The organism is Chitinophaga japonensis (assembly GCF_007830125.1).
GTDB lineage: Bacteria > Bacteroidota > Bacteroidia > Chitinophagales > Chitinophagaceae > Chitinophaga > Chitinophaga japonensis.
This window is the reverse complement of the sequence record NZ_VLLG01000002.1, coordinates 427,670-485,340: the sequence shown is the minus strand read 5'-3', so window position 1 is coordinate 485,340 and position 57,671 is coordinate 427,670. Positions and strand designations below refer to the sequence as shown.

Sequence of the window (57,671 nt, the reverse complement as noted above, 5' to 3'; positions counted from 1 at the left end):
CGCACAGGACCCGGCTGCTGACGGCGTTATCCTGCGGAGGTCTACCGCTGATGAAGCACAGGAGGCCAGGGCCACAGTGGAGGAAGGATACGCAGCAGTGATCGAAGATGCCGGACAGGGCGCTGCGCTGATGAACCAGCCCCGTGGCGTGCAGTTCGCCTCCAGAGAGGCTGCCTGGGCCTTGCTGTCCAGGGCCTTTTTGTACAAAGGGCAGCATGACAGCACTATTTATTATGCAGACCAGGTGATCAACTCCGGCCGCTTTATGCTGGAAACTACTACTACTTATCCTTCCCTGTTCGCCAATGCGCTGACGGCCACGGAAACTATTTTCTGCACGGCTTTTACGGCCGCGGACGATTATGGTAAGGCCGGCTCCATTGCCTCTATGCTGTACTCCGACGGCAATTCCGGCTGGGGAGAGGAGTTTGCCACCCCGTCGCTGCGCGATACCATGTCCGCCCACCCGGAAGATGTGCGCTGGTCCTACATTGTACCGCTGCGGGACGGAAGCGGGCAGTTGCAAAAAAAGAACGGTATCGAGATATGGTACATCACCAAGTTCTCCTTCCAGGATGGCAGCCCCACGCTTAGCTCCCCCATCCTGTTCCGGCTGGCGGAAATGTACCTGAACAAGGCAGAGGCGCTGGCGAAGGCCGGCAATGCCGCCGCGGCGCTGGATGCGGTGGATATGATCCGCCAGAACCGCGGCCTGGAAAACGCCCTGTACAACGGGCAGGTGCCGGCCGGTAAAACCGCGCTGGACCTGGTGTTAAAGGAAAGGCGCATAGAGCTGGCCTTCGAGGGCCACCGCGTGTTTGACGTATACCGCAACAAGCAAAACCTGAACCGTACTTACTGGGGCTACCACTTACCGGGATTGAAGGAGTCGGACATTGACCTGTCCAAAACCCCGGCCGGTTATACCAATATGGTGATACCCTGGGACAGCAAGCGGACCATTTATTACATACCGATCGATGAAGTGCAGACCAATCCCTTATGTGTACAGAACCCTTAACAAACGCATGGTTATGAAGATCATTAAAACGATATGCTCTTTCCTCTTGCTCGCCGGCGCTTTCAGCGCCTGCAAAAAGGACGAAACTACGCCGTCGGCGGATATTTTTTTTACGGTGAGCATCAGCGGCAATGATGTGACCTTTACCAACGAAACCACCGGCGCGGTATCCTACAAATGGGATTTCGGGGACGGTACCACCTCCACGGAAGCCAGCCCTACGCATACTTACCCGGGCAAAGGCAAATACGTGCCCACCTTGTACGCCACCACTGCCGGCGGGCGGGTAACAGAAGGCTCCACCGTCGTGTACGTGGCCAAAAGCTCCCCGGTAAAGCTGGATGACGGTACCTTCTCCGACTGGGATGAGGTGAACGCCTATACGGTGACTTCCGGCGCCGGCGAGACCTATTTTAAAAAGGCGAAGTTCGATTATGATGCGGAGTATGTATACGTGTACCTGGAAGTAGCTTCCAAACAGGTGAACGGCGACATCTTCGACTTTTACCTGGATACGGACAACAGCACTGCTACCGGCTTGCTGAACGGCATACCGGAAGGAGGCTACGATGTGCTGCTGGAAGGCGGCATACTGGCCGGCTGGTTCGATGCCTTTAACCACAAGGGCGCGCAGAACGCTTTTACTTTTGACCCTACCGGCGTTGCTGAATTTTACAAAACAGGCACCATACAGGAGGAAAGCGGCATCCTGAAATTCGAGATGCGGCTGACGCGGTCTAAAATAAAGAACCTGGCCGCCGCTACCGCTTTCCGCATTGGCATTATCGCCACCAGGAGCGATTGGTCCGCCACGCTGGGCTACCTGCCTGATGCAGGACAGCCTTCGGTGCTCATCAATTTTGAATAATATTTATATAACCTATCCCTCAATTAATCACTTTAAAAACCACTCTTTATGAAAACTATGAAAACTCCCCAAACATGGATCGCAGGATGTTTGCTCCTGCTGGCAGTGGCTTCCTGCAAAAGGGAAGTGACGGACCCGCTTACGGAAAAGGAAAGCAAAACGTTCTCCACGCTGGCCGTGACCAGTTACTATGTAAATGGCGCTTCCGGGAATGACGCCAATGCCGGCACCTCACCCGCCGCGGCCCTGAAAACCATACAGGCGGCCCTCAATAAAACCACGGATGGCGCCGGCGCTACCATTTACGTAGCAGGCGGCACCTACAAGGAAAGACTGTGGTGGCCCAATTCCGGCGCTTCTGCTGCGGAGCCCATCACGCTTACCAATTATGACGGCGGTGTGGTGATACTGGACGGGGTGAACGCTTCCAACGACGGCCAGAACGCCATGATCGCCATCAGCAGCAAAAGCCATATCCGCATCAACCAGGTCCGTATCGCCAATAACATCCGTGATTTTGCCGCAGGTATTTATGCCATTGGGGCCGGCACGGACATACACGTGACCAACTGCAAGATCTACAACATTGGCTGGACCACGGATTCTACAGCCGTTCCCACCTCTGCGGATAATGCCAATCCATTGGTGGTGGTAGGCTCGATGGCCAATTCCTATAACGAGATCTACATCGGCAGCAACGAGATCTATAGCTGCAACACCGGCTACAGCGAGGGGCTGACCATGGCGGGCAACGTGGAGAATTTCCTGATAGAAAGCAATATCGTGCATCATATCCGCAATATCGGCATAGACATGACCGGCCATTACACCTGGACGGGCGCGCCGGCGAATGTGAACTTTGCCCGCAACGGTAATGTGAAATACAATATCGTGCACCATTGCGTATCGCCGGTGGCCACCAATGGCGGTATTTATGTAGATGGCGGCAAGTGGATCAACGTGGAAGCGAATACCTGCTATGAGAACCTGGCCGGCATCACCGTGGGCTGCGAGAATGACAATGCGACGGCAGAAGGCATTAACATCCGCAGCAACCTGGTGTACAATAACCGGGATGCCGGCATCCTTTTCGGTTCCAATGCGCCTAACAGCAAGGTGGTGTATTCCAGCATTACCAATAATACCTTCTTTAAGAATTTCACCGCCGGGGGTTGGGGCGGCGAGATCAGCCTGCAGAATACAGACCATGTGAGCATCACGAACAACATTGTGCAGTCAAACAGCGATATTGTAGCCATTGCGCTGCTGGGGTATACTTCCACTAATTTAACGATGGATTACAACCGCTATTACACCAGCTCAGGCAGCGCCTCCGGCAGCATCTTCGACTGGGGCGGTATTAATGGCAACACCTATGGTTCGCTGGCCGCCTTTGTAAGCGGCACCGGGCTGGATGCGCATTCCACCTATGGCACACCGTCTTTTGTGAACAGCAGCCTGGCCTCGCTGAACCTGCATTTAAGCAGCAGCTCCGCCTGCATCAATGCCGGCGATCCCGCTTTTGTACCGGGCTCCGGCGAGCTGGATATTGACAAGCAGGCGCGCCTGCAAAACGGACGGGTGGATATTGGTGCGGATGAAACGGGGTATTAGAGCGGGCACTTCTCATGATAATTCACGAGTTCTATCGGGGCTCTTTGCATTTCAATACCAGCATAGGCGGTCTGGATTTCATCCAGCACCGTCTCTACTTCTTCCGGTGTTTTGAGCACCACCAGGCGGGCGCGGTATTCCCGGATGTTGGGTAATCCTTTCAGGTAGCCGGCATAGCAGCCGCGCATTTCATTGATGCCTACGATGGGGCCTTTCCAGGCCACGGAGCCGCGCAGGTGTTTTTTGCAGACGGCCACGCGCTCCTCTACAGTGGGCGGGGGCAGCAGTTCGCCGGTTTGCACGTAGTGCTTTATCTCCCGGAATATCCAGGGGTAGCCGATGGCGGCGCGGCCTATCATAATGCCGTCCACCCCGTAGCGGTGCTTGTATTCCAGCGCTTTCTGCGGGCTGTCTATATCGCCGTTGCCAAAAATGGGGATATGAATACGGGGATTGTTCTTTACTTTGGCAATGAGGGTCCAGTCGGCTTCTCCCTTGTACATCTGGCAGCGGGTACGGCCGTGGATGGAAAGGGCCTTGATGCCTACGTCCTGTAGGCGCTCCGCCACCTCTTCTATATTCTTGGTCTGCTCGTCCCAGCCCAGGCGGGTCTTTACGGTCACGGGCAGGTTGGTGGCCTTTACGCAGGCGTCTGTAAGGCGCACCATCAGGTCTATATCCTTCAGTACGCCGGCACCGGCGCCTTTCAGGGCCACTTTTTTCACCGGGCAGCCGAAATTGATGTCCAGCAGGTCGGGGTTGGTAACATCCACGATCTTCGCGGCCATGGACAGGCTTTCCTCGTCCCCGCCGAATATCTGTATGCCGATGGGGCGCTCATAATCGAAAATATCCAGCTTTTTGCGGCTTTTGATGGCGTCGCGGATCAGTCCTTCACTGGAAATAAATTCCGTATACATCAGGTCCGCCCCCGTGTCTTTGCAGACGGCGCGAAAGGGCGGGTCGCTCACATCTTCCATGGGCGCCAGCAGCAGCGGAAAATCCGGCAGCGTTATGTTTCCGATCTTTACCAAATCAATAATTTGTAAATTCCCGCGCAAGTTACCGATTTTTCAGCAAATGGAATTACAGGAAGCAATCGCACTGATACAGCACGACAGCCTTTCACAACCCTACCACGCCGCCTGGGCGGACCTGGGCTGTGGCAGCGGGCTGTTTTCCCAGGCCCTGGCCCGCCTGCTGGCGCCGGGCGGCGTTGTGCACGCTATTGACCGGGAGCCGGTCGATATACAGCCCGTTACCAGCAAGGCCTCCATACGGACCCTGCAACTGGACTTTGTGGCCAATGAGTGGCCGCTGCAGGACCTGGATGGTATCCTGATGGCGAATTCCCTGCATTATGTGAGCGACCAGCCGGGTTTTATCCGCAAGGCTGGCCGCTACCTGAAGCCCGGCGGCCATTTCCTGGTGGTGGAATATGATACGGACCAGGCGAACCGCTGGGTGCCCTATCCCCTGAGCTACCTGAAGCTGATCCGGCTGTTCAGCCGGGAGGGGTATACGGCCATTACCCGCCTGCAGGAGCGGCCTTCCGTCTATGGGCGGGCCAATCTCTATGCTGTGCTGATCACTTCTCCTGACCATAAAAATTAGCTATGCACACAGGACGACATTACACTGTAAAAGAAATGCTGGTATGGACCCGCAAAAGCATTTACTGGCTGGTGCTGCTGGCCGTTATTCCTACCGCCTTATACGCCATATGGGACGTGAAATGGCTGGCCATTACCTGGGTGCCGGTGGCCCTGCTGGGCACCGCCGCTGCTTTTATAACCGGTTTCCGGAACAATGCTACCTACGCCCGCGCCTGGGAGGCCCGGAAGATATGGGGAGCTATCGTGAACAGCAGCCGGACCTGGGGCATAATGGCCAGGGACCTGGTGGGCCATGCGCAGGCGTCCCCGGAAACGCTGGCGCTGGTGCACCGGCAGTTGATCTACCGGCATATGGCCTGGTTCACGGCCCTGCGGTTCCAGCTACGGGAAAAAAGAAGCTGGGAGAACATCTTTACCAGGAGCTATAACCGGGAATATGCCCGCCACTATTATGTGGCGGAATGGCATACAAAAATGGAGGAAGAATTAAAGCCGTACCTGTCGCCGGAAGACCTGCAGTACGTGCTGGGCAAGAAGAACCGGGCTACCCACCTCATCGCCCTGCAGTCTGCGCAGCTCAAGGCGCTGGCAAAGGACGGCTGGCTGGATACCTACCGGCTGGTGGAGCTGGAAAGGATGTTGCAGGATTTTTATGAGCAGCAGGGGAAGTGCGAGCGGATCAAGAACTTCCCTTATCCCCGGCAATTTGCAACTGTCAACCTGTTCTTCATCCGCCTGTTCGTATGCATGGTGCCTTTTGGCATGCTTAGCGAGTTCAACAAGCTGGGCGAATACATGGTATGGCTGACAGTGCCTTTCAGCGTACTGGTCACCTGGGTGTTCATGACGCTGGAGCGGATAGGGGAAAGTACGGAAAACCCGTTTGAGGGCAGTCCCAACGACATTCCCATTACCGCCATGAGCCGCACTATAGAAATTGATCTCCGGGAAATGCTGGACGAGCCGGAAATACCGCCCGCCCTGCAGCCTGTCAATAATATCCTGATGTAAAGGCATTAAAACCCGATGGAGTTACCGCCGTCCACCGGCAGCACTACCCCGGTAATGTAACGGGCTGCATCGCCGGCCAGGAAAAGGGCGGCGTCGCCAATATCGGCCGGCGCGCCCAGCATGCCCATGGGCGTGCGGGACAGTACTTTCTGTTTTCTTTCCGGATCGTTGTCCAGCGCTTTGGCCGACATATCGGTAGCGATAAAGCCGGGCGCAATACAATTCACCCGTATGCCCTGTGGCGACAGCTCCACCGCCATGGCTTTGGTCATGCCTTCGATGGCGGATTTGGAAGCCGTATAGGCGATCACTTTAGGAATGCCGTACTGTGCGGCCATGGAGCTGATGTTGATAATGGCGCCGCTTCCGCTATGCGCCATCTGCTTCACCACTTCACGCGACAGCGCGAAAACGGCCGTCAGGTTGGTAAGCAGTATTTGCTGGAACTCCTGGTCCGTTACTTCGGTGAAGGGCTTTTTCAGGTTGATGCCGGCGTTGTTCACCAGTATGTCTATCCTGCCGTAACGGGTGGTGATATCCTGCACCAGCGCCGGTATGGCGCCCAGGTCCGACAGGTCGGCAGCTACCGGGATGCACAGCGCTCCCAGCCGGTCTTTGGCGGCGTCCAGCTTTTGCCGGTCCCTGCCAATGATGATGGTACGGATGTTGTGCGCCACGAATTTTTCAGTAATAGCCAGTCCTATGCCGGAGCCTCCGCCTGTTACGATCGCCAGTTTTGTATTTTTCTCTTGCATGGTGTTATATGGTTACGGATGTTAATGCGGCGCATAGGGGAATCGCAGTTCCCGGTAATATTCCAGTGTATGTGCCGGCGCCGGTACGCCTTGGGGCAGCGGCAATTTGGCAAAGGTCCGGAAATAGGCCAGGCAGGCATCCCGCCACCAGGCTGCTTCTTCCAATTGAATAGCCAGCAGCATCCTTACCTGCTCCGCTCTTTCTTCATCAATATAGGGGCTTACCTGCTGCCAGGTGTCCGCCATTTGCTGCACGCCCTGTACGCCGGCCTGGTATTTATAGCACAGCTCTTCCCAGAGCGTGCGGCCGGATGGTAGCCTGTACTGCCAGGGCACATGGTGGAACCACAGCAGGTACGCTTCCGGGCAGGTGCGCATGTTTTCCCATTGCTTCCGTACAGCCGGTGCGTACTGCGCCAGGGCATTACTGCCCGACGCCGTACGGTCAAAGCCGATGCCCGTGCTGTCCGCCCGGTGAAAATACACCGGGTTCCAGTCCGCACGGGGGGCCTTGTCGTACCAGGGCGCAGGGCCGTAGTGATGGCCGTAGCCCATGATGTGGTGCAGGCCCAGCGGCGTCATGTAGTTGACCAGCGTTTCGCGGGAAGCCAGCATCATTTGCTGAACGGGTGTTACAAAACGGGCATCGTTGGTAAAGGTTTGCCGGAGCCACTCGTCCGCTACCTGTGCGGATGTAAGCGTGTGGTCCCAGGCCAGCCGGCCCAGCGCATACCAGTTGGCCTGGCCAAAGAGGTGGCCGGTCCAGTTGCGGTCGCTGCCGATGTTGGACACACCCGCCATGCCGGAAATGGCATGTCCTTCCAGGGAGCCGTCTATCACTTTGGCCACGGTGGAGCCGGGACCTTTGGCATGGGTATCTGCTTCCAGCACTTCTTTGAACAGGGGGGAGAGGTATACCAGGTGCGTGGCAAAGCCCAGGTATTCCTGGGTAAGCTGCAGCTCCAGCATGAGCGGCGTGTGCGGCATGGCCCCAAAGAGCGGGTGAAAAGGCTCCCGGGGCTGGAAGTCGATTGGGCCGTTCTTTACCTGCACCACCACATTATCATGGAAGCGCCCGTCCAGTGGTTTGAACTCATCGTATGCCTGTTTGAAACGGTCCTCATCCCCTTTGCTGTCGTATACAAAAGCGCGCCACATCACGATGCCTTTGTAGGGCGCCAGCGCATCCGCCAGCATATTGGCCCCGTCTGCATGGGAGCGGCCGTAGTTCTGGGGGCCGGGCTGTCCTTCGGAATTGGCCTTTACCAGGAAGCCCCCGAAATCCGGTATATAGTGGTAGATCTCCTTTACTTTTTCTTTCCACCATTGCTGTACCTGCGGGTCCAGCGGGTCGGCGGTTTTCAGGCCGCCAATTTCAATAGGCGCGCTGAAACGGGCGGAAAGGTATACCCGGATGCCATAGGGGCGGAACACGCCGGCCAGCGCCGCCACTTTTTCCAGGTAAGGTTTGGAAAGAATGGTGGCATTGGCGTTTACATTGTTCAGCACCGTGCCGTTGATGCCGATAGAAGCATTGGCGCGGGCATAATCCTTATACCGCCGGTCGATGTAGCCGGGCAGCCGGTGCCAGTCCCAGATGGACATGCCGGCATAGCCGCGCTCCACCGTACGGGTAAGGTTATCCCAGTGGTTGAGCAGGCGGTAGCGCACTTTGGGCGCGCTTACTATGCTGAGCTGCTGTATGGGCTGCTGCGTTTGCAGCAGGCGCAGGAAGTGGAATACGCCGTATAGTACCCCGGCATCCGTGTTGCCGGTAATAATGATCTTTTTATCTGCTCCGGTAGTGGTATAAATGCAGAAGCCCTCCGCGCCGGCCTGCTGCAGGGAGGCGGCCGGCACCAGGGAATTGATAGCGGGCCACTGCGCCGGCGTGGCGGCTATTACAGACCCGGCCTGCGCCTGCTGCTGCAGGGGCACGGCTTTATCCAGCAATGCGGGCAGGGCCTTTTGCAGCTCCTCCCTGGCAGCAGTAGACACCGGCGTACTAACGGGAATGTATATACCGGATATGGCATCCCGGTAATCCTGCAGCAGGGCCTTGCCTGTAATACGGTGATAGCGCAGCCATAGCTCGTAGCCGTCTTCGGCCTGCAGTGATCTGGCAGCGATGGAAAGTAATAGCAGTAAAAACAGTTTTCGCATAACGTGAGAGATGGTTTTGTCCGGCTTTATCGCAGGGATGATTCGCGGATGATCAGCTCTGAGCGCAGCAGGATGGTATTGGTAGCCGTTATCAGCGCTGCTCCGTTCAGGTGGTTGATGAGGTGGCGTGCAGCCACTTCGCCCATTTCATAACCGGGATAATTGATCGTGGTCAGGTTGGGCTCAACTACCGTGGAAACAGGGTCGTTGTTGAAGCCCACAAAGGCAATGTCCGCCGGTATGGCGATGCCTTTTTTCTTCAGGCCTATCATGCAACTGGCCGCGCAGTTGTCATTGGCCACAAAAACGCCGTCGGGCAGCACCGGCATGGCCAGTATTTCCGCGGCGGCGGTGTACCCGGCTTCCTGGCTGAGGTTATTATACATGACCATGCTTTCGTCAAAGGGCAGCCCGTGCTCCTGCAAAGCCTGCCGGTAGCCCTGCAGGCGGTCCGTATATACGTTCCGGTTGCTGCGGGCGGTAATATGCACAATACGTTTGCAGCCCCGCTCTACCAGGTGCCGGGTAGCCTCAAAAGCAGCCCTGCGGTTGTCAATGCACACACTGGTCACATTTTCGTGTTCGGCCACGCGGTCAAAGAACAGCAGGGGAATATCCTTTTTAAAGAAGGAGCTGAAATGATCCAGGTTATCCGAGTCGTAGGCCAGGGATACCAGCAGCCCGTCTACCCGGTTGTTGAACATGGTGCGGGCGCTCCGTACTTCTTTTTCTGCGGACTCTGACGATTGGCTGATGATCAGGTTATAGCCCTGGCTGTTGGCTACCTGCTCGATGCCCGCAATAATGGTAGACATGAAATAGCTGTTGAGCCGCGGCACGATCACCCCGATGGTATCGGTGCGCTGGTTGCGCAGGTTCCTGGCAAAATGATTGGAGCGGTAGCCCATTTCCTCGGCCAGGTCATAGATCTTTTTCCGGGTCTTTTTGCTCACGACAGGGTCATCTTTCAGCGCCCGGCTCACGGTGGCAACGGAAATATTGAGTTTCTCCGCCAGATCGTAGATAGTGACTTCTTTGTCTTTATTCATCTGTTAACGTTTACCTCGTCATAGCCCATAAGTTACAAAAGTCTTCCCGTACTCTATTAATACAATCGGTTACATGACGCCAGATAAAGGTAATAGAATATTTTTGTAAAAAAGTAATGTAATCGGTTACATTTTTGAATAATATTCCTACTTTAGTCAAGGATTCCGATACCACGTACAGCATATTCCACTTAAAAATGAACATGTTATGAAAAATTTTACCAGACCTGCACGGCACGCATACCCTTTCCCTGTGCCACTTAGAACGTGCATGGCAGCGGTATGGTGCGCCGCACTGCTTTTCCTGTTGCCATTCTATGCCTGGTCACAGACCAGCGGCCCCGTAGGCGGGCGTGTGACCGATGAAAACGGCCAGCCTGTGCCGGGCGCCACCATCGTGATCAAAGGTACCAGCACCGGCACCGTTACCAACGAAGACGGCATTTTCAAGCTCAACGCGCCGGGCAACGGCGTGCTGCTGATCTCTTCCGTGGGCTTTACTTCCCGGGAGATCAGCATCAACAACCGCAGCAACATCCCCGTTACCCTGGGCATGGGCAGCAAGGGACTGGAAGAAGTAGTGGTGGTAGGTTACGGCACCAGTAAACGGCGCGACGTGACCGGGGCCATTGCCTCCGTGAGCAGCGAGACCCTGAAAGAAGTGCCCGCGCCCAACCTTATTTCACAACTGAAAGGCCGTACGGCCGGCGTATCCATCGTCAGCAACGGCGCTACGCCGGGCGTTGGCGGACAGATCCGCATACGCGGCAACCGTACCATCACCAATTCCCAGGGCAACAGCGATGCGCTGGACGGCCCCTTGCTGGTGCTGGACGGTATTCCCTATGGCGGCAGCATCAATGACCTGAACCCGGATGATATTGCGAACCTCGAGATATTGAAGGACGCTTCCGCCACCGCCATCTACGGGTCAAGAGGCGCCGGCGGCGTGATCCTGATCACCACCAAACGCGGCAAGCCCGGCCGGCCGGTGATCAGCTATGACAGCTACTACGGTATCTCGTCCGTGATGGGAAAGTATAAAGTGATGAACGGGCAGGAATACGCGCAGTTCAAGGAAGATGCGGCTGCGTATAACCGTTCCAACTGGCCCGGCAGCGGCGGCACCTCCTCCTACCTGCTGACGCAGGCCGAGAAAGATGCGCTGGCAGCCGGCATCTCTACCGACTGGCAGGACCTGATCTACCAGAACGGGTTTACCACCAGCCACCAGCTTAGCCTGTCCGGCGGCACGGAAACCACCCAGTACGGCATGGGCGGCGGCTATTACCGCGAAGGGGGCATTATCCCCAACCAGAAATTTGAGCGCTATAACCTGCGCGCCACCATCGATCACCGGATCGGGAAACGGCTGCGTATCGGGTTGAACACGATCAATACCTTGTCTTATTCCAACACCCCGGGCGGTGGCGGCGTGCCGGGCACGCTGGTGCGGCTAACGCCCCTGGCGGCTCCGTACCTGCCCGATGGCAGCGTGAACCTGACACCGGCGGCCGGCTCCATTGACGCAGCTATTATCAGCCCGCTGACACTGATGACCAAGAAAGACGCCATCCTGGACCGGACGCGCCGGCTGAGAACCTTTAACAGCCTGTATGGCGAGCTGCAGATAACCGACGGCCTGCGGTACCGGGTAAACGTGGGCCTTGACTACCGGCAGGAGAACGCGAACGCCTACAACGGCCCGCTCACCTTTACCAATACGGCCACCACGCAGGCCTCTTCCAATGCCCGGGTCAACAACGGGGAGGCATGGGCGTACAACATACAAAACCTGCTGTACTACGAAAAAACATTTGCACAAAAGCACCGGCTGGATGTAACCGCCCTGTTCGAGGTGAACAAGGACCACAGCCAGAGCAGCACTTTCGAGGTGACCGGCGTACCGGCCGACTATATCAAGAACGCCAACTTCGCCCTGGCCTCCGGTCAGCCGAGAGGGGAAGGCACCTTCGTGGAAACCGGGCTGCTTTCCTATATGGGTCGTATTAACTATGCGTATGACAACCGCTACGTGGTAACGGCCACGGTGCGCGTGGACGGCTCCTCCACCCTGGCGCCCGGCCACCAGTATTTTACCTATCCTGCTTTTGGCCTGGGATGGAATATTTCCGAAGAAGCGTTTATGCGCAACGTTTCGTTTATCTCTAACCTGAAGCTGAGAGGCGGATGGGGTATCTCCGGCAACCGCAACGTGCCGGCCTATCAAACGCTGGCAGCGCTTTCCGCCTCCACCTATAATTTTGGGCAGGGCACGCAGGGGCAGCAGTTGGCTTACCTGGTTACCCAGGTGCGCAACCCTTCCCTTACCTGGCAGTCCACCTCCCAGTATGACGTTGGCCTGGACTTCGGCCTGTTCAACAACCGCATTACCGGTACGGTGGATGTGTATGAGCAGCGCACCAAGGACATCCTGCTGCCGGTAAGCCTGCCGCAAAGCAATGGCGCCGACGCTACCGTGCAGAACCTGGGAAAAACCAGGGGCCGGGGCCTGGAAATTATGGTCAGCAGCACGAATATCAATACCCGGAGCGGCTTTACCTGGAGCACGGATGTGAACTTCTTTTTTAACCGGGAGGAAATTACCGAGCTGACTACTCCTGCTGAAGTAGCCAACAAAGCCAATGGCTGGTTTGTAGGACAGCCGCTGTCCGTTATCTATGACTACAAAAAGATCGGTATCTGGCAACTGGAAGATTCCGCTAAAGGGCTTACCGGCGCGCAAACATCGCCCAGGGCCTATCCCGGGCAGATCAGGGTGGAAGATGTGGACGGCAACGGTGTCATCGACGCCAACGACCGGCAGATCATCGGCAATTTCCAGCCGCAATGGGAAGGCGGCCTGACCAACCGTTTCAGCTACAAGGGTTTTGACCTGTCCGTGGTGATCTATGCCAGGATGGGCATGAAGGTGCTGGCGCCTTACCTGTCTGCAGACGGCGGCGCCAACGGTTTTCCTTTCTTCAACCAGGGTCGTGTGAACCAGTTGAAGCTGGATTACTGGACGCGCGATAATCCTACCAATGCATTCCCTGCGCCCGATGCCGGTACAGACCGCCTGAACTTCGGGTCTACCCTGGCTTACCAGGACGGGTCATTCATCAAGTGCAGGAGCATCAACCTGGGTTATTCCCTGCCGGAAGGCGTTTTGAAAAAGCTGCATGTCAGCTCGCTGCGTTTTTATGCCAACATTACCAACCCGTTCATTATCTATTCCCCCTTTGTAAGCGATGGGCTGGGGCCTGATCCGGAAGGCAACGGCTATGGCGGGGCCGTGAATCCCACCGGGTCATCGGAGGTATCAGCGCCTACGCGCCAGGTGAGCGTGAACCTGAACAACCCCACCATACGCCAGTATACATTCGGGGCCAACCTGAAATTCTAAACGAATAAAATATTTTGACAGATGAAACCGAGCATGATAAATACTTCCCGCTATATAAAATTCGGCGGCGCTTTACTGCTTGCTTTGACCATCACGGGCAACAGTTGCACCAAGATACTGGAGGAGCATCCGCAGGCCAGCATCCTCCCCGAGTTCCTGGCTACCCCTGCCGGCGTGCTGGGTGGGATTGCCGGCGTGTATAATGATATGCGGAGCCAGTGGGGCACCGAGGGCTTCAGTGCGGAAATGGTGGCCGGCACGGACGAGCACCTGGCCGGGGCCAGCGCCAGCGGCATCCAGTTGTATACCTATAACGGGCTTAATTCTACGAACTTTGGCTCCGCCTGGGGGATCGCTTTCCGCGATATCAATACCCTGAACGCCGTGCTGGAATACGGGGAGAACATTGATCCTTCCGAGCTGCCGGAGGCTACCAAGCGCGCTTACCTGGCACAGGCCAAATTCCTCCGCGCCTTCTGGTACTTTTACCTGGTGCAAACCTTCGGGGATGTGCCGCTGCACACGGAATTTATTGACGTAGCCACCAAGTCGGACTCCCGGCAGCCGGTGGCGCAGGTGTACGAGCAGATCATCCAGGATCTGAACGAAGCGATTGCCGATATGCCGAATACGGTGACGGCGCCGTTCCTGGGCAAGGCAGCCTGCAAGCCGGTGGCCATGTACCTGCTGGCAAAAGTATACCTGACCCGGGGCTGGCTGACCAATTCGCAGGCGGATTTCACGCAGGCTTATACCATTGCTTCGGAGATCATTGCCAACAAAGGCGCTTATGGCCTGGACCTGTGGCAGGATTACGGCGACGCTTTCAAACCTGAAAATGATTATGGGAAGGAAACCCTCTTTGTCAGCGACCATAGCACGGACCCCAAGTACGGCCAGTACATTGTAGGCGGACAGGCATCCGGCGGCGCCGCGCAAAACCTGACGCCCTGGTTCTATATCTGGAACTACCCGTCCAACAGCGGCATCAATTCCTACATCAATTCCACGTCCGGCGCGCTGGTCAACAACGGCACCTCCGGCATGATCCGCGATGCGGTGAATGGCAGGCCCTATATACGCACCCGGCCTAACACGGCGCTGCTGGCTTCCGGGCCGCATGCAGGAAAGCGGTATCTCCTGGACCAGGCGTTTGCAGACAGGGATAATGATTCGCGGTATGACAATACTTTCCAGCAGGTGTGGATATCCAATACCGCCATTTCCAACAGCGCGGATGCTGCCAATAATTCCAGGGGCATCAGCTACACCATGCAGCCGGGTGTGGATACCGCTATTTATATGCCTGATTTTGAGGTGCCCGGCGCGCCGCAGTTTGATGGTGCAAGGCCTTTCAAAGGCATTATTATTCCGCCCAGTTTATGGTCCAACAGCTACTTCCCGGTTGTGAAGAAATTTATGGACCCGAGCCGGGGCGCTAACTTCAATGATCCTTCCAGCAGGCCGGTGGTGCTGTACCGTTTTTCAGATGTGTACCTGGTGGCCGCCGAAGCGGCATTCAAGCTGAATGACCTGGTGAATGCCGCCAACATGCTGAACGTGGTGCGGCAGCGGGCCGCTTTCCGCAAAACCAATACGGAAGCGCAGAATATAGCCGCGGCGGCGGCCATGACCATCACACCCCAGCAGGTAACGCTGGACTTTATCCTGGATGAGCGCAGCCGGGAGTTTTATGGCGAGTGGCAAAGGTGGCATGACCTGGTGCGCACCAAATCCCTGGTGAGAAGGGTGCAGGAGTGGAACCCGGAAGCAGGGCCTAATATCAAGGATTTTCATGCGCTGCGGCCCATCCCGCAATCGCAGATAGACCGGGTAGTGGAGGGAGATTGCCAGGGCAATGCGTGCTGGCAGAACCCCGGGTATTGAGTTTTTTACCGTTATGAACGTGTGGTTTTTCCTGCCGGGCATTATTGCCCGGCAGGACTTTTTTTGCCATACCGACAGCCGGAGCCGGTAGAAAAAATACTGGTTTTCGTGTATTGGGCCTCCCGGCAGCAACCTGTATACTTGCACGATCACTAAAAATATACGTCGATGAGAAAAGCCATCCTGTTATTGAGTACACTTTTACCGATCTTTTCCTGTGCAGGCAGCGCCGGCCGTGGTGAAAATACCGGGAGCGACTCGCTTACAGCACAAAGCACGGTTGAAAAAGCCGCGTTCGGAGAAGGAAAGATAACGGTAGACATTTATTTCCCCGATAACCCGCTCAGCAAGGTCTTAAACAAGATAGACCCCGCTAAGGGCAATATGCAGGAGCAGTTTGCAACGCTTTCCAAAACACTGACTGCTGAAGATGCACAGCAAATAAACCGGGTAATGAAGGGAAATCCCATACAGGCCATGATGGTCATGTTCTCCCCCTTGCTGAAGAATGAGATATTTGTGAGGGAAGGCAATGCCACCGCTAAATGCGACGGCCTGGTATACCACCTGGAAAACCAGTTGGAAGGCAATGCCGGGAAAGGAAAGATCTTTTTGCAGTCACAGGCGGACAAGGGGAACCAGGTCACTTTCAGCTATGACAAGGACTTCCTGGGACAAAGCCAGGTGCAAACGGTATTTGAGCGGGACAAGTATGACCGGGCGGAAACGGGTGAGACCGCCCAGGTAGCTGGCTACAACTGTACCAAGGCGGTTTACACACTAAAGCCGGGCGGCGGCCCCGGTGTTGGCAAGCTGGAAGTGTGGACATCTGCGCAAATGCCCAGGTCCCTGAATTTTATACACCCGTTTTACCTGGATGAGGACCACGGGATCATGAAAATAGTGTTGTTTTTGGATGGCGGGTCTTCCATGGTCTATGAATTTAAGAAAGTATTGCCCGGCGAGGTAAGCGCCGCTGATATGGCTATACAGGAGAGCCAGCCCGTTTATGACGCGGCAACGGCCGGCACTGCATTGAGTGGCAAGATCATGGGCGTTATGTTCGGTACAAAATAGGATTTCATTATAACCATCAAAAAGCCCCGTTGCAGAGCAACGGGGCTTTTTGATGGGACGGATGCTAGAAATTCATCTCATCCGCGCTGGGGCCGTAGCTGCCGGGAATGGGCACATCCAGCAGGCGCAGGTACACGCCCAGTTGCGCGCGGTGGTGCACTGTCTGGCAATAAGCCACCCGTATCATTTCCGCTTTGGTGCAGGTAAGCAATACCTGGTCTCCATTGCGCAGGGTCCATGTTTTCTCCAGTTCTTCCTCCGTTGCTTTTTCCAGGCTGGCGCGGCCTTGGGCCAGGGTGCGCTCATAATAGGCCAGCAGGTCGGCCGTGCTGCTGATAGGCTCCTGCTGGTAGGGATTGGCGGCAAAGTCCAGCCCGTCTGTAGTGAGCGTCATTTCCACCCAGCCCGGTAATTCGGCCACGTGGGTAGCCAGCCATTTCAGGGTGCCGCTTTTAGGATGCGGTTTCCAGTCAAATTTGTCCTGGGGTACGCGTTCCAGCATTTTACGGGTGGTTTGAGCTTCCTGTTCCAGCTCTTTCTGCAGCGTTTGAATAATGGAGATTGACATAATAATGTGTTTTTTGTTTTGTGATACAAAGAAAGAACGGGGGAGTGACAACCTTATGTCAGCAGGTTTTGGGGAGGCGGAAAAATTTTCAAAACCTGGCCATATCCCGGATTTAATATACAGTTTACATCCAAAGGGTAAGTTTGTGAGCGAATATGGAAAAGCTTTCAGACAGCCGGCTGATAGACCTGGTCAGGGGGGACAACCAGCATGCATTTACCACACTGGTAAACCGGTACTGGGAAAACATGTACCGGCATATACATGCAAAGCTCCGCCACGAGGAAGACACTAAAGATATACTGCAGGAAATATTCATCACTGTCTGGAAAAACCGCGGGCACCTGTATGTAGATGATAATGGCACGCTGGGCGCTTACCTGTACCGGGCCGCCCGTTATTGCATTATCGATTATTTCGGCCGTCCTAAAACCGCCATTTGCGATGAAGCGCAGTTGCATGCACTGCTCGCGCAGGAGGTAACCCTATCCGCTCATGAGCTGCTGGTGAGCAAGGAAATGGAGCAGCGCGTGAACGATGCGCTCAGTCGCCTGCCCGAGCGATTGCAGCTACCTTACCGCCTGAGCCGCTACCAGCACCTGACCAATAAAGAGATTGCCGCACGATTGTCGTTATCGGAGCAAACCGTAAAAAATAATATCTCCCTTACATTACAGCGGTTGCGTTTGTCCATCCATGAAAAGGACGGTTTCGCCATACTGTTCATACTACTGGTAACACACCCTTCATAATTCCTTAACACACTTTTGCAGTACTTCCCTGTTGCCGGGGAGATTTATAAGGCGTTATGCTCAAGAAACGCTTTTCAACAGCCGACCTCAAAGCTGTTTTAAACAGGTATATACAGGGCAGCGCCAGCCCGGAAGAAGCGCAACAGGTAGAGCGCTGGTACGCCGGCATGTCCGTTGCGCAGGAGGAGGACGCGCTGGCCGACCCGGGTAAAAAAGAACAGTTGCGACAGGAGATCGTGTCCGGCATTATGATGCAGATACAGGCGGAACAACCGTTGCTGCCTGCACGTCGCCGCTACTGGCGGCCGGTAGCGGCGGCGGTATTGATCATGGCGGCAGGCGCCTGTTTGTACCTGCTGCGGCAGCCCGCGAAAGTAACGCCGGCAGCCAGGCTGGTGTATGCCCCGCCGGGCGCGCGCAAGACCGTAACGCTGGCAGATGGCAGCGTAGTGCGGTTGAATGCCGGTACGGTGCTCTCCATTGCCGGCGATTACGGGCAGCAGGAGCGGCAGGTGGAGCTGCGGGGGGAGGCCTTTTTTGAAGTAGCCGCCGATCCGCAACATCCTTTCCGTATACGCGCCGGTGAAATGATCACCGAAGTGCTGGGCACCTCCTTTAATATAAAAGCCTACAAAGAACAAAAGGAATGGCAGGTGGCCGTAGCCGGCGGCAGCGTGAAAGTGTTGCGGCAGCCCGCAAACGGCGCGCCGCGGGTACTGGCGGCCGTATTGACGGCCAACCGGGAACTGGCCTATGACCTGCAAACGCAGCAGGTTGCCGTGCGCGCCATCAGCCAGGACCAACTGGGCGCCTGGCGCAATAACCGCTTCTGCTTCCATAACAGCACGCTCGCAGAAATAGCCGCAGAGCTGCAGCGCCAATATAACGTGCCGGTCGTTATTGCCGGGAAAGGCACTACGGACGGGCATTACAAGATCAGCTTTGAGCAGGAGCCCCTGCCAAAAGTGTTGAAATTATTATCGGACCTGACAGGAATTACCTATACGATACAACCGGACCAGGTTATTATTCACACTGCAAAAACACATTAACTATGGGGAATTAATACATGCCAGCAAAAAAGCCGGAAGTGGTACCAGCACTTCCGGCAAAGCAGGCGCGCCGGTAAAGGCGGCCGCATTTTTAACGGATTTGGGTCACATTAAAAACATTTCAAAGATGCAAAAAATTTTCTCAGGTTATTATAACCTGTTTAAACCGCTTTTTTCTTTAAAGATGAGGATCACGAGCTTCCTGTTATTATTTTCTTCTGTGCTGTCCTATGCCGCTACCAGCGCCGGGCAGTCCATGCATGAAGTAAAAGTGAGCCTGTCCGTAGAAGCCAGGCCACTCAAAGAAGTATTGTCGCTGATTGAGCAGCAGTCGTCCTTTGTGATCGGCTATAACCGGGATGATATTCCCGATAACAGCAAGGTCACTTATACCGGCGCCAACCGGCCGGTGGATGAAGTGCTCAATGACTTGCTGCGTGCTTACCCGGTAGTGGCCAGGCAGGTGAATGAGCGGTATATATTGATCAATAAGGTAAGCCCTGCGGAAAAGCTGCGCTGGCTGCAGCCTGTAGTGATCACCGGTAAGGTAACGGACCAGGCTTCCGGTGAAGCGCTGCCGGGCGTAAGCATCAGCATTAAAGGCACTTCCTCCGGCACGGCCACCGGCACAGACGGTACATTTTCCCTGCGCTTCCCGCCGGACCGGGAGGAGATCGTGCTGGTGGTATACTATCTCGGCTTTAAAAAACAGGAGCTGACCATTCACCGCGCCAATGCCGGCCAGGCGCTGCATATTGCGCTGGCGGCCGATCGCCTGGGCCTGGATGAGGTGGTGGTGACCGGGCAGGGGCTGGACATCAGTAAAAGAAGATTGTCTACCGACATTGCCAGCATCAGCGCGCGGGAACTGGAAGATGCGCCTTCCGGCCGTATAGACCAGTTGCTGCAGGGCAAGCTGCCTAATGCGCAGATCAGGCTCACCGGCGGGCAGGCCGGCGCTACTTCCATCATCCGTGCGAGAGGCGTTAATTCCGCTTTCGTGAACTCCACGCCGGTGATCTACGTGGACGGGGTGCGCATGGACAACCTGAACACCGTGTCCGCCCTGGGCGGCGGCAGCGCGCAGGGGGCTGCCATCAGCTCAGTTGCAGACATACCGCTGGATAATATTGAGCGCATTGAATACATCAACGGCGGCGCTGCCACCACGCTTTACGGCTCCGACGCGGCCAACGGCGTGATACAGATCTTCACCAAAAAAGGCGGCTCCGAGAAAACGGATATTACCGTGGAAACGCAGATGGGCATTGAAACGCCCACTACGGATTTCCTGCACTTCAAGCGTACAAAGGACCTGCTGTTCCAGAACGGCTTTTACCAGAAGCACCACCTGGCGCTGAACGGCGGCCAGGGCAACTTCGGGTACAGCTTTTCCGGCAATTACAGCAACAGCCAGGGCGTGCAGGTATTTGACCAGAACCGCAACCGCCGCATTGATTTCAGCAGCGGCTTCCGCGCCGGCCTGGGACAAAAAGTGACCTATGAAAGCTCTTTCTCTTTTGTGAACAATAATTACAAGCGTAACCGTAACGGTAACCAGGGCGGTTATACGGGATTGTGGTTTGCGGAGAGTGGCGCTTCCGCCATTACCGGCCCCCGTTTCAATCCAAAGATAGATTCCCTCTCCGGTGAGGAGTTCCAGGCCATGAAAGACTATGTGCATGAAGCGGAGCGCCTGCAGGACAACAGTATCAAGGTGAATCGCTTCCAGACCTCCCAGGTGTTCAAATACCAGCCGCTGAAGAACCTGGTGTTCAAAGCTACCGGCGGTATTGACTACCGGGTGCAGAAGAACCAGGTAATACAAACCAATCAATACCTGTCATTCACCACCAACACTACGGTAAAGGATCAGGGCAGCATTACCAATGCGGACCGTAAATACCTGGGCATTACGCTGGAGCTGAACGGGCAGTATGAAGCCAAGGTGCGCAACTTCTCCTTTATCACCACCGGTGGTGCGCAGCTATTCCGGAACGAAGACCAGCAGGTGGCCTATACCGGCAACAACATCCGCGACGGCGCCCGCACCATCCGCGATGCCGCTACCAAAACCAGCAATGAATATTACATTGAAGTGGTGAACTACGGCGTGTACCTGTTGGAGAACATCGGCTTTAAGAACAAGCTGTTCCTGGACCTGGGCCTGAGAGGCGACGGGAACCCGGCGTTCGGCAGCAACATCGGCGTGCAGTATTACCCTAAAGCGGGTATCTCCTACATTCCCAGCGCAGAGCCCTGGTTTGAGGGCCTTTCCCGCGTTATATCCTCCGCCAAGATCAGGGGCAGCTTTGGCGTAGCGGGCAATCTGCCCACCGCTTTCTCCAATGAAAGGACCATCGCCTTTGGCGGCTACCAGGACGAGCAGGCGGCTTATTTCGGGCAGCCCGGCAACGACGACCTGAAGCCGGAAAAAACGCAGACCATAGAAGGCGGCCTGGACCTGGGCTTCTGGCAGGATCGCTTCCTGTTGTCCGCCGGTTACTATCATGCCACTACCCGCAATGCCCTGTTTTATGTGCCGCCTACGCCTTCTACCGGGCAGTCGCAGTCGCAGTTGTACAACGTAGGCAAGATACTGAACCGTGGATGGGAGCTTCATGCAACCGCCATTCCTGTACAGCAGCGGGATGTGACCCTGAGCCTGAACGTATCCGTAAACACCCTGTACAATAAAGTGCAGAGCGCCGGCGGCGTAGCGCCTTTCAACATCAACGGCTTCAGCGCCCGCACCATTCAGACGGTGGTGCAGGAAGGGTATGAGATCGGTTTCCTGCGGGGCAACTATGGCGTATTCGGCGCCGACGGCACGCTGGAAAGCACTACCGCGCAGCAGTACCTGGGCACTACCATCCCCAACCTGTTTGGCAGCATGGGCCTGAACTTCCGCTACAAACGCTTTGACCTGTACGCCACGGCCGATTACCAGAGCGGTGCTTACGCCAACTCTTTTGACCGCCAGTTCCGCTTCTACTACGGTGCGGACAATGAAGGCATTCCACAGGCGGAGATTGACAAGAACAAGCGTACCAACTGGCTGAACTTCACCAATATGTTCGTGGAGAAAACAGATTTCATCAAGGTGCGCAGCATCGGTGTTAATTATTCACTGCGGCCCGGCCTGCTGGGCAAGGCGGTAAAATCGCTGACGGTAGGCTTTATGGCGGTGAACCCGCTCAATTTCACCTCCTCCAGCTTTGACCCCGAGGCCACTATCAGCGGCAGCGCGCAGGGACAGGGCGGCGCCACCACCGGCGGTATCTCTTATGCCACCTATTCCTCGCCCCGCCAGTTCCTGGGATCATTAAGGTTAAACTTTTAAATGCAGAAATCATGAAGCAACTCTTTTTATATAGCTGTATCATCGCCATGCTGGGCATGAGCGCCTGCGATGTGCTGAACCCGAATGTAACGGACGAAGTATACCTGGAAAATCCCGATGCTGCCAAAAGCTGGGTTAACGGCCTGCGCCGGCAACTGGCCCTTACCATGAACCAGGTAGTGGTGAGTACGGAGCTGGTATCGGACAACTATTACAACAACCGCACCCTGAGCAGCAAGGTGTTTGATATTCCGCAGATCGATTACTACGACCTGGACGTGAACAACCTGCAGGTGCAGGTACAGCGCTTGCGCGAGATGGCCGACTATGGCATCAGCAAGGTGCTGCCGGCAGATAAGGCCGCTACCGATGCGGATGCTGCGGAGATATTGTTCAGTAAGGCTTTTGCCCATCTGCTGAGCGGCGAGCTGTTTGTAGCGCTGCCGGGCAGCAGCCTGGGCGAGGTGCTGACGCCTGCGGAGCACCTGCACCTGGCCATTACCGGCCTGGACCAGGCCATTGCTGTTGCGCCGGAAGCGGCGGACAGGCTGGCGTATACGCTGCTGAAGGCCCGCGCTTATTACCACCTGGGCGACGCGGAGAACGCTGCACGGTATGCTACGGAAGCGCTGGCGGATAAAACCCTGTTGCGCCAGGTAGGGTACGATGGCGTGAACGGCGTGTCCAACGATATGCAGACTTACCTGTTCTCCTCCACCTACAACGAGTTCGCACCGCTGCCGCGCCTGGATTTCCTGGACCCGAAGTACTATCACATAGGTACGCCCAGCGCAGACCAGAAACCCGTTACCATTGTAAAAGCAGAAGAAGCCTACCTGATACTGGCGGAAACACAAATTGCCGCCAATGGTCTTGTTGCGGCCCGCCAGACGCTGAAGAACCTGCTGACCGAAGTAGTGGACCAGCGCCCCACCGTGATGCTGGACGACAGCAAAGAGACCCGCAATGGCGGCAACCGCACGGACTACCCCTTAACAGCCGTACAGGTAAAATTTGATGCTGCCGATAGTTCCCGCACTGGCTATGTACTGAACCGGCAGGAGGGTGACATTGAAGCCTATACGGTTTCCGGTACCAGGGTAACGGCTGCCGACATTGATGCTGCTGCTATGCAGGACGAGCTGCTGTATATCCTGTACCGTATGCGCCAGGAAATATTCATCGCAGAAGGCCGCCGCATGACGGACCTGGGCATTAAATTTCCCGTGTCGCAAACGGAGCAACTGAACAACAGCCATGTGCTGCCGGAACATACGCAGGCGCAGGTACCCGCCTTTATACCGCTGAACAGGGGCATGGACGACTTCACTTATGACGAAGCTGCCGGCACCGTGATCATGCAGTATGATATGAACAAAGTGCTGGTACAAAACAAACAGGCAAGCGAAATATTTCCCTTCATCCAATAGGATACCACTGCTGAAATAAAAAAAAGAACATGAAAAAAATAATAACGCTCTTTATAGCGGTATTGCTCTTTACCGCACCGCTGTCCGCGCAAACCGCCAGATACGTAGTACTGGTAAGCGTAGACGGCTTCCGCCCGGATTTTTACACGGACCCTTCCTGGCCGGCGCCCAACATGCAGCAACTGTTGCAGCAGGGTGTGTATGCCCAGGGTGTCCGCGGCATTTTTCCTACGGTTACTTACCCCTCACATACCACGCTGATAACAGGCGTCCGGCCTGCCCGTCATGGTATTGTTTATAATACGCCTTTTGAGCCGCAGGGGCAGAGTGGTGACTGGTTCAGGGAAGAGCGGGATATTAAAGTGCCCACGCTGTGGGATGCGGTGCGCAGCGCCGGGTTGAAGTCCGCCGCGGTGTCCTGGCCGGTATCCGTAGGCGCGCCGGTAGATTACAACATACCGGAAACCTGGTCCCGGTCCACGCCCGGCGATCGCCGCGGCGCCACCAGCGAGCAGGCCACGCCCAAAGGTTTGTTTGAGGAAGTGCAGGAGCGTGCCACCGGCCAGTTGGAAGCCAATGACCTGAACCTGTATTACCTGGGCATGAATGAGAACCTGGCCCGCATGACGGCCTACCTGGTAAAGCAATACAAGCCCAACCTGGTAATGGTGCACCTGCCCTGCACTGATGCGGCGCAGCACCGCGAAGGCCGGGAGGGAGCAGGTGTAAGGCGGGCGGTTGCCTCCGCGGATCACGCCATTGGCACCATCCTGGAAGCCCTGCAAAAAGCCGGTATCAAAGACAGCACGGCGGTGATCATTACCGGCGATCATGGTTTTGTAGACACGCATTCCAGCCTGGCGCCCAATGTATGGCTGGCGCAGCACGGGCTGACCGGCAAGGCCGAAGACCGGGGCAACTGGAAGGCCGCTTTTCACTCCGCCGGCGGCTCTACCTTCCTGCACATGAAAGATCCGAAGGATGAGAAAACATTGCAGCAGGTAAGGAAAATACTGGCCGGCCTGCCGCCTGCGCAGCAAAAGCTGTTCCGCGTGATAGACCGCGCCGGGCTGCAGCAATCCGGTGCTGACCCGGAAGCCGTGCTGGCGCTGGCCGCCGTGCAGGGCATTACTTTCAGTAATGCAGCAGACGGCCCGGAGCTGCGCCCAGCCAAAGGCGGCGCGCATGGCTACTTCCCGGATTTCAACGAGATACGCACCGGCTTTATAGCCGCCGGCCCCGGGCTGAATAAGGGCAGCGTGCTGCCGGAAATAGGGCTGGAAGATATTGCGCCGCTCATCGCCCGCCTGCTGAGCATTGAGCTGCCGCAGGCGGAGGGCGTGGTGTACCCGGGTATGCTGGCACCGGCCGGTAAATAAGGCTGTTCGTACATTACCTGCCATACATCAAGTGCTTGCTGCGCTTTGTCAAACGGATGAAAGGCGCTTGCCGGTATTGTTTTTCTTTGCCGGAGAACCTTATTATTCATCCGAAAACTTGATGCCATGCAACAAGCATTTTTAAAACGCACGCTGCCGAAGCTAATGGCTTTCGTTACGGTATGCGCTGCACTGTTCGCCTTTGCGCCGCGCGGGGTAGACAGCTATGAGGTATACCTGAACGACAAGTTGTTGTTAAAGGAGTACGCCCTGAAGGAAGTAAGCCTGAAAAGCCTGCACCTGGACAATGCCAAAGCCAGTGACCGGCTGGTGATCTATTACACGCACTGCCATTCTAAAACCGCGGGCACCGGCCGGAGCATTTCCATTAAGGACGGGCAGGGCCGCATCCTGAAGGAGTGGAAATTTGCAGACGTGAAAGACGGGAAGAAGGGAATGATCATTCCCGTGAAAGAGCTGCTGGCACTGGAAAAACAGCATGCGGGTGGCCAGCTCACCATGCATTATGCAGCAGCGGAGCTGCCGCAGGGCCAGTTGTTGGCGGCGTTGTAAACGGTCCCCCCTCCGTCAAGGGGGGACTTATAACCTTTGTCTCATCCCGCCCCCTCCAATGTCTCCTTTACCTACCACCCCTGTCAGCCCCAATCACTAGCTTTGTGTTACTAATCGCTACCATTATGGCAAATACCATGAAAAGCGCACCGGCGGCCACCATTGATGCATACATTGCCGGCTTCCCCAAAGACGTGCAGGACATCCTGCAGCAGGTACGCGCCACTATTCAGCAATCTGCGCCCGATGCCGGTGAAAAGATCAGCTACGGCATACCTACGTTTACGCTGCACGGCAAGAACCTGGTGCACTTCGCCGCTTTTAAGCATCATATTGGTTTTTATGCCACGCCTACCGGGCAGGAGGCATTTAGAAAAGCGCTGTCAGTTTACAAAACAGGAAAAGGATCGGTGCAGTTTCCCCTGGACCAGCCCATGCCGTTGGGCCTCATTACCCGGATCGTGCAGTTCCGGGTGAAAGAAGTAACGGCACGGAGGCGGTAGCACCACGCTGCAGATCCTGAAGCTATAGCGCCGGCACGTTGGCTACCAGCAGGATCGCATCGTTGGACAGGGCTTCCAGCTCAATTTCCCGTACATCCCACAGGGCCAGCCCGTCCCGCGCGTTCATTAAGCGGTGCTGCACTTCAAAAGCGCCTTCAATGACAAACACAAATATCCCATGGCCGGGGTGAGCAACGGTATGCACCGTTTCCGCCCGGCCATTGAATTTGCCGATGAACAGCCTGCCGTCAAAAAGGGGCAGCAGCCGGTCTTTCGGCTGGTCCAGGTAAAAGTCGCAAGCCTCCGGTATATCGCTGCCGGGCGTTCCCGGTCTTTTGATCCACAATTGCAGGAAGTTTACCAGCGCATCTTCATAAGGGTTGCTGACGGTGAAGGTGTCGCCGCTGGTGGCGGAGAAGCAGAGCGCCTGTCCTGCGCCGGTCAGTACAGGCGCGCCGGCCGTGTGCTGCCAGTTAACAGCGCCTACCGTGGGCAGCAGGAAAATGTCCGTATCTTCTTCTACCTGCAGGGTCAGGCGCCTGCCGCCACCCAGCGTATCTTCATTCAGCACGTACAGCGCCCCGAACGGCTGCTTGTGCACATGGTAATAGTTCCCGAAATTGAACGTATGGTAGCTCCTGAACCAGGTCGTTTCATGCCTGCCTCTTTCGTCTGCCAGGAAGATCTTCCCTTTTGTCTGCGGTATCATGGTCAGGGTTCCTTTAAAGAATGAATGCTGAGGAATGGCTGCATGGCAAACATTTCCGTAGGCCTCATGTCATCCACCGCCTGTTCGCCGTTCAGGCCCACCAGCAGTTGGTTGCCAATGGTATCGTACCAGGTGAGCGGCTCGGACAGGAAATTGATCGCTACCTGGTGTTTGGTTTCATCCCGGGTATCGGAGTGGATGATCTCGAACCGGAAATTCCTGAACGGCAGGAAATGCTGCCCCAGGTTGTTCAGGATATCCGGCACTTTGCCGTTCAGGTGCTGCAGGTGCCCCGTAATGGCCGGCGTTACCAGGAAATGCAGCTTTTCCGCGCCGGGCGCATAGGCCAGCAGCTCGCCAAAAGTGCGGTACTTCTTTTCCTGGTTGAAATACTGGGCCTGCAGCAGGAACTCGGCATAGCTGTCGCTGAGCAGGTGCCGCTCCCAGCGTTTCCTGGAGCCGGCATCGATCACTTTCCGGTATAGCAGGCGGATGGTCCGGTTAGGCATGATCAGGCGCTTACGTTAATAGTATGGGTGAGCGTATAGCCGGCGGACACGCTGCCCGTAACCGTGGCCAGCTCGCTGGAGAGCGAGTCCCGGAATATGCCATCTTCGCTGTTGGAGGTATCCTGCGTGCCATGTTCGGAGTAGGGAGACGCCGTGGTGTACACGGTATCGCAAACATCCGTTGGGAAAGCTATCTGCGTAACCAGCAGGGAGGTGCCGCCGGCATTGTAGATATGCACATGAATATGGGGCGCCCTGCCCCCGTACCAGCCCGGGAAGATGCTGGTAAAGGTCACCAGCCCGTCTGAGTCCGTCACCTGCCGCCCGCGCAGGAAGTGCGACCCCGTATAGTCCACGGAAGAATAGCCCCCGCCGGGATTCACCACGTATTCGGAGTAATACCCCAGCGCTGTGCAGTGCCAGATATCCACCAGCGCGCCGGACAGCGCAGCGCAGTTGTTGCTGGTGTTCTTAACCGTGATCTTGACGGTAAGGGGCACGCCTTCCTGCCCGTCCACGATATTGCTCCGTTCGTAGGAGGAAGGATTTTTGGTAGGGTAAGGCCCTGCTGTTTCCGTAGGCGTAACGGAGCACTCGCCGCTGCTGCCGGTATCCGTGTCCGTATCCGTGCCCACGTCATCGTCCTTCGAGCAGGCTTTCATCAGCGGTGCAATGGTGGCCAGTCCCAGGGCGGCCAGGCTGTTTTTCAAAAAAAGCTTTCTTTCCATAAAGCATGTTTTAATTGTTCACTGTTTTATAGGATTTGACCGTATGGCAATGTAAAGTTTAATGGAAGCGGGGAGGAAAAGAGCGATGTACCGGCAAAGGGAGGGTTTGTACCGATGAATTTTCAATTAAAAATTAATAATACCCGCAACGCAAGTGTTTCAATGAAACACCCATGCTGCGGGTATTATTAATTATTAACTGTTAATTATTAATTAAAGCGGGCGTATCCAGATATTGCGGAAGCTGATCGGTTCGCTTTTGTCGCCATGCGCCTGTAGTTTGATAGGGCTGGCGCCATGTGCTTTTTCATAGGAAGCCTTGCCGATATAGCGGGTGGGCCCCAGTAACTCGGTATTGTCCTGTACCAGTACGCCGTTGTGGAACACGGTAACGCGGGCGGGCGATTTTACGGAGCCGTCGGTGTTAAAGCGGGGAGCGGTCCATACCACATCGTAGCACTGCCATTCACCCGGTTTTTTGCAGGCATTTACCAGGGGCGGGGATTGCTTGTAGATGCTGCCGGCCTGCCCGTTCACATAGGTCTTGTTATTATAATTGTCCAGCACCTGCAGCTCGTAGCCGGCATCGCCGGGGCCGATGGAAGCCAGGAAAATGCCGCTGTTGCCGCGGGCCTGTCCTTCGCCGGTGATGTTGGCCGGTATGCGGTATTCAATATGCAACTGGTAGTCGGTAAAGGAGCGTTTGGTCTGTATGTTGCCCTTGCTTTTATCTACCGTTATCACGTTGTCGGCTACTTTCCATCCGGCGGGCTGGCTGGGGTGGTCTACAGATTGCCATTCATCCAGGTTCTTGCCGTCAAACAGCAGCACGGCATCCGAAGGCGCGTCAGCAAAGGCTTTGCCCGGCGTTACCACCTTGGGCACAGGCGACCATACTTCCGTGTCTTCCGGCTTGGTTTGCGCAAATGCAGCGGTGGCCAGCATCACGGCACCTGCCATTACAAGTACTTTCTTATACATAATCAGCATATTTTGATCCCCTAAATTAAAAATTGCGGGAATAAATCTAAGGTAAATTAGTATGTGCGGTCCAGGTATGTCCCTGCCTTGCGATCAGCGCCTCCGCGTTTTCCGGTCCCCAGGTGCCGGCCTGGTAGTTGGGAAAGTCCAGCGAGTCGTGCGCCTCCCAGGTCTCCAGTATGGGGGTGATCACATCCCAGGCGGCCAGCACCTGGTCGGAGCGCATGAACAGGGTGGCGTCGCCCCGCAGCGCGTCCAGCAGCAGTGTTTCGTAGGCCTCCGGCGTTTTGGCGCTGGCGTTCTCGTAGTTGAACACCATTTCCACGGGGTTCAGGCTCATTTCCAGCCCCTGCTTTTTGGCGGTAAAGCGCAGGCGTATATCCATGCGCGGTTGTATGTTGATGATAAGCCGGTTGGGCGAAAGGTTATGAGCGTACTCGTCCGGGAAGGTGGCATGCGGCACCGGGCGGAACTGTATGGTGATGGAAGATGTTTTTTCCTGCATGCGTTTGCCGGTGCGCAGGTAAAAGGGTACATCCTGCCAGCGCCAGTTGTCCAGGTAGAACTTGATGGCCGCGTAGGTCTCCGTGTTGGAATCGGGCTTTACGCCCGGTTCTTCGCGGTAGCCGGCCACCTGCTGTCCCTTTATCCAGCCGGAGCCGTACTGGCCTCTTACGGCGTACTTGTACACCTCTTCATGCTTCAGCGGGCGGATGGCGCGCAGCACGTCCACCTTCCGGTTCCGGATCTCCTCTGCCTCAAAGGACACCGGTGGTTCCATGGCGATCATGCAGAGCACCTGCAGCAGGTGGTTCTGTATCATATCGCGCAGCGCGCCCGCACCTTCGTAGTAGCTGCCCCGTTGTTCCACGCCTACCTGTTCCGCCACGGTGATCTGCACATAATCAATATAGCTGCGGTTCCACAGCGGCTCAAACAGCGCGTTGGCAAAGCGGAAGGCCAGTATGTTCTGCACCGTTTCCTTGCCCAGGTAGTGGTCTATCCGGTATATCTGGCATTCATGGAAAGTTTTGGTCAGCAGGTCGTTCAGCACCGTAGCCGTCTCCCGGTTATGGCCAAACGGTTTTTCCACGATGATGCGGTCGGCCTGCACATTGCCCGCAATGCCGGTATGGCCCAGGTTAACGGTGACCGGCGCAATGAAATGCGGTGCTACAGACAGGTAGAACAGCCGGTCTGCACGCGTGCCTCTCGCCGTATCCAGCTCGTCCAGCCTGTTGCCCAGCAGGGTATAGAATTCCGGGTCATTGATGTCAGACACCAGGTAATGCACCCGCGATTTAAAGTCGTTCCATTTGGTTTCCTCCGGCGTGCCGCTGCGGGAAAATTCCGTCAGTCCTTTCAGCAGGTGCTGGTGGTAGGCGGCATCGTCAAAATTTTCCAGCCCCAGCCCGATGATGTTGAAGCTTTCCGGCATCCAGCCTTCAATAAACAGGTTGTAAAAAGCCGGTATCAATTTCCGTTTGGAGAGGTCGCCCGTGCCGCCGAAGATCACGATGACGGAGGGAGACGCTTTTTTTGCTGGTTTCATCCGTTAATATTACTTGTGATGCTTAAAGATGAGGAAAGATACTAATTATTGTTGGCCATCAGGGTATCTTTCCACACCGGCGCCAGGGCCGCATCGTGTATATTAACAGCATCCCCGGAGGTCCTGCCGTATTGCAGGCCGGCCATCGTCACATCATCGTTCCGGGAACAGGTGATCAGCGCCACGCAGCACAGCGCGGCAAAAAAGAGCAATAGTCGCATAGGGCGTTTATTTTTTAACGGTAAACACGTACTACCCTTACCGGGCGGGCTACCGCTACTACCGGTGCAGGACGCACTACCACCACCGGTGCAGGGCGTACCACCACCACCGGTCGGGGCGCTACCACTACCGGCCGGGGACGCACCACTACAACGGGCGGCGGCGGGGGAGGAGGGCCTATTCTTACGTGTACGCTTACCTGCGCCGTGGCTTTGTGTACGCAAAAGCCCAGTAAAAGGGCGCCCAGGAATATTACTTGTTTCATAAACAGTCGGGTTTTGGTGAAAGATCTGTTTGCCGTAATATGACCTTTATTGGAAAGAGAAGTAGCGCCTGCAGGGGTGAAGCTGACAAAACAGGGGGTGAAGCGGGCAGGATGGCCGTTCCCTACGAACCGTAATAATTTCTATATTTATGCCCGGACCTTATTCGCTACCAGGGGGACACCAGCGCTTTTAACCAATTAATGAACATCAACCATGCCGGCCACTGAAGGGCTAACAGACGAAGAATTATTGCAAATGCTGCAGGAAGGCGATGAGCATGCGCTCACATTGCTGTACCGGCGCCATTGGCAGCCGCTGTTCCTTTCGGCCTACCGGGTACTGAAGGACCAGGAAGCCTGCAAGGACCTGGTGCAGGAGCTGTTTACAGAAATATGGCAGCAATGCGCCCGCATCCGGCTCACCGGCTCTTTTAAAGCATACCTGGCCGCCAGTATCCGCTACCGCGTGTTCCGCTATATCCGCCGGCATCCCGTGCGTGATGAGCTGTTCGATCACATTGACGGGCGCATGGAGACGGCCTCGCCGGAAAGCGAGCTGGCCGTGAAAGAGCTGCAGGCCCTGCTGAACAAGGTGGTGGACGGCCTCCCGGAAAAATGCGCCCTGATCTACCGCATGAGCCGGGAGCAGCATCTTTCCTATAAAGAAATTGCCGGCCGCCTGAACGTGTCCGTTAAAACCGTGGAGAACCAGATCAATATTGCCCTCCGCAAGCTGCGCATGGCGCTGCATTACATCATTGGCCCCCTGCTGCTGCTAAGCCTCCTGCAATTGTAGCATTTTCACTTCTTATAATGTTTTTTTAAACCCCTTTGGGGGCAGGCCTTCTTTTTTGTCACTATCATTAAAACACCCGACATGGACCGGCAGGCTTTTTATGCGCTTATTGACAAATGGAACAGGGGAGAAGCAACCGATGAGGAAGTGCAGGCGCTGATGAACTATTACCACAGTTTCCGCGATACGCCGGAATGGGACGAAGCCCGCCTGGGCGACCGTTCCGCGGTGGAAGCGGAGATGGAGCAACGTCTGCTCCGCAGCATCCGGCAGTTGCCGCAGCAGCAGGCGCCCGTGCGGCGTATGCGCTGGCTGCGTGTGGCGGCCGCGGCCGCCGTGTTGCTGTTGCTGGCAGGTGCGGCGTGGTGGTACCGCGCAGGGCGGGGCCCGGCGGAATTAAGGCAGCAGACACTGGTCACGCAGGCAGGGCAGCACCGGCAACTGGAGCTGGCGGACGGCACGAAGGTGTGGCTGAGCCCTGCCTCTACCCTGCAGTATCCCCAACGGTTTACCGGGCCTGCAAGAGAGGTGTCCCTCAGCGGGGAGGCATTCTTTGAAGTGGCCCCCGGCGCAGAACATCCATTCATTATACATAGCGGAGCGGTAGACACCCGGGTGCTGGGCACCTCTTTTACCATACAGGCGTATGCCGCGCAGCCGGATATCGGGGTAACGGTAGTAACGGGCAAAGTGGCGGTCAGCACCGCGCAGGCAGGCAGCCAGCCGGCCGTCACCCTGTCCCCGCAGCAGCAGGTGGTTTTCAGCAAAGCAACCGGTAGGCTCCGCAAAACGGACAAGGTGGATACCCGGCCATTGCTGCTGCGCCGCGCCGGCATCCTGAAGTATAACCGCGCCCCGCTGCAGGAAGTGGTAGCGGAGCTGGGCTGCTATTACAATGTATCCATTATCATAGAAGGGCCAACGGACAACTGTTTTTATTTCGGCGAATTCAATACCAACAGGGAACTGGAAAAAGCTTTACGGCAACTATGCCTTACGCTCAATGCTACGCTGGTGAAAAAGGACGGCGCCTACATCATACGCAAGGGCCGTTGCTGAAAGCGTATTAAAACAAACTATACCGCATGTTCAAAAAAGATCCACCCACGTAAGAAAAAAAATCCTCCCCTGGCAGGGGGAGGATGCTAAAGTCAAGTATTAAAGCCTGGCATGCACTGGCCTCGTAAACCGCAGCACGCCGGCATTTGCTCAACCTTAATCTGAATAAAAGTATGAAAAAATGTGCACCTGTAATAGGTATGCTTATGAAATGCTCGTTGTGTATCCTTACTATTATCTGCAGCGCCACGCTTACCCTGATGGCCAAAAAAACAGAAGCGCAACTGCTGGAGAAAAAGATCTCCCTGAGAACGGAAAAGATGCCGCTGTACCAGGTGCTGGCTGAGATTGAGCATACGGCGGGCATCTCGCTCAGCTACGCCGTAAGCCAGGAACTGCTGGACAGTAAAGTGAGCGTGCATGCCCGCAACCGTAAAGTGAGCGATATCCTGGACAGGGTGCTCTCGCCCCTTTCCCTGGTATACCTGGTCGCCGATGATAAGGTCATTATCCGGCATGGCGATCTGCCTGCTGCCGACAGCGCCATATTGGCCGAAGCGCAGGTAATGGTGCTGAAGCAGCTAAAAGGCCAGGTGCGCAGTGAAAAAGGCGATCCCCTGCCCGGTGTATCCGTCCGGGTAAAGGACAGCAACCTGGCCACCGTTACCAATGAGCGCGGGGAATTTGAGCTGGACAATGTGCCGGATGATGCGGTGCTGGTGGTATCCTTCATTGGTTTTGTCTCCCAGGAGATCACTACCGGCAGCCAGACGGAGCTGAGCGTAGTGCTGCTGGAAGACACGAAGAAACTGGGCGAGATCGTGGTGATAGGTTACGGCACCCAGCAAAAGGCCAGCCTTACCAGCGCGGTAGCCACCGTAAAAGGCGCCGCCATTGCCGAAAGGCCGGTGCCTAATGTGGTGAATGCCCTGCAGGGACAGGTGCCCGGTCTGTTTGTACAGCAGACGGATGCCATGCCCGGTGCCGGCAGCACCAAGCTGAATATCCGCGGTATCAGCACCCTTTCCAACAACCCGGTGCTGGTGCTGGTAGATGGTGTGGCCGGCCAGTTATCTACCCTGAACCCGCAGGATATTGACAATATCAGCGTGCTGAAGGATGCTTCCGCTACCGCTATTTATGGCGCCAGGGCTTCCGGCGGCGTGTTGCTGGTCACTACCAAAAAGGGCCGCAAGAACAGCAAGCCGGTGCTCTCGTACGACGCCTATGCCGGTACGCAGCAACCCACTTACCTGCCCCGGCTGGTGGATGCCGTTTCTTTCATGCGCAAATGGAATGAGTCGCAGTTGAACGACAACCCGGATGCCACCCCGCGCTTTTCCGAAGCGAACATTGAGAAATACGCCAGCGGGGAATTGCCCAGCACGGACTGGATTGGCACCATCTTCAAGGAAAACGCCCTGCAGATGCAGCATAACATCAGCGTGTCCGGCGGCAGCAAAAACATCGATTACCTGGTATCCCTGGGCTACCTGCGGCAGGAAGGGCTGGTGAATGGCGTGCTGAACCAGCGCTACAGCTCCCGCATCCATGTGAATACCCAGATCACCGACAACCTGAAATTCGGCATTAACACCGTATACATGAATGCGCCCCGCAACATGGCCGGCGCGGGCATTTACACCACCGCCATGCACTGGGCTTACATCCTCAACCCCACGGAATGGCCTTACACGCCGGCCGGCCGTAACCGCCACTACCGGGGCGGCTCCCAGCCCGTAGCCATTATCAACGATGGCGGCTTTGAGCACTACAAGGACAATTATTTCAATACCAATATGACCCTGGAATACGGCATCGCCAAAAACCTTTCCCTGAAAGGGCAGTATGCCTACACCAGCCGCGATATCAGGCACAAGATATTCCGCGCCACCTACCGCCTGTATGATGATGAGGAGAACCTGGTGCTGACCGACCAGTCGCCCAATTCACTGAACGACGACCAGAGCACGGAAGTGAACCAGACCTTCATTGCTACGCTCAACTACGGCCTGCAGGTAAAGCAGCATGACATCAAGGCGCTGGCCGGCTTTAGCCAGGAAAGCTTGGAATATGAATCCCTGGGCGCTGGCCGGAAGGACTTCCTGAACAACAGCATTCACGTGATAGACGGCGGCGCTGCAGACAAGGACCAGTGGAGCACCAGCGGCGGGGCCTATGAATGGGCCATCCGTTCCTTTTTCGGCAGGCTCAATTACAGCTTTAAGGACCGCTACCTGCTAGAAGCAAGCGCGCGCTACGATGGCTCGTCCCGCTTCCGCAACAAGCGCTGGGGCTTTTTCCCCTCTTTCTCCGCCGGCTGGCGCCTTTCCGAAGAGCATTTCCTGAAATACTCCGGCGTGATCAGCAACCTGAAGCTGCGGGCGTCTTATGGCAAGGTGGGCAACCAGAATGCTACGGGCCTGTATCCCTGGGCCAGCATCATCGGCACCGGCGCCACCTACCTGAACGACCGGGCGCAGACCACCACTTTTTACAACAACACGCCTAACCCGGACCTGACCTGGGAAGAAAAGACCACCGGCAATATCGGTGTGGACGCCGGTTTCCTGGATGATAAAATATCCTTCACAGCAGATGTGTTCCGCGAAAAAACAACCGGCATCCTGCTCACGCCCAGCGTGCCCTCTACTTTTGGTCGCGCCGCGCCTGTTATGAACCTGGGCCGTATGCGCAACTGGGGCTGGGAGATCAGCGCCGGCTACCAAAACCGGGACCACCTGCTGAAATACGGGGTGCAACTGAATTTCTACGATGCCCGCAACAAGATACTGGACCTGGGCGGCACCCCGGATGTGCTGGGCACCAATCCCGTTATGGTGGGGCAGCCCCGCTGGACCTGGTACGGCTACAAGGCCCTGGGACTGTACACCTCCGATGATGATGTGAAAAATTCCGCCACCTATAAACCGCAGAATAAAGCAGGCGACATCAAGTACCAGGACCAGAACGGCGACGGGCAGATCACGCCGGCAGACCGCGTGATACTGGGCGATGCAGACCCGCACCTGATGCTGGGCCTTGCCGGTAATTTCTCTTACAGGCAGTTTGACCTGAACTTCCTGGTACAGGGTGTATTGAAGAACAAAACCTACCTGACCGGTTACGCGGTAAGCCCATTCAACTACGGCGGCACCTTTACTGAAGACCTGCTGGACTCCTGGACGCCGGATAATAAAGACGCCCGCTACCCGCTGATGCGGCAGGACCTCAGCGTAAACTACGAGTTCTCCGACTGGTGGCTGTATGACTCAAAATACCTGCGCCTAAAGAACCTGCAGTTGGGGTATACCTTGCCGCAAAACCTGCTGCAGCGTTTGAAAATAAGCCAGCTCCGGCTCTACGTGATGCTGGAGAATGTGCTCACGCTCAAGTCCGGCAACTTCCCGGAGAGCTTTGACCCGGAGATAGACAACTGGCAGAGCGGCGTCAACTTCCCGCAATTGAAAACCTACACCCTGGGCCTTAACCTGAAATTCTGATCAAACCATGAAGCGAATATATATCCATACCATACTGCTTAGCTTTATATGCCTGCTCAACGCCTGCTCCCGGGACTTCCTGGACCGGGCGCCGCTGGACGATTATTCCGATGAAACGTACTGGACCACGGAACAGGATGCCGTGAAATTTGCGTCCCGCATATACGAGTTCATGCCTTCCGCCGATTTCTTTGTATGCTATGAAGGCATGAGCGACAACGCTTTTTCCAAAACGGCCTCCTGGGGCAATACGCTCCGCAATGCGCAACTGATCGGCAATAGTACCTTCGTGGTGACCACCGGCAGCCTGGGCGATGAGTGGAAATACGACCAGGTGCGCCACTGCTTTGAGTTCCTGGAGCAGGTGGACAAAGTGCCGGACATGAATGAAGACCTGAAAAAGCGCCTGGTGGCGGAAGTGAAGGTAGCGCTGGCCTACCGCTATTTTATGATGACCATGCTGTACCGCGATGTGCCGCTGGTAATGAAAGTATTTACCAGCGTAGCGGAATCCGATGTGCCGAAAGAGGATAAAGCCGCCGTGGTGGCCCAGGTGCTGCAATGGCTGGACGAAGCGGCCCCGGACCTGCTCCTTACTTATGCGGGCGACGACCGGGGGCGGTTCACACAAGGCGCTGCGCTGGCCTTGAAAGCCCGCGTGCTGCTGTACAATGGCCGCTATCCCGAAGCTGCCGCTGCCGCCAAGTCGGTAATGGACCTGGACGCGTATGCCCTCTACCCCGATTATTACAACCTGTTCCAGATGGAAGGGGATTACTCGTCCGAAGATGTGATCAGCTTCATTCATGTAAAGGAGACCAAACCCAATGGCCTGCGCGATATTGCCGGCGTGAACTCCGTTTCCGGCGGCACGCTTTATCTCAATCCGTTACCTTCGCTGGTGGATGATTACGAAAGCGCTAACGGGTACTATCCCTTTACCGGCGATCCGGCCTATGACCCGCATGCGCCCTACCATAACCGCGATCCCCGCCTGGGCGCCACCGTTTATTATCCCGGCAGCATACTGGCCAACAATAAAAAGTACGATCCCATTAACAGCCCCCTGGATAAAATAGGCGGTGATAAAGCCACTTATACCGGCTACGCCTTCAGGAAGATCTTTGATAAAACGGAGCTGGAAGTGCGCGACAATGGCGGCAATGACTGGAAGATACTGCGCTACGCCGAAGTGCTGCTCACCTATGCCGAAGCGGCCAACGAGGCTACCGGCCCCTCCGCAGCGGTGATTGCCGCCATTGATGAAGTAAGGAGCCGCGCGCATATGCCCGGCGTGAACGAGACCTTTGCCATCAACGGCTGGACCCTGAACCAGTCCACCCTGCGTACCTTTATCCGGCATGAGCGCCGCATAGAGCTGGCCGGCGAAGGACACCGTTACTTCGATATCCTGCGCTGGAAAATAGGGCAACAGGTGCTGCAGGGGCCTATTTATACACTGGATGCTTCCCAGGGCCTTGCTGACATAGATAACACCAACGGGAATACGAACAAATTCCCGAAGACCAAGCTGGAAGACAGGTATTTCAATAACGACAAGTTTTATGTGTGGCCCATTCCGCAAAGTATACTGGACCAGGCCCGCAACCTGCAGCAGCAGCCGGAATGGCGTTAGTCAATTGATTGTTTTATTATAAAATATAGCGAGTGAAAAAGAATCGGATTTTCAGCGTACTGGCAGTCGGCCTGCTATTTTTGTCCTGCGCCGCAAGCGCACAGCAGGCAGCCCGCAATGGCAGGGCCCTCCATGCCTTGCAACAACAGTTTGTGGACTTGCGTTTCGGCATGTTCATACATTTTAATATTCCCACTTTCGGGGTGGACGACTGGGCCGATCCGGATGCATCGCCCGCTATCTTCCATCCAGAGAAGCTGGACTGTAACCAGTGGGCGGAAGCCGCAAAGTCGGCGCACATGAGCTACGGCTGCCTCACCACCAAGCACCATAGCGGCTTCTGTATCTGGGATACCAGAACAACGGATTACAACGTAATGCACAGCCCCCTGAAAAGAGATGTGGTGAAGGAATACGTGGACGCCTTCCGGAAGAAAGGGCTGAAGGTGATGCTCTATTATTCCATCCTGGATACGCATCACAAGCTGCGCCCCGGCCACATTACGCCGCAGCATATTGATATGGTAAAAGCGCAGCTCACCGAATTGCTCACGAACTACGGGGACATCACCGCGCTGATCATAGACGGCTGGGATGCGCCCTGGTCGCGTATATCCTATGACGATGTGCCGTTTGAGGAGATCTACAGTCTCATCAAATCCCTGCAGCCCAACTGCCTGGTGATGGACCTGAACGCCGCCAAGTACCCGGCGGATGGATTGTTCTACACCGATATCAAATCGTATGAGCAGGGTGCCGGTCAGCATATTGCCACCAGCACCAACACGCTGCCGGCGCTTTCCTGCCTGCCCATCAACAGCGCCTGGTTCTGGAAGCCCAACTTCCCCACCACCCCGGTAAAAGACCCGCTGAAGCTGGTGGATGACAATATCATTCCTTTCAACAAGGCTTTCTGCAACTTTATCCTGAACGTAGCGCCCAACCGCGACGGCCTGATAGATGACAATGCCCTGGCTGCCCTGAAGACCATCGGGGAGCGCTGGAAGAACGAGGGCCCCTTGCCCGCCCTGCCGGCCACGGAAGCGCCGGTGATCTCCTCCAACCTGGCTAAGCACAGGCCCGCCGCTTCCAGTTGGGGCTATGATATGAACATCATGGATTTTGCCAATGATGATGATTTCAGGAGCGCCTGGCAGTCGAATCCCGCTGTAAAAAGTCCCTGGTGGGAAGTGGACCTGGGTAAAGAGCAGGGCATTAACATGATCAGCATCGTGGAAAGGGAGCCCCGTATTCAAAAGTACCGCCTGGAATATTATGCCAATGGCAAGTGGATGCCCCTGCTGAGCGGTGAAAAGGCCGGCCGGGTAAAGATCCACCGCTTTGACCGCGTATGGGCGGAGCGGGTGCGTATCCTGGTGGATACATACCGTGAAGCGCCTGCCATCGCGGAGTTGGGCGTGTATAACGAGAGAAGGTAATTTTTTTTATTTTTAGCCTGACAACTGTAGGAAAAACCTATATCAAAGCGGGCTGATACCTTGGAATTACACGGGAATTTAAATAATCAAAAGGAGCTGCTTTGCCGCATCGCTGCAGGGGATCAGCGCGCTTTCTCCCTGCTGGTAGATACCTATGCCAGCGCTATTTATGCCCACGTGCTCACTTATATAAAGGAGCCCGCCCTTTCTGAGGAGATCACCCAGGATATTTTCCTGAAAATATGGCACCTGCGCAGCAGCCTGCCCGGCATTGACAATTTTCCCGGTTACCTGCACGTCATGACCCGTAACCGTACCATTTCGGAATTGAGAAAAGCGTTAGGCCGGGAAGGCACTGCGGAGGTGACAGACACCGCCGACCTGCTCACCCCATCCCTGCAACTGGAATACCGGCAACTGTCGGACATCCTGCTGCGCGGCATAGAGCTGCTGCCCCCGCGGCGCCGGCAGGTGTTTCGCATGAGCCGCTTTGAAGGCATGAGCTACGAGCGCATTGCGGGAGAACTGGGCATCTCCAAAGGCACCGTGAATGAACATATGGTGCAGGCCCTGCTTTTTCTCCGTTCCTACTTAAAACGCCACATGGACAACGCGGTGTCCCTGCTGCTCCTGCTGGTATATGAGCTGCTGTAAAAATATTTTTGAAATTTTTTCCTGTTGGACCCTATTGCTTTCCTTTTTGCTGCGTCTATTTAAACGAACAGCGTATGAATTCTGAACAGTTTAAAGACCTGGTGCACCGGTATGTAGCAGGCACCTTTTCAGCGGCGGACAAAGCCTTACTGGCGGCGCTGCTGGAAGATCCGCAGTACAGGCAGGTGTTGGCGGATATGATGGACAGGGAGCTGGCTGCAAAAGCGGCCGGCGAATACGATCACCCCGAAGTGGTGGATCGTATCAGGACCGCTATAGCGGAAAGAATGGCGGAAGGAACGGAACAGGAGGCCCCTGCGCCTGCCCGCAGGGTGCTTCCGCTCCGGCGCTACCGGCTGGGAGCGGCCATAGCGGCCACTGTGGCGCTGCTCCTGGGCGGCATGCTGCTGGCGCGGCTTTTCAACGGGAAAGAACAGCAGCCCGTAGTAAAGCAGGCCTCGCCTGCACCCACCGTAACGCCGGGCAGCAACAAGGCGGTGCTTACACTGGCGGATGGTTCCACCCTAACGCTGGACAGCGCGGGCAACCGTGTGATACAGCAGGGCGGCGCCACGGCACGCCAGCAGGGCGGGCAACTGCAGTACACGGCACATGCGGGTGCGGCAGCGCTGCGCTACAATACCCTGTCTACACCGCACGGCGGGCAGTTCCGGCTTACCCTGCCCGATGGCACCGGGGTATGGCTCAATGCCGGCTCGTCCCTGCGTTTTCCTACCGCTTTTACCGGCAGGGAAAGAAAGGTGGAGCTGAGCGGGGAGGCATATTTTGAAGTGGCCGGCCATGCGCACATGCCCTTCACCGTAATGGTGAAGGATATGGAGATAGCGGTGCTGGGCACGCATTTCAACGTAATGGCCTATGCAGACGAAGCCCATATCCGCACTACCTTGCTGGAAGGGGCGGTAAAGGTGCGGCACGGGCAGCAGGCCGTAACGCTGCGCCCGGGACAGCAGGCGCTGCTGCGTGGCAATACCGGCGCGCTGCACGTATCGCCCGGCGATACCGAAGGCGCTATTGCCTGGAAGAACGGCTATTTCAAATTCTCCAATGAAGATATACAAAGCGTCATGCGAAGGGTATCGAGATGGTACAATGTAACCGTGGAATACCAGGGGGACTTTGGCGGCAGGGCCATATGGGGCACCGTGTCCCGCTTTGGCGACATCTCTGATGTACTGCAGATGCTGGAGCTGACCGGGGCCGTGCACTTTGAAATGAAAGGCAGGCGGATCACCGTGTATCCCGGCGCCCGTACCGGTAGCCGTTAAGGCATCCGTCTATATCAACGCGAAAAAATTCCAGTTATGCAAAACTTTACTCCTGACCTATGCAGGAAGCAGCGGCATGCCTGCCGGCCACTATGGCTGTGCATGCAATTGCTCCTGGTCCTGTTTACTGTAGCATTACCGGCGCTGAATAACACCTGCAGCGCCCAGGGACTTACCATGAAAAAACAACGCGCTACGCTTGAAGAGGTATTCAGCGAGATCAGGAAACAGACCGGGTATAACGTGCTGTGCGACGGCACCATCGTGCAGACCCCGGTCAGCAACCTGCAGTTCAGCAATACCCCCCTGGCGGCGGTGCTGGACCAGTGCTTTGCCGGCCTGCCGCTTTCCTACACCATCAGCAAGCAAACCGTGGTGGTGAAGAAAACGGCGGCGCCGGTGCCTGCGCCGGCAACAGCACCGGTAGTGGTGACCGGCACGGTAACGGACCGTAACGGGCAGCCCCTGCCCGGTGTTACCATTAAGGTAAAAGACGCGGCTGCCGGCACCACCACGGATGCGGCCGGGAAATATTCCATTCGCCTTGCAGCCGGCAAAGGCACGCTGGTATTTAACTACATCGGGTTTGCGCCGCAGGAGATCGCCGTGAGCGCCGCCGGTACTGTGAATGTTACGCTGCTGGAACAAAGCGCCGACCTGGACGCCGTGGTGGTAGTGGGCTACGGCACGCAGAAAAGGGGGAATGTGACCGGCTCCATTGCTACCGTCACTTCCAAAGACATTACCAAAGCGCCGGTGGCCAGTACGGCCAATACCCTGGCCGGCCGCCTGCCGGGGCTGATCTCCCTGCAATCCAGCGGCCGGCCCGGCGCAGACGCCGCCAGGTTAAGCATCCGCGGCTTTGGCGACGCGCTGGTGATCGTAGACGGGATTGAAAGCGATTTCCGTTTCCTGGACCCGAACCAGATCGAATCCATTTCCATCCTGAAAGATGCCGCTGCCGCCATCTACGGCGCGCGTGCAGGCAATGGCGTTATACTGGTCACCACCAAAAGGGGCACCGCCGGCAAACCGGTCTTTACCGTCAATACCTCCCGGACCTGGCAGGGCATCACCGTGATGCCTACTCCTGTAAATGCCGGCCAGTATGCGGAGCTGGCCCGGGAAAAGCACCTGAATGAAGGCAAGCCGGAAGCCACCGCGCCTTTTACGGAAGAGCAGGTGCAAAAGTATTATGCCGGCACAGACCCGCTGTTTCCCGATACGGACTGGTATGATGAACTGATCCGGTCCTGGGCGCCCCAGCAGCAGCACAACATCGCCATACGGGGCGGCAGCGACGCCATCAAATACTACGGCTTCCTGGGCTACCTGGACCAGGAAACCGTTTTTAAGAACAACGGCGGCCATTACAAGCGGTACAATTTCCAGTCTAACATTGATGCTAAAATACTGGACAACCTTTCCCTGGAACTGACCATGGCCAGCATTATAGAAGACCGCAATTTTCCGCAGGTATCCCTGGAGTCCGGGGAATCCAGCGCCTGGGGCTATTTCTGGAACACCCTGCCTGTTTATCCTGCGCGCCTCCCCGATCCTTCCAAAATACCCTTTGCGGATGGCAACGGCACAGGCGGCGCGCATGTAGTGAGCAACAGCGAGCTGTCCGGCTATAACAATACCGATGGCCTGAGCCTGCGCGGATCACTGGCATTGAACTACCGCTTTAAGTTCATAGATGGATTATCGGCCAGGGCTTTCCTGAACTATGCCGGTGACTATGTATCCAACCGCGTGTTTGTGAAGCCGGTCACGCTGTATACCTATGATCCCGCCAGCCAGGTGTACACCGTAGCCGGGGCTTACGGCTCCAAAGCCTCCCTGAGCACGCGCGATGATAAAAGCCGGGTGCTGACCGTGCAGTATTCTCTTAAGTACGATAAAACCTTTGCGCAGGACCATCATATCACCGCCCTGGCGCTGTACGAGGCCATCGACTATAGTGGTGACTGGATCAGCGCCGCCCGGAAAGATTATCTCACGCCCGCTATTGACCAGTTGTATGCAGGCAGCACCGTGGGGGCTTCCAATAACGGGAGCGCTACGGAAATGGGCCGCATGAGCTATGTAGGGCGGCTGAATTACGCTTACCGCGATAAATACCTGCTGGAAGGCATCCTGCGGGCAGATGCTTCCGCCAGGTTTCCCGCCAATAGCCGTTGGGGTTATTTCCCCGGCGTATCGCTGGGCTGGCGGGCAACGGAGGAGCCCTTCCTGAAAGGAGTGGGCTTTATGGATAACCTGAAGCTGCGGGCCAGCTATGGTGCCGCCGGTAATGACGGCATCGGCAATTTCCAGTACCTCTCCGGCTACCAGCTTTCGCAATGGCCCTACATACTGGGCCAGGGCCCGCAACAGGGGCTGGCGTCCAAAGGGCTGCCCAATCCTTACATGACCTGGGAGAAGATCAGCACCTACAATGCGGGCCTGGAGTTTTCCCTGTTTCGCAGCAGGCTGTATGGAGAGCTGGACGTTTTTTACCGCCAGCGCGCCGGCATATTGGCCAACAGGGCTACCACCGTTCCTTCTTCCTTTGGCGCCACCCTGCCGCCGGAAAACCTCAACAGCCTGAACGATCGCGGCTTTGAGCTGAGCCTGGGCACCACCGGCCGCAGCGGGGACCTGAGCTGGGACCTGAGCGGCAATGTATCCTGGTCCAGGGCCAAATGGGATCATTACGAGGAGCCGGATTATACGGACCCGGACCAGGCCCGGATCAACGGCCGCTCCGGCAAATGGGTGGACCGCCAGTTTGGCTACCTGGCCGACGGGATTTTCACCTCGCAGGAAGAAATTAACAAGCTGCCCTTTGACCAGGACCAGAAAGGCAATACCACCCTGCGCCCCGGCGACCTGCGCCTGCGAGATGTGAACGGCGACCAGGTAATAGACTGGAAAGACCAGGTGGAAATAGGCCAGGGCACCACCCCGCACTGGATGATGGGGCTTAGCGCCGACCTGCGCTACCGGGATTTTGATTTTTCTGCCCTGTTCCAGGGAGCCATGGGGCACTATACCTACATTACTTTTGTACAGGGTAAAACCTATCCCACCTACGTGTATGAAAACCGCTGGACACCGGAGCACAACGATCCCAATGCGCTGGTGCCCAGGATAGGCGGGGCCGGCACCAATAATTACTATACGGATGCCCGTTATAAACGGGCCGGCTATATGCGCCTGAAAATGGCATCATTGGGATACAGCCTGCCCAAAACGCTCCTGGACCGCATAAAAGTGAGCCGCATCCGCCTGTACATAGCTGCCACCAATATCCTCACCTTCAATAAGCTCAGGCAATACGATATTGACCCGGAAGCGCCCACCAGCGAAAGCGGGCGGTACTACCCGCAGCAAAAGACCGTCTCTGTTGGGGCCAATATTTCCTTTTAACACCTGACAGGTTTTTAAAACCGGTCAGGTCCCGCAAAAAAAAAGTAAGTTATGAAACGCACTGTTTATATACTGTTCTGTATAGCCGCCTTTAGCTCCTGCCTGAAAGGCGTGCTGGACAAGCAACCGCTGGACGCTATTTCAGACGCCGTGGTATGGAACGACCAGGCGCTGATAGACGCCTATCTTACCCAGGCTTACCTGCAGATGTATATCCTCACCAATGAAACGCCGAATGCGGACTGGGCTTCCAGCGATGACTGGAACGGTCCTTTTATTGTGAATGAGCTGAGCGACGAATGCATGCGCAACTGGGTAGTGGGGCAGTCGCAGGCCAAGACCAACGGTATTACCATTACCGGCGGCGTGCTGGACTGGTGGGAGCATGCCTACACGGTGATCCGCACGCTGAACGAATTCATCAAACGTGTGCCGGCAGCGCCGGTGGATGAGCATTTCCGCAAAGTGCGCACCGCGGAAGCCCGTTTCTTAAGAGCCTATAATTATTTCGCCATGGTAAAGCGCTACGGCGGCGTACCGCTGATCACCGAACCGCAGGACATCAATGCCTCCTATGATGAACTGTACCGCAAGCGGGATAAGGAACAGCAGGTCTATGATTTTGTTCTGTCGGAAATGGACGCGATCGTAAATGAGCTGCCGGACCGCAGCAGTACCGAATACGGCCGGCCTTCAAAGTATACGGCGCTGGCGCTGAAATGCCGGGCCGCCCTGTATGCCGCCAGCATTGCGCAGTACGGCACAGTGGAACTGCAGGGCCTTACAGGTATCAGCGCAGCGCCGGATGGTTATTACCAGCAGGCATATGACGCCGCCGCGCAGATCATGCAGAGCCACCAGTATGCGCTGTATAATGCAGACGGCGACAAAGTCGTCAACTTTAAAAATGTGTTCCTGCAAAAGAATAACCCGGAAGTGATCTGGGCAAAACGGCATGACTATGTGCAGCGCAATACCGGCGGCAATGGCTGGGTATGGGATTTCTTCCAGGCGCCCAAGCCGCATGCCTGGAATGCCGGCAACCAGAACGCGCCGTACCTGGAAATGGCGGAAGCCTATGAGCATGTGGACGGCACGCCCGGTACGCTGGACAGAACGGCCATCCAGCAGGGGCTGTGGAGCATGGAGGAGCTGTGGGCGGACAAAGACCCCCGTTTTTATGCTACCATTTATACGCAGGGCACGCCCTGGAAAGGCAGCGCCGTGGATTTTCACAACGGCCTGCTGCTGCCGGACGGCACGGTGCAGAACAGCGGCTCCTACCAGAACGTGCCGGCAAAAGGGGTGCAGTCGGTAGACAACAGCTTCGGCACCGGTTTTGGCGTCATGAAGTACCTGGAAGAAAGCAAGGATAACATGAGCGAGCGCGCCACTTCGGGTACGGACTGGCAGTTGTTCCGCTACGCGGAGATATTGCTGAACTATGCGGAAGCCGCTTTTGAGCTGGGCAAAGCCGGCGAGGCGCTGGCTGCCGTGAACCAGGTAAGGGAGCGGGCAGGTATAGCTGCGTTAACATCCATCAGCCGGGAAAAGATACGGCAGGAAAGAAAAGTGGAGCTGGCCTTTGAAGGGCACCGCTACTGGGACCTGCGCCGCTGGCGGGTGGCCGTGGACCTGTTGTCCGTGAACCGCAGCGGCCTGCGCTATATCCTGGATTTCGCCAGCGGCAAATACCGGCTGGAAGTGACGGAGCATATTGACGGCGCCACTTCCAACCCGGTGTTCTATGAGCGTAATTACTACTTACCGCTGACCACTGCACGTACCGGTAATAATCCCAACCTGGTGGAAAACCCGGGGTATCATTAAATGTAAAATGTAAAAGGGGAAAAGGGAACAGGGAGAAAGGAAAAAGCCGCAAAAGAAGAACAGACTCTGCGTCCCTTTTCCCTTCTGCTTTCTCCCTTTTACATTTTTTTATCCCTGTTGCTGTATGGCGCTGGGGTCCATGTATACCAGCTCCCACAGGTGGCCGTCCGGGTCCTGGAAACCGTGCTGGTACATAAAACCGTGATCCTGCGGCTCATTAGGCGTAGTGCCGCCGGCGGCTACCGCTTTCTTTACCTGCTCCTCTACTTGCTGCCGGCTGTCGGCAGAAAGGCTCAGGATCACCTCCGTGGTTTTGGAAGCGTCCGCGATCGCCTTTTTGGTAAATGTTTTAAAGAATTCTTCAACCAGCAGCATGGTGTAGATGTCCTCGCTGATCACCATGCAGGCCGCCTTGTCGTCCGTGAATTGGGGGTTAAAGGAGTACCCGAGCTGTGCATAAAAATCCATGGACCTTTTAAGATCCTTTACTGGTAAGTTCACAAAAATTTTCGTTGCCATGATATGCTTGTTTTAAGTTGACCATGCAAACATACGGGCATCTGCGCACAGTGACGCTGTGTAAAAACGACTTTGTACAGGGGGAATTGCGACAAAGGAAAATGCATGCACCATACGGGTAAACGAAGAAGGACGGCCGGGCGCTTATTTCTGCACAATAAATTCCACCCGCCGGTTCTTTGCCTTCCCTTCAGGCGACTGGTTGCCGGCTACCGGCTGCGATTCGCCTTTGCCGTCGCTTTGCAGGCGGGCGCCATCAATGCCATAGGTTTCCTGCAGCGCGGCCTTTACCGCTTCGGCCCGGCGTTTGGAAAGGTCCAGGTTGGCGTTGTCCGCGCCGTCGCTGTCGGTGTGCCCGACGATCTTCAGGCGCAGGTCGGCGTTTTCCTGCAGGGCCATGGCTATCTCGCGGATAATGCCGTAAGAGGAAGGCTTTATCCGGGCGGCGTTCACATCGAACAGGATGCCGCTGGTAGATACCTTGCCGGCGGCCAGCAGTTGACTGCGCAGATCGGTGCCGCCCGCAGCGATACGCAGGTGCGCTACGTAGAAGGGTTGTTTGGCGGCAGGTATTATTTCAGCCGCCCGGAAGTGGAAATTGTTGCGCAGGGACGAGGGCTCAAAGCCACGGGGCAGGTCAAACACTTTATCCTGGTCCAGGTACAGGCGGATGCGGGATTTATGAACGCTGATGCTCACGCGCATGATCTTACCCGCCATCCCGTTCACCGGGTAGGCTTTATTCTCCTCGCGGCCTGAGTACAGGGACGTGCTGTAGCCAACCAGGTCCTGGAAGTGGTCTATTTTAAAGTAGAGCAGCTTTTTATAGCGCAAGCCGTTTTTGGCGGGGTTGCTGTTTTCGGAAAACCCGAAGGTCACGGGCGTGCGGGTGCTGCCTTTTGGGTACAGCAGGTCAAACTCGATGGTGAAGCTCTCCGGCAGCACCTTGTTGGTTTCCGGGAAACTGATCGTATTATCCGGCACTTTCAGCCACTTGTCCGGCAGCCCGTTCAGGGTCACCACTTCACCAGAGCCGTTGGTGTTCCAGTGCGCGGGGAAATCCCCGGTATTATCTGCAAGGAAATCATCTGCAAACAGCAGGTTTTCCCCGGGCACAAAATCATATTTGGAATTTACGCGGAGGCCGGCGGCAGCGTCGTTGCTGACGTTATCAGCAGCGCCGGGGTGGCCGGGAGCAGTGGAGCCTTTGTTTTCCGTCTTGTCGCTTTTGGCAGCGTCGTCAATGCCTTTTTCGGCCTTATCCAGGCCCTTGTCAATGGTCTGGTCGATCTTCCGGTCCACCCGGTTCTTTACTTTTCGCTGGATCTTGTCCAGAAGCTGGGCGTGGCTTGCTGTGGCCGTCGTCAGCAGGAGGCCCAGCATGACCAGCAGGCGGGGTGTTTTTAAACAGGTCATAGCAGGTGTTTTTCGAATGCAGGTATGGCAATACTACGAAACCCGGGATTGTGATGAAGACGCAAATAGTAAAACCGGCTGAAATTGGCCTGCAGGTGGTGGCATCCGGCGGGTTGCCGGCAGGTGGCCGGCGCCGGTCAGGCGTGCAATATGGGGTCGGTCTTCGAGCAGTAGTAGAGAATGATCACGCCGGAGGCGAAACTGCGGGTTTTCATCAGGCGTAGCTGGCGCATATGCTGCTGGCTGGGGAACAGGGGTTTGCCCTTGCCCAGCAGCACCGGGTGCACCCACAGCTCATACTCATCCACCAGCCCGGAGCGCATGAGGGCGGTAACAATGCTCCGGCTGCCGTAGATGATCATGTCCTTGCCGGGCTGCTGTTTCAGCCGGGCTATTTCCCCGCGCATGTTGGCCGTTACCAGCCGGGAATTGTTCCAGGCGGTGTTTTTCAATGTTTTGGAGAAAACAATTTTCCGGTAATTGTTCATCATTTCCGCAAAGGCAAGCTGCCCCCTGGGAAAGGAGCTGTTAAAAGCCTGGTAGGGCCAGTACGCCGCCATAGCCTGGTAGGTGACCCTGCCCAGCAGGATGGTGTCTATCCTGCTCAGCCGCTCGCAGGCCTGTTCCGCCATTTCTTCGTTCCAGTAACTGAAATGCCAGTCCAGCTCGCAGTTGCGCCCAGCCATGAAGCCGTCCAGTGTAACATTCATCGATACGATTACTTTTCTCATAGTTAGTGCGCTTAAGGGTTAGTATAGCTCTCTCCTGCAAAGGTACCCCGGCCCGGTAAGCCGGGTAACGTACAAACGCGACTTTTAAAGGGGGCAATTACGACTTTTTTATCTAGTGGCGCCCGGTGGGAGCCGGATTTGCGATAGTTGCCCAAAGCGCTTAAATTTGGAAAGTTTACTTAAACCACGCAACTGATATGAAGCATATCTCCATCATTGTCCCGAACGAAGCCGTGCCAACCAGCATCGTTGACCCGCGTTACATGTTTACGGCTGTAAACCAGTTCCTTGAGGCAAGGGGCCAGGCCCCCCTGTTCAAGGTGCAGTTGGTAGGCCTCACCAGGGATGTGCCCCTGAATAACGGCATCTTCTCCGTGCACCCGGATGTATTGGTGGATGATGTGAAGCAAACAGACCTGATCCTGGTTCCGGCCCTGAGCGGCGACATGAAAAGGGCGGTGGAGATCAACCGGGATTTCATTCCCTGGATCATCCGGCACCACAGCCGCGGCGCGGAAGTGGCCAGCCTTTGCATCGGCGCTTTCCTGCTGGCGGCCACCGGTTTGCTGAACGGCCGGGAATGCTCTACCCACTGGCTGTATGCGGATGAGTTCCGGGAAATGTTCCCCGAAGTGGAGCTGATAGACGGCCGGATCATATCCGAGGAGCAGGGCGTGTACTCCAGCGGAGGAGCCAGCTCTTACTGGAACCTGCTGCTGCACCTGGTGGAAAAATATACCAGCCGGGAGATGGCCATCCAGGCCGCCAAGTTCTTCGCCCTGGAGATAGACCGTAAAAGCCAGTCGCCTTTCATCATGTTCAACGGGCAGAAGAAACACGAGGACGAGCCCATCAAAGAAGCGCAGGAATTTATTGAAAGCAATATAGCGGAGAAGATCTCCGTGGAGGAGCTGGCCGTGAAATTCGCCATCGGGCGGCGGCATTTTGTACGGCGCTTCAAAAAAGCCACCAACAACACGCCTCTCGAATACATTCAGCGCGTAAAAATAGAAGCCGCCAAAAAAATGCTGGAATCCAGCAACAAGAACGTCACGGAGGTGATGTACGACGTAGGCTACAACGATACCAAGGCATTCCGCACCATCTTCAAGAAAATAACCGGCATGTCGCCGGTGGATTACCGGCACAAGTACAACAAGGAAGCGGCCTACGCCTGAGCAGCCATAATTTTCCCTTTTGCGTAAATATTTTTCCCGATCGGAGGTACTACACCGGCGCCTCCTGGAAGAACTTTGCGGCTGAATTAGATAGGGATTATTATGGACAACACAACGTACAAGGTATTTTTACAGAAAACAGTATTTTTTATTTTCTCCTGCCTCCTGGGCATCGGCTCGCTTTATGCGAATGAAACGGACAACGGGGGCATCATCAAAGGCATTGTAAGAACTTCAGATAACAAACCCGCGCCGGCCGTATCCGTGCAACTGAAAGGCACCCGGAAGAACACGCTGACGGACGACCAGGGCGTTTTCACGCTGCGCAATGTCAATCCCGGTACCTACACCGTGGAAGTATCGCTGATAGGCTATGAGACCGTGACGCAGACCGTAACCGTGGAAAAAGGGCAAACCATTACGGTGGACCTGCAGCTCAATCTTTCTGAAAAGAAGCTGAGCGAAGTGGTGATCACCGGTAACCATAACCGGCTCACCCGTTCCCGCAGCGAATACGTGGCCAAGCTGCCGCTGAAGAACATCGAGAACCCGCAGGTATACTCCGTGATCTCCGGCAACCTGATAAAAGAACAGGTGGTGACCAGCTATGACGATGCCTTGAAGAACGCGCCCGGCCTTGGCAAGCTGTGGTCCTCTACCGGCCGCGGCGGCGATGGCGCCGGCTATTACTCCCTGCGCGGCTTTGCCGTGCAGCCCACCCTGGTAAACGGCCTGCCGGGCCTTACCAACGGGGGACTGGATGTAGCCAATGTAGAAAGGATAGAAGTGGTGAGAGGCCCCTCCGGCACTTTGTTTGGCGGCACCGTTATTTCCTATGGCGGTTTGATCAATACCATCACCAAGCGCCCTTACGAGCACTTTGGCGGCGAGATCAGCTACACCGGCGGCAGCTACGGCCTGAACCGCTTTACAGCCGACATCAATACCCCGCTGGACAAGGACGGCAAGGTGCTGCTGCGCGTGAACGGTGCGTATCATGATGAGCAGAGCTTCCAGGACGCCGGTTTCAGGAAAACCCGCTTCATTGCGCCCGCCCTTACTTACAAGGCTACGGACCGGCTTACCTTTTTGCTCAACGCCGAGTTCCTGGATGCGGAAGGCACCAATCCTACTATGCTTTTCTTTGACCGGAGCACGGAGCTGCACCGGAAAAGCCTGGAAGAGCTGGGCTATGATAAAAAACGCTCTTATACCAGCAATAACCTGACCATCAAAACACCTACTACCACGCTGCAGGCGCAGATGCGGTATAAATTATCCGACCGGTGGACCTCGCAGACCGTGGTGTCCAGGAGCACCGCAAAATCTCAGGGGTATTATTCCTACCTGTATGAATCATCCCAGTACGTACCGGGTTATCCTGATATACCCAGCGTATTCTCCCGCTACGTCAATGACCAGAACGCCACCACTACCACTACCGATATACAGCAGAATTTCCTGGGCGATTTTATGATCGGCAGCATGCGTAACCGCGTGGTGGTTGGCCTGGATTATTTTAATAGTAATACTATCAATAACAGCACCGGCTATGTGGGAAATGGCGCCGTGATCATAGGATTGGATGACACCGGTATCCTGTCCAGGGAGCATATGGACTCCCTGCTACAGGGCGCCACTGTTACTAATTCCAACGTAACGCAGGAAGTGTACAGCGCCTACATCTCCGATGTGTTCAACTTCACGCCGCAGTTGTCCGCTATGGCCAGCCTGCGGGTAGACCATTTCAAGAATGGCGGCCTTACCGCCGGCGAAGCCGACAAATACAGCCAAACCGCGTTGTCGCCCAAATTTGGCCTGGTATACCAGTTCATTCCCAATACCATGTCTGTATTTGCCAACTATATGAATGGTTTTGTGAACCAGGCGCCCCGTTTGCAGAACGATGGCAGCACCAAAACTTTTGACCCCGAGCACGCCAACCAATGGGAAGGCGGGGTGAAAGTAAATGCCATCGGCGGCCTGCTCACGGCTACCTTGAGCTATTATGACATCAAAGTATCTGATATTGTGATGCAGGAAGCCAGCCGTGTAGGGTTTTACACCCAGGGCGGCAACCGCTACAGCCGGGGTATAGACGCAGAGCTGGTAGCCACACCCATTGCAGGGCTGCACATTGTGGCCGGCTATGCCTATAACGACAGCAAGCTTACGGAAACTACCGACAAGGACTACCTGGACCGGCGCCCCGAAGAAGCCGGCCCCGGGCACCAGGCCAATTTATGGGCCAGCTACCGGTTTACCGGCGGCCCGGTAAAGGGCTTCGGCATTGGTTTTGGCGGTAACTATTCCGGGGAGAACATGATCCTGAACCGGGTGACCACCGGCGTTTTTACCCTGCCTTCCTATGTGGTGTTGAATGGCTCCCTGTTCTACAATGCAGACAAATTCAGCATCAACCTGAAGCTGGATAACATTACCAACAAGGAATATTATAAAGGCTGGTCTACCATAGAACCGCAGATGCCGAGAAGATTTTCTGCCAGTGCGGCTTTCAGATTCTAAGCACGGCATTTACAGTTGATGGAACCATGGGGCTGACAGTGATGTCAGCCCCATTTGCATTTAAATCCGTATTTTACTATACCATGAACTATATCCGCTACTGTTGCCTGCTGGCCTGCTGGTTCACTGCTGCGCGCTGCCAGACTGCTGCCGATGCGCAGATCCCTTACCCGGCGCCTCTGCCGGACTCGGTGGCCCTTCGCTTTTTGCCGGGCATCGTCTCGGGGGATTCGCTTGATTTCAACGCCGCTTTTTCGCCGGATGGCCGGTCTTTTTACTTTTGCCGCTCCTCCGGCGGCCGCTGGCAGATGCTTTGTTCCAGGTATGACGGGGAGCAATGGACAGCGCCGGTAGCAGCCCCGTTCAATGAAGCGGCTTACTCCCAGGCCGATCCCTTCTTTGGTCCCGATGGCGCGCTCTATTATATTTCCAACCGCCCCCGGCATGCATCAGACACCATCCCGGACTACGATATCTGGCGCATACGCCCGCAGGCAAATGGTGCCTGGTCCGCACCGGAAAACCTGGCTGCGGTCAATTCCGACAGTACGGAGTATTACGTGTCCCTCTCGCAGAACGGCAATATCTATTTCGCCTCTTCGCGCACAGGAGGGTATGGCTCATTTGATATCTACGTCAGCCGCCTGGAGAACGGGCGGTACACCACGCCGGAAAACCTGGGCCCGGCGGTGAACTCGCCGGCTATGGAGCATGATCCCTGCATTTCGCCGGATGAACAGTTGCTGCTTTTCACCGCGGTGGACCGGGCAGACGGCCACGGCTCCGCAGATATTTATTATACCAGGCGCACTGCCGGCAAATGGAGCGCCGCGCGTAATGCCGGCCCGCGCATCAATACAGATACCTATGAATACTGCGGCTACCTGACGCCCGACGGGCAATACTTTTTCTTCAGCAGCAACCTGGATGTGAGGTGGATCAGTACCCGCTATCTTCCTGAACCCTTTCAATAAACCTTATGGAAAACAAACCTGCAAAACCCGAGATCCGGAAAAACATTGCCACCTTCCTGGTGATCACTACACTGCTATGCCTGCCTGTTTATTACCTGTGTGCGCGCAGCGGCAGCATTGCAGCGGGCCACAGCCCGGTGTCATTTGCCTTGCTCATTATGTGGTGCCCGGGACTGGCCGCGTTGATCACCTGCCGCCTGAGAGGCATACCCATTGCATCGCTGGGATGGCAGTGGGGAAAGACCAAATACCAGTTATGGGCCTACGCTATTCCCTTTTTGTACACCCTGGCTGCCTATGCTGTGATCTGGATCAGCGGTAAGGGCGGCTTTTATGACAGGGAGTTTGTGGCCGGCGTAGCCAAAGGCTTTGGCTGGTCCCTGCCGGATGGCTGGGTGATCTTCTTCTTTGTGCTGCTGGCCGGCACCTTTGGCATGGCCCGTTCCCTTGGCTCCGCTTTGGGCGAGGAGATCGGCTGGCGGGGATTTCTCACGCCGCAACTGGCCAGGCTTAATTCCTATACCGCTACCTCTTTGTGGATGGGCGTGATCTGGTCCATTTACCATTATCCCTTATTGCTGCTGGCTGATTATAACCTGGGCGGTCCCAAATGGCTGGCGCTCATCTGCTTTACGGTGCTGGTGATAGCCGCCTGTTTTATATACACCTGGTTCAGGATGAAATCCGGCAGCCTGTGGACCGGCGCCATCCTGCACGCCAGCCATAACCTGTTCATCCAAACGATGTTTACACCACTTACGGTGGATACCGGTGATACGAGGCTTTATATCGACGAATTTGGCATCGGGCTGCCCATTGCCACGGTGATCGTGGCGGTTGTTTGCTGGCTGAAGCGGAAAGAACTGCCGGCTGCGGACGGGGCTATATCAGCCCCTGTTCTATCGCCTTCCGAATAAGGCCCGCCGTGTTCTTTACGCCCAGCTTCTGCAGTATACGGTTACGATGATTCTCGACAGTATGCAGGCTGATGCACAGTTTGTCCGCTATCTCGGGATTGGTGTGCTCGTCTGCGATGAGCCGTAGTATTTCCACTTCCCGGCGGGTGATCACGGTGGGGTGGTCGCTGGTGAAAAAGTGGCGGGTCAGCTCCTTGCGCAGCCGTTCGTGTACTGCTTCCTCTCCCTCATATACGCTGCGGATGGCGCAGATCAGCTCGTCCGGCGCCACGTCTTTCAGGAAATAGCCGCTGCAGCCCTGCCGCATCATTTTCTTTACCTGTGGTAGCACTTCAATGTTGGTCAGGGCGATTATTTTCACCGAAGGATATTTTTTGTGGATGATGCCCGCCAGCTCAATGCCGTTCTGCCCGGGCATCTGGATGTCCAGCAGCAGGATGTCGGGTTGTTGAAGGGCCAGCCCGCCCAGCAGGCTTTCCCCGTTCATATAGGCCCCGGTCACTTGCATATCAGGATGGCTGGCAATGATTTTCTGCAGCCCGTTCAGGATCAGGGCATGATCGTCTGCAATAGCGATTTGTATCATAGGGTAGCGATATTTTCTTTTTGCAGGTTTATTTCCAGGTAGATGCCAGCGCCGCCGCCCGGCAGGTTGCGGATGTCCATTTTCCCGTGAATGATCTTCAGCCGTTCCGCAATGCTTTTCAGCCCAATACCGCTCCTGACGGACAGTATATTGTCCGGCATGCCGATGCCGTTATCCTCTATGCTCAGGTCAAATACGTCTTCACTAAAGCCCATCTGGATAATGGCTTCCGTGGCGGCGGCGTGCTTCAGCACATTATGCACCAGCTCCTGTATTACGCGGTATACGGCCAGCTCAAAGTTCGGGTCAAAGGCGCGGATGGCGCCGGAGGTCTGGAAATGGATATGGGTGCCGCTGTTGCGGGCCACCGTGCTGCAGAAATGGCTTACTGCTTCCACCAGCCCTTCCTGCAGCAGTATTTCGGGCATCATGTTGTGCGCTGTTTTCCGTAATTCGGTAGCTGCTTCCGAAAGCAGGGATAGCCCGTCCATAAAGTCGGTCCTGTTGTGCAGGTGGTAGGTGGCCTTTACCATTTCAAAGTTCATTTTGGCGGCTGCCAGCAGGCCGCCGATGCCGTCGTGCAGTTCCCGCGCAATCCGGGCCCTTTCCTTTTCCGCGCCGTTGATGGTGGCATTCAGGCTGGCGATCTCCATTTTCTGCTGGAAATTGTTGATGGTCTTTTGCTGCAGGTGCTGTTTGTGCCGGTTGCTGCGCTGCCACAGTATAAAAACGATCAGCAGGAAAACCGTGAGCATGGAAACGGCCGCTATCAGGGAATTCTTCCTGCGGGCGTCGTTCTCGCTTTCCGTAATGATCAGCTTTTGCTCCGCCAGCGCTTTATCTTTTTCCGCTACGCGGAATTTCATCTGCAGCCGGTTCATCAGGTCCAGTTTATCTTTTTTCATCAGGCTGTCATGCAACTGAATGTAGGTATTCTTGTAAGCCAGCGCCTGCTGCGGCATATTCAGCGCTTCGTAGGCGTTGGAGACGGTCTGGTAGGCGGCTATCACTTCCTTGCCCAGCATGGACTCCCCGCTGGTTTCCCGGAAGGCCGCCTCAAATGCCGCGATGCTCTTATGGTAGGACTTTTCCAGGTAATAGGCTTTGGACAGGTAGAGCCGGGCCAGCAGCAGGTAGCGGGGGGCGCCCGCCAGCCGGTCCCGCAGGGCCAGCGTTTGCCGGATGTATTGGATCGCTTCCCGTGTGTTGTTTTCCGCCAGGTAGGTTTCGCTTATGTTCAGGTAAATGGCCGCTTCCCAGGTGGCATTGGAAGTGCCTGCACGCTGCCGTTGCGCCAGGAAAGCATGATAGTAATACCGGGAGGAATCGTAGCGCCCAACACAGAAATAATACGCGCCCTGCAGCAGGTAGCTCATGTAAGCCTGCATGGAGCTATCTTTTAAATACGCTTCGGCTGCTTTGGACCGCTCAATGAAAAATCGGGTGGCTTCTACATTGCCTTCGTTCACATCCCAGTGGCTGTTGAGCCAGAAAAGGGCCAACTGGCTGTATACCGCTACGGCATACTCCGGGTCGGTGATGGTGCCGTTCTCGATCACATCGTTCAGCAGGTAATAATAGTAAGCGGAAGAGTCGATCATGCCTCTCGTTTCATAGCTTTTGGCCAATACATTATAGGCCTTGTAAATGATCTGTCCCCCTCTTTTACTGGTAGGACTGCGCTGCTGGTGCTCCCGTATGGCCAGGTGAGCATAACGGATGGCCTGATCCGTGCTGTGGCCAAAATGCCACGCCGCCAGCTCCGTAAGGGAGATAATGATCCGGTCATGGAAATTGCAGTGATAGCTTTGCTGTACGGCCATTCGCAGGTAATAGGCCACGCTGTCGTCATGTACTTCCACCAGTTGACGGGATCTTTCCAGGCAGCGGTCCACCTCCGCGGTATCGCAGGGCCCGGAGCGGATCACTACGCCGGGCTCCTGTGCGCGCAAAACGAGGCAGGCCAGCAGCAGCGGGATCATAAGCAGGCGGTAAATAAAGGGAAGGCTGGTTTCGCCACAAACAAACGGCGCCCCATACCGGGGGCCGAAGCTCCTACGGGTCATATGGTATGGATTAAAAGATGTCTGTGGCTGACGAGTCTAAAATTAGTGGTTTCCATTCATATTTAAAATAGAATGTTTGCGCTCATGCCCGCCAGCAGGATGCCT

General features: G+C 55.9%; 45 protein-coding genes (1 of these 45 cut by a window edge). 28 read left to right on the top strand and 17 right to left on the bottom strand.

Translation table 11 applies throughout. The features are described 5' to 3' along the window. The 3 genes in view from LX66_RS01855 to LX66_RS01845 are tightly spaced (at most 48 nt apart) and all read left to right on the top strand, a layout consistent with a single transcriptional unit that may run on beyond the window. Nucleotides 1–1,021: the 3' portion of a RagB/SusD family nutrient uptake outer membrane protein gene (locus LX66_RS01855; protein WP_145710191.1), read on the top strand. It extends 497 nt beyond the left edge of the window; only the last 1,021 of its 1,518 coding nucleotides appear in the window; its start codon lies off the left edge, out of view; the stop codon is at nt 1,019–1,021. 13 nt (nt 1,022–1,034) lie between these two features. Beyond that, the gene (locus LX66_RS01850) at nt 1,035–1,889 is read left to right on the top strand and encodes a PKD domain-containing protein (RefSeq protein ID WP_211365942.1); all 855 of its coding nucleotides are present in this window, start codon (nt 1,035–1,037) and stop codon (nt 1,887–1,889) included. Nucleotides 1,890–1,937: 48 nt separating this feature from the next. Beyond that, nucleotides 1,938–3,503: a right-handed parallel beta-helix repeat-containing protein gene (locus tag LX66_RS01845; RefSeq protein ID WP_244620255.1), complete on the top strand. Its 1,566-nt coding sequence runs from the start codon at nt 1,938–1,940 to the stop codon at nt 3,501–3,503. On the opposite strand, the gene dusB is transcribed toward LX66_RS01845, so the two are convergent. Next, the gene (dusB, locus tag LX66_RS01840; RefSeq protein WP_145710189.1) at nt 3,500–4,537 is read right to left on the bottom strand and encodes a tRNA dihydrouridine synthase DusB; all 1,038 of its coding nucleotides are present in this window, start codon (nt 4,535–4,537) and stop codon (nt 3,500–3,502) included. The two genes, LX66_RS01845 and dusB, sit on opposite strands and share 4 nt — an antisense overlap. A gap of 46 nt (nt 4,538–4,583) precedes the next feature. Between dusB and LX66_RS01835 the strand changes: the two genes are divergently transcribed. After that, the gene (locus tag LX66_RS01835; RefSeq protein WP_145710188.1) at nt 4,584–5,117 is read left to right on the top strand and encodes a class I SAM-dependent methyltransferase; all 534 of its coding nucleotides are present in this window, start codon (nt 4,584–4,586) and stop codon (nt 5,115–5,117) included. A 2-nt stretch (nt 5,118–5,119) separates the two neighbouring features. Continuing rightward, nucleotides 5,120–6,130 carry a bestrophin family protein gene (locus tag LX66_RS01830; RefSeq protein ID WP_145710187.1) on the top strand — a complete coding sequence of 337 codons (1,011 nt, stop codon included), beginning with the start codon at nt 5,120–5,122 and terminating at the stop codon, nt 6,128–6,130. 5 nt (nt 6,131–6,135) lie between these two features. Here LX66_RS01830 and LX66_RS01825 read toward each other — a convergent pair whose 3' ends face one another. Genes LX66_RS01825 through LX66_RS01815 form a run of 3 tightly spaced genes read right to left on the bottom strand, consistent with a single transcriptional unit; the run spans nt 6,136 to nt 10,097 of the window. Next, the gene (locus LX66_RS01825; RefSeq protein WP_145710186.1) at nt 6,136–6,885 is read right to left on the bottom strand and encodes an SDR family NAD(P)-dependent oxidoreductase; all 750 of its coding nucleotides are present in this window, start codon (nt 6,883–6,885) and stop codon (nt 6,136–6,138) included. Between the two features lie 21 nt (nt 6,886–6,906). After that, nucleotides 6,907–9,048, bottom strand: coding sequence for an alpha-glucuronidase family glycosyl hydrolase (locus LX66_RS01820; protein ID WP_145710185.1), 2,142 nt, complete (start codon nt 9,046–9,048; stop codon nt 6,907–6,909). A 26-nt stretch (nt 9,049–9,074) separates the two neighbouring features. Further along, nucleotides 9,075–10,097 (bottom strand): LacI family DNA-binding transcriptional regulator, encoded by a 1,023-nt coding sequence (locus LX66_RS01815; protein ID WP_145710184.1) that lies wholly within the window; start codon nt 10,095–10,097, stop codon nt 9,075–9,077. 253 nt (nt 10,098–10,350) lie between these two features. Here LX66_RS01815 and LX66_RS01810 point away from each other — a divergent pair, with 253 nt between their 5' ends. The 3 genes from LX66_RS01810 to LX66_RS01800 all read left to right on the top strand — a co-directional run bounded on the left by LX66_RS01810 (nt 10,351) and on the right by LX66_RS01800 (nt 16,467). Beyond that, the gene (locus LX66_RS01810; RefSeq protein WP_211365938.1) at nt 10,351–13,503 is read left to right on the top strand and encodes a SusC/RagA family TonB-linked outer membrane protein; all 3,153 of its coding nucleotides are present in this window, start codon (nt 10,351–10,353) and stop codon (nt 13,501–13,503) included. A gap of 21 nt (nt 13,504–13,524) precedes the next feature. After that, the gene (locus LX66_RS01805; RefSeq protein WP_211365935.1) at nt 13,525–15,390 is read left to right on the top strand and encodes a RagB/SusD family nutrient uptake outer membrane protein; all 1,866 of its coding nucleotides are present in this window, start codon (nt 13,525–13,527) and stop codon (nt 15,388–15,390) included. A gap of 168 nt (nt 15,391–15,558) precedes the next feature. Beyond that, nucleotides 15,559–16,467, top strand: a complete 909-nt coding sequence (locus LX66_RS01800) for a hypothetical protein (protein WP_145710182.1) — start codon at nt 15,559–15,561, stop codon at nt 16,465–16,467. Nucleotides 16,468–16,531: 64 nt separating this feature from the next. On the opposite strand, the gene LX66_RS01795 is transcribed toward LX66_RS01800, so the two are convergent. Next, nucleotides 16,532–17,035 (bottom strand): DinB family protein, encoded by a 504-nt coding sequence (locus LX66_RS01795; RefSeq protein WP_244620254.1) that lies wholly within the window; start codon nt 17,033–17,035, stop codon nt 16,532–16,534. A 155-nt stretch (nt 17,036–17,190) separates the two neighbouring features. Here LX66_RS01795 and LX66_RS01790 point away from each other — a divergent pair, with 155 nt between their 5' ends. The 7 genes from LX66_RS01790 to LX66_RS01760 all read left to right on the top strand — a co-directional run bounded on the left by LX66_RS01790 (nt 17,191) and on the right by LX66_RS01760 (nt 26,067). Continuing rightward, the gene (locus tag LX66_RS01790) at nt 17,191–17,787 is read left to right on the top strand and encodes an RNA polymerase sigma factor (protein ID WP_145710181.1); all 597 of its coding nucleotides are present in this window, start codon (nt 17,191–17,193) and stop codon (nt 17,785–17,787) included. Nucleotides 17,788–17,843: 56 nt separating this feature from the next. After that, nucleotides 17,844–18,839, top strand: coding sequence for a FecR family protein (locus LX66_RS01785; protein WP_145710180.1), 996 nt, complete (start codon nt 17,844–17,846; stop codon nt 18,837–18,839). Nucleotides 18,840–19,023: 184 nt separating this feature from the next. Continuing rightward, the gene (locus LX66_RS01780) at nt 19,024–22,182 is read left to right on the top strand and encodes a TonB-dependent receptor domain-containing protein (RefSeq protein ID WP_211365931.1); all 3,159 of its coding nucleotides are present in this window, start codon (nt 19,024–19,026) and stop codon (nt 22,180–22,182) included. Between the two features lie 11 nt (nt 22,183–22,193). Beyond that, a complete protein-coding gene (locus LX66_RS01775; RefSeq protein WP_145710178.1) occupies nt 22,194–23,612 on the top strand; it encodes a tetratricopeptide repeat protein in 1,419 nt (472 codons plus the stop codon). A 29-nt stretch (nt 23,613–23,641) separates the two neighbouring features. Then, nucleotides 23,642–24,991 (top strand): alkaline phosphatase family protein, encoded by a 1,350-nt coding sequence (locus tag LX66_RS01770; RefSeq protein ID WP_145710177.1) that lies wholly within the window; start codon nt 23,642–23,644, stop codon nt 24,989–24,991. A gap of 126 nt (nt 24,992–25,117) precedes the next feature. Beyond that, entirely contained in the window at nt 25,118–25,564 is a 447-nt protein-coding gene (locus LX66_RS01765) for a hypothetical protein (protein WP_145710176.1), read from the top strand. Nucleotides 25,565–25,689: 125 nt separating this feature from the next. Next, the gene (locus tag LX66_RS01760) at nt 25,690–26,067 is read left to right on the top strand and encodes an iron chaperone (protein ID WP_244620253.1); all 378 of its coding nucleotides are present in this window, start codon (nt 25,690–25,692) and stop codon (nt 26,065–26,067) included. Nucleotides 26,068–26,089: 22 nt separating this feature from the next. Here the strand turns inward: LX66_RS01760 and LX66_RS01755 are convergent, their stop codons facing one another. The 7 genes from LX66_RS01755 to LX66_RS01725 form a co-directional block, all read right to left on the bottom strand. Continuing rightward, a complete protein-coding gene (locus LX66_RS01755; protein ID WP_145710175.1) occupies nt 26,090–26,776 on the bottom strand; it encodes a pirin family protein in 687 nt (228 codons plus the stop codon). Between the two features lie 2 nt (nt 26,777–26,778). After that, the gene (locus tag LX66_RS01750; protein WP_145710174.1) at nt 26,779–27,285 is read right to left on the bottom strand and encodes a hypothetical protein; all 507 of its coding nucleotides are present in this window, start codon (nt 27,283–27,285) and stop codon (nt 26,779–26,781) included. Between the two features lie 2 nt (nt 27,286–27,287). Further along, nucleotides 27,288–28,013, bottom strand: a complete 726-nt coding sequence (locus LX66_RS01745; RefSeq protein WP_145710173.1) for an intradiol ring-cleavage dioxygenase — start codon at nt 28,011–28,013, stop codon at nt 27,288–27,290. A gap of 213 nt (nt 28,014–28,226) precedes the next feature. Further along, nucleotides 28,227–28,994, bottom strand: a complete 768-nt coding sequence (locus LX66_RS01740) for a 3-keto-disaccharide hydrolase (RefSeq protein WP_145710172.1) — start codon at nt 28,992–28,994, stop codon at nt 28,227–28,229. 46 nt (nt 28,995–29,040) lie between these two features. Beyond that, nucleotides 29,041–30,546: a glucose-6-phosphate dehydrogenase gene (zwf, locus tag LX66_RS01735; RefSeq protein ID WP_145710171.1), complete on the bottom strand. Its 1,506-nt coding sequence runs from the start codon at nt 30,544–30,546 to the stop codon at nt 29,041–29,043. Between the two features lie 41 nt (nt 30,547–30,587). After that, complete coding sequence (locus tag LX66_RS01730; RefSeq protein WP_145710170.1) at nt 30,588–30,767, bottom strand: hypothetical protein; 180 nt, start codon at nt 30,765–30,767, stop codon at nt 30,588–30,590. Nucleotides 30,768–30,781: 14 nt separating this feature from the next. Further along, entirely contained in the window at nt 30,782–31,033 is a 252-nt protein-coding gene (locus LX66_RS01725; RefSeq protein WP_145710169.1) for a hypothetical protein, read from the bottom strand. Nucleotides 31,034–31,247: 214 nt separating this feature from the next. On the opposite strand from LX66_RS01725, the gene LX66_RS01720 reads away from it, so the two are divergent. From LX66_RS01720 to LX66_RS01680, 9 genes are all read left to right on the top strand, one after another. Continuing rightward, nucleotides 31,248–31,829 carry an RNA polymerase sigma-70 factor gene (locus LX66_RS01720; protein ID WP_145710168.1) on the top strand — a complete coding sequence of 194 codons (582 nt, stop codon included), beginning with the start codon at nt 31,248–31,250 and terminating at the stop codon, nt 31,827–31,829. An 81-nt stretch (nt 31,830–31,910) separates the two neighbouring features. Next, the gene (locus LX66_RS01715) at nt 31,911–32,888 is read left to right on the top strand and encodes a FecR family protein (protein WP_145710167.1); all 978 of its coding nucleotides are present in this window, start codon (nt 31,911–31,913) and stop codon (nt 32,886–32,888) included. Between the two features lie 206 nt (nt 32,889–33,094). Then, nucleotides 33,095–36,391 (top strand): SusC/RagA family TonB-linked outer membrane protein, encoded by a 3,297-nt coding sequence (locus LX66_RS01710; protein WP_158642504.1) that lies wholly within the window; start codon nt 33,095–33,097, stop codon nt 36,389–36,391. Nucleotides 36,392–36,398: 7 nt separating this feature from the next. Continuing rightward, nucleotides 36,399–38,027 (top strand): RagB/SusD family nutrient uptake outer membrane protein, encoded by a 1,629-nt coding sequence (locus LX66_RS01705; RefSeq protein WP_145710165.1) that lies wholly within the window; start codon nt 36,399–36,401, stop codon nt 38,025–38,027. Between the two features lie 32 nt (nt 38,028–38,059). Beyond that, complete coding sequence (locus LX66_RS01700; protein WP_145710164.1) at nt 38,060–39,466, top strand: alpha-L-fucosidase; 1,407 nt, start codon at nt 38,060–38,062, stop codon at nt 39,464–39,466. A 60-nt stretch (nt 39,467–39,526) separates the two neighbouring features. Next, a complete protein-coding gene (locus LX66_RS01695) occupies nt 39,527–40,120 on the top strand; it encodes an RNA polymerase sigma-70 factor (RefSeq protein WP_158642503.1) in 594 nt (197 codons plus the stop codon). A gap of 74 nt (nt 40,121–40,194) precedes the next feature. Beyond that, nucleotides 40,195–41,409, top strand: coding sequence for a FecR family protein (locus LX66_RS01690; RefSeq protein WP_145710162.1), 1,215 nt, complete (start codon nt 40,195–40,197; stop codon nt 41,407–41,409). Nucleotides 41,410–41,445: 36 nt separating this feature from the next. Next, nucleotides 41,446–44,823: a SusC/RagA family TonB-linked outer membrane protein gene (locus tag LX66_RS01685; RefSeq protein WP_145710161.1), complete on the top strand. Its 3,378-nt coding sequence runs from the start codon at nt 41,446–41,448 to the stop codon at nt 44,821–44,823. 51 nt (nt 44,824–44,874) lie between these two features. Further along, complete coding sequence (locus LX66_RS01680; RefSeq protein WP_145710160.1) at nt 44,875–46,653, top strand: RagB/SusD family nutrient uptake outer membrane protein; 1,779 nt, start codon at nt 44,875–44,877, stop codon at nt 46,651–46,653. A 108-nt stretch (nt 46,654–46,761) separates the two neighbouring features. On the opposite strand, the gene LX66_RS01675 is transcribed toward LX66_RS01680, so the two are convergent. The 3 genes from LX66_RS01675 to LX66_RS01665 all read right to left on the bottom strand — a co-directional run bounded on the left by LX66_RS01675 (nt 46,762) and on the right by LX66_RS01665 (nt 49,319). Next, entirely contained in the window at nt 46,762–47,172 is a 411-nt protein-coding gene (locus LX66_RS01675; protein ID WP_145710159.1) for a VOC family protein, read from the bottom strand. A gap of 144 nt (nt 47,173–47,316) precedes the next feature. Beyond that, nucleotides 47,317–48,588, bottom strand: a complete 1,272-nt coding sequence (locus tag LX66_RS01670) for an OmpA family protein (RefSeq protein WP_145710158.1) — start codon at nt 48,586–48,588, stop codon at nt 47,317–47,319. 137 nt (nt 48,589–48,725) lie between these two features. Then, nucleotides 48,726–49,319 carry a dihydrofolate reductase family protein gene (locus tag LX66_RS01665; RefSeq protein ID WP_145710157.1) on the bottom strand — a complete coding sequence of 198 codons (594 nt, stop codon included), beginning with the start codon at nt 49,317–49,319 and terminating at the stop codon, nt 48,726–48,728. A gap of 197 nt (nt 49,320–49,516) precedes the next feature. On the opposite strand from LX66_RS01665, the gene LX66_RS01660 reads away from it, so the two are divergent. From LX66_RS01660 to LX66_RS01645, 4 genes are all read left to right on the top strand, one after another. After that, nucleotides 49,517–50,497 (top strand): GlxA family transcriptional regulator, encoded by a 981-nt coding sequence (locus LX66_RS01660; protein ID WP_145710156.1) that lies wholly within the window; start codon nt 49,517–49,519, stop codon nt 50,495–50,497. A 102-nt stretch (nt 50,498–50,599) separates the two neighbouring features. Then, a complete protein-coding gene (locus LX66_RS01655; RefSeq protein ID WP_145710155.1) occupies nt 50,600–53,023 on the top strand; it encodes a TonB-dependent receptor in 2,424 nt (807 codons plus the stop codon). A gap of 83 nt (nt 53,024–53,106) precedes the next feature. Next, the gene (locus tag LX66_RS01650; protein WP_158642502.1) at nt 53,107–53,997 is read left to right on the top strand and encodes a TolB family protein; all 891 of its coding nucleotides are present in this window, start codon (nt 53,107–53,109) and stop codon (nt 53,995–53,997) included. A 5-nt stretch (nt 53,998–54,002) separates the two neighbouring features. Then, nucleotides 54,003–54,914, top strand: a complete 912-nt coding sequence (locus LX66_RS01645) for a CPBP family intramembrane glutamic endopeptidase (RefSeq protein WP_145710153.1) — start codon at nt 54,003–54,005, stop codon at nt 54,912–54,914. Here LX66_RS01645 and LX66_RS01640 read toward each other — a convergent pair. Both LX66_RS01640 and LX66_RS01635 read right to left on the bottom strand, forming a co-directional pair. Further along, nucleotides 54,880–55,500, bottom strand: a complete 621-nt coding sequence (locus LX66_RS01640; RefSeq protein WP_145710152.1) for a response regulator transcription factor — start codon at nt 55,498–55,500, stop codon at nt 54,880–54,882. The genes LX66_RS01645 and LX66_RS01640 overlap by 35 nt on opposite strands. After that, nucleotides 55,497–57,566, bottom strand: coding sequence for an ATP-binding protein (locus LX66_RS01635; RefSeq protein ID WP_145710151.1), 2,070 nt, complete (start codon nt 57,564–57,566; stop codon nt 55,497–55,499). Before LX66_RS01635 ends, LX66_RS01640 begins: the two co-directional genes overlap by 4 nt. Nucleotides 57,567–57,671 lie beyond the last annotated feature (105 nt).

Coding starts and splice junctions, on each gene's coding strand:
- LX66_RS01690 (WP_145710162.1), top strand. CDS start 40,195: ATGAATTCTGAACAGTTTAAAGACCTGGTGCACCGGTATGTAGCAGGC.
- LX66_RS01815 (WP_145710184.1), bottom strand. CDS start 10,097: ATGAATAAAGACAAAGAAGTCACTATCTACGATCTGGCGGAGAAACTC.
- LX66_RS01760 (WP_244620253.1), top strand. CDS start 25,690: ATGGCAAATACCATGAAAAGCGCACCGGCGGCCACCATTGATGCATAC.
- LX66_RS01765 (WP_145710176.1), top strand. CDS start 25,118: ATGCAACAAGCATTTTTAAAACGCACGCTGCCGAAGCTAATGGCTTTC.
- LX66_RS01650 (WP_158642502.1), top strand. CDS start 53,107: ATGAACTATATCCGCTACTGTTGCCTGCTGGCCTGCTGGTTCACTGCT.
- LX66_RS01680 (WP_145710160.1), top strand. CDS start 44,875: ATGAAACGCACTGTTTATATACTGTTCTGTATAGCCGCCTTTAGCTCC.
- LX66_RS01835 (WP_145710188.1), top strand. CDS start 4,584: ATGGAATTACAGGAAGCAATCGCACTGATACAGCACGACAGCCTTTCA.
- LX66_RS01820 (WP_145710185.1), bottom strand. CDS start 9,048: ATGCGAAAACTGTTTTTACTGCTATTACTTTCCATCGCTGCCAGATCA.
- LX66_RS01850 (WP_211365942.1), top strand. CDS start 1,035: ATGAAGATCATTAAAACGATATGCTCTTTCCTCTTGCTCGCCGGCGCT.
- LX66_RS01845 (WP_244620255.1), top strand. CDS start 1,938: ATGAAAACTATGAAAACTCCCCAAACATGGATCGCAGGATGTTTGCTC.
- LX66_RS01640 (WP_145710152.1), bottom strand. CDS start 55,500: ATGATACAAATCGCTATTGCAGACGATCATGCCCTGATCCTGAACGGG.
- LX66_RS01635 (WP_145710151.1), bottom strand. CDS start 57,566: ATGACCCGTAGGAGCTTCGGCCCCCGGTATGGGGCGCCGTTTGTTTGT.
- LX66_RS01720 (WP_145710168.1), top strand. CDS start 31,248: ATGCCGGCCACTGAAGGGCTAACAGACGAAGAATTATTGCAAATGCTG.
- LX66_RS01745 (WP_145710173.1), bottom strand. CDS start 28,013: ATGGAAAGAAAGCTTTTTTTGAAAAACAGCCTGGCCGCCCTGGGACTG.
- LX66_RS01660 (WP_145710156.1), top strand. CDS start 49,517: ATGAAGCATATCTCCATCATTGTCCCGAACGAAGCCGTGCCAACCAGC.
- LX66_RS01645 (WP_145710153.1), top strand. CDS start 54,003: ATGGAAAACAAACCTGCAAAACCCGAGATCCGGAAAAACATTGCCACC.
- LX66_RS01665 (WP_145710157.1), bottom strand. CDS start 49,319: ATGAGAAAAGTAATCGTATCGATGAATGTTACACTGGACGGCTTCATG.
- LX66_RS01670 (WP_145710158.1), bottom strand. CDS start 48,588: ATGACCTGTTTAAAAACACCCCGCCTGCTGGTCATGCTGGGCCTCCTG.
- LX66_RS01655 (WP_145710155.1), top strand. CDS start 50,600: ATGGACAACACAACGTACAAGGTATTTTTACAGAAAACAGTATTTTTT.
- LX66_RS01725 (WP_145710169.1), bottom strand. CDS start 31,033: ATGAAACAAGTAATATTCCTGGGCGCCCTTTTACTGGGCTTTTGCGTA.
- zwf (WP_145710171.1), bottom strand. CDS start 30,546: ATGAAACCAGCAAAAAAAGCGTCTCCCTCCGTCATCGTGATCTTCGGC.
- LX66_RS01730 (WP_145710170.1), bottom strand. CDS start 30,767: ATGCGACTATTGCTCTTTTTTGCCGCGCTGTGCTGCGTGGCGCTGATC.
- LX66_RS01685 (WP_145710161.1), top strand. CDS start 41,446: ATGCAAAACTTTACTCCTGACCTATGCAGGAAGCAGCGGCATGCCTGC.
- LX66_RS01705 (WP_145710165.1), top strand. CDS start 36,399: ATGAAGCGAATATATATCCATACCATACTGCTTAGCTTTATATGCCTG.
- LX66_RS01770 (WP_145710177.1), top strand. CDS start 23,642: ATGAAAAAAATAATAACGCTCTTTATAGCGGTATTGCTCTTTACCGCA.
- LX66_RS01710 (WP_158642504.1), top strand. CDS start 33,095: ATGAAATGCTCGTTGTGTATCCTTACTATTATCTGCAGCGCCACGCTT.
- LX66_RS01830 (WP_145710187.1), top strand. CDS start 5,120: ATGCACACAGGACGACATTACACTGTAAAAGAAATGCTGGTATGGACC.
- LX66_RS01790 (WP_145710181.1), top strand. CDS start 17,191: ATGGAAAAGCTTTCAGACAGCCGGCTGATAGACCTGGTCAGGGGGGAC.
- LX66_RS01805 (WP_211365935.1), top strand. CDS start 13,525: ATGAAACCGAGCATGATAAATACTTCCCGCTATATAAAATTCGGCGGC.
- LX66_RS01675 (WP_145710159.1), bottom strand. CDS start 47,172: ATGGCAACGAAAATTTTTGTGAACTTACCAGTAAAGGATCTTAAAAGG.
- LX66_RS01825 (WP_145710186.1), bottom strand. CDS start 6,885: ATGCAAGAGAAAAATACAAAACTGGCGATCGTAACAGGCGGAGGCTCC.
- LX66_RS01785 (WP_145710180.1), top strand. CDS start 17,844: ATGCTCAAGAAACGCTTTTCAACAGCCGACCTCAAAGCTGTTTTAAAC.
- LX66_RS01750 (WP_145710174.1), bottom strand. CDS start 27,285: ATGCCTAACCGGACCATCCGCCTGCTATACCGGAAAGTGATCGATGCC.
- LX66_RS01755 (WP_145710175.1), bottom strand. CDS start 26,776: ATGATACCGCAGACAAAAGGGAAGATCTTCCTGGCAGACGAAAGAGGC.
- LX66_RS01775 (WP_145710178.1), top strand. CDS start 22,194: ATGAAGCAACTCTTTTTATATAGCTGTATCATCGCCATGCTGGGCATG.
- LX66_RS01795 (WP_244620254.1), bottom strand. CDS start 17,035: ATGTCAATCTCCATTATTCAAACGCTGCAGAAAGAGCTGGAACAGGAA.
- LX66_RS01740 (WP_145710172.1), bottom strand. CDS start 28,994: ATGTATAAGAAAGTACTTGTAATGGCAGGTGCCGTGATGCTGGCCACC.
- LX66_RS01715 (WP_145710167.1), top strand. CDS start 31,911: ATGGACCGGCAGGCTTTTTATGCGCTTATTGACAAATGGAACAGGGGA.
- LX66_RS01780 (WP_211365931.1), top strand. CDS start 19,024: ATGAGGATCACGAGCTTCCTGTTATTATTTTCTTCTGTGCTGTCCTAT.
- LX66_RS01800 (WP_145710182.1), top strand. CDS start 15,559: ATGAGAAAAGCCATCCTGTTATTGAGTACACTTTTACCGATCTTTTCC.